At 55.8% G+C, this 57671-nt stretch carries 49 protein-coding genes and 1 riboswitch (1 of these 50 cut by a window edge); of the genes, 35 read left to right on the plus strand and 14 right to left on the minus strand.

Features of this window, described 5'->3' with window-relative positions; genetic code table 11:
* Window positions 1-385 precede the first annotated feature (385 nt).
* The 5 genes from ATO67_RS05935 to ATO67_RS05955 all read left to right on the plus strand — a co-directional run bounded on the left by ATO67_RS05935 (window position 386) and on the right by ATO67_RS05955 (window position 8080).
* Window positions 386-1336 (plus strand): phosphoribosylaminoimidazolesuccinocarboxamide synthase, encoded by a 951-nt coding sequence (locus ATO67_RS05935; protein WP_067645657.1) that lies wholly within the window; start codon window positions 386-388, stop codon window positions 1334-1336.
* 31 nt (window positions 1337-1367) lie between these two features.
* Complete coding sequence (locus ATO67_RS05940; protein WP_245303879.1) at window positions 1368-1997, plus strand: TetR/AcrR family transcriptional regulator; 630 nt, start codon at window positions 1368-1370, stop codon at window positions 1995-1997.
* A gap of 146 nt (window positions 1998-2143) precedes the next feature.
* Entirely contained in the window at window positions 2144-3343 is a 1200-nt protein-coding gene (locus ATO67_RS05945; RefSeq protein ID WP_067645659.1) for an efflux RND transporter periplasmic adaptor subunit, read from the plus strand.
* A gap of 55 nt (window positions 3344-3398) precedes the next feature.
* Complete coding sequence (locus tag ATO67_RS05950) at window positions 3399-6488, plus strand: efflux RND transporter permease subunit (RefSeq protein WP_067645660.1); 3090 nt, start codon at window positions 3399-3401, stop codon at window positions 6486-6488.
* 140 nt (window positions 6489-6628) lie between these two features.
* On the plus strand, window positions 6629-8080 hold the full coding sequence (locus ATO67_RS05955; RefSeq protein WP_067645661.1) for an efflux transporter outer membrane subunit: 1452 nt from the start codon (window positions 6629-6631) through the stop codon (window positions 8078-8080).
* A gap of 129 nt (window positions 8081-8209) precedes the next feature.
* On the opposite strand, the gene efp is transcribed toward ATO67_RS05955, so the two are convergent.
* Window positions 8210-8779: an elongation factor P gene (efp, locus tag ATO67_RS05960; protein ID WP_067645663.1), complete on the minus strand. Its 570-nt coding sequence runs from the start codon at window positions 8777-8779 to the stop codon at window positions 8210-8212.
* A 250-nt stretch (window positions 8780-9029) separates the two neighbouring features.
* On the opposite strand from efp, the gene epmA reads away from it, so the two are divergent.
* The 3 genes from epmA to ATO67_RS22300 all read left to right on the plus strand — a co-directional run bounded on the left by epmA (window position 9030) and on the right by ATO67_RS22300 (window position 11719).
* Window positions 9030-10094: an EF-P lysine aminoacylase EpmA gene (gene epmA, locus ATO67_RS05965; protein WP_067645664.1), complete on the plus strand. Its 1065-nt coding sequence runs from the start codon at window positions 9030-9032 to the stop codon at window positions 10092-10094.
* Window positions 10091-11143, plus strand: a complete 1053-nt coding sequence (locus tag ATO67_RS05970) for a lysine-2,3-aminomutase-like protein (protein WP_067645666.1) — start codon at window positions 10091-10093, stop codon at window positions 11141-11143. The genes epmA and ATO67_RS05970 overlap by 4 nt, the downstream gene beginning before the upstream one ends.
* A gap of 384 nt (window positions 11144-11527) precedes the next feature.
* Window positions 11528-11719, plus strand: a complete 192-nt coding sequence (locus tag ATO67_RS22300; RefSeq protein WP_082760186.1) for a hypothetical protein — start codon at window positions 11528-11530, stop codon at window positions 11717-11719.
* Between the two features lie 81 nt (window positions 11720-11800).
* Here the strand turns inward: ATO67_RS22300 and ATO67_RS05980 are convergent, their stop codons facing one another.
* Entirely contained in the window at window positions 11801-12037 is a 237-nt protein-coding gene (locus tag ATO67_RS05980) for an Lrp/AsnC ligand binding domain-containing protein (protein WP_067645669.1), read from the minus strand.
* 273 nt (window positions 12038-12310) lie between these two features.
* Between ATO67_RS05980 and ATO67_RS05985 the strand changes: the two genes are divergently transcribed.
* The 4 genes from ATO67_RS05985 (at window position 12311) to modC (ending at window position 16364) form a co-directional block, all read left to right on the plus strand.
* Window positions 12311-13594, plus strand: a complete 1284-nt coding sequence (locus tag ATO67_RS05985) for an NAD(P)/FAD-dependent oxidoreductase (RefSeq protein ID WP_067645670.1) — start codon at window positions 12311-12313, stop codon at window positions 13592-13594.
* Between the two features lie 130 nt (window positions 13595-13724).
* The gene (gene modA / locus ATO67_RS05990) at window positions 13725-14519 is read left to right on the plus strand and encodes a molybdate ABC transporter substrate-binding protein (protein WP_067645671.1); all 795 of its coding nucleotides are present in this window, start codon (window positions 13725-13727) and stop codon (window positions 14517-14519) included.
* A gap of 70 nt (window positions 14520-14589) precedes the next feature.
* On the plus strand, window positions 14590-15291 hold the full coding sequence (gene modB, locus ATO67_RS05995) for a molybdate ABC transporter permease subunit (protein ID WP_067645672.1): 702 nt from the start codon (window positions 14590-14592) through the stop codon (window positions 15289-15291).
* Window positions 15288-16364 carry a molybdenum ABC transporter ATP-binding protein gene (modC, locus tag ATO67_RS06000; protein ID WP_067645673.1) on the plus strand — a complete coding sequence of 359 codons (1077 nt, stop codon included), beginning with the start codon at window positions 15288-15290 and terminating at the stop codon, window positions 16362-16364. Before modB ends, modC begins: the two co-directional genes overlap by 4 nt.
* On the opposite strand, the gene ATO67_RS06005 is transcribed toward modC, so the two are convergent.
* The 6 genes from ATO67_RS06005 to thiC all read right to left on the minus strand — a co-directional run bounded on the left by ATO67_RS06005 (window position 16358) and on the right by thiC (window position 21549).
* Window positions 16358-16726 carry a winged helix-turn-helix domain-containing protein gene (locus ATO67_RS06005; protein ID WP_067645674.1) on the minus strand — a complete coding sequence of 123 codons (369 nt, stop codon included), beginning with the start codon at window positions 16724-16726 and terminating at the stop codon, window positions 16358-16360. The genes modC and ATO67_RS06005 overlap by 7 nt on opposite strands.
* The gene (locus ATO67_RS06010) at window positions 16723-17721 is read right to left on the minus strand and encodes a P1 family peptidase (RefSeq protein WP_082760172.1); all 999 of its coding nucleotides are present in this window, start codon (window positions 17719-17721) and stop codon (window positions 16723-16725) included. The genes ATO67_RS06005 and ATO67_RS06010 overlap by 4 nt, the downstream gene beginning before the upstream one ends.
* A gap of 64 nt (window positions 17722-17785) precedes the next feature.
* A complete protein-coding gene (locus ATO67_RS06015; RefSeq protein ID WP_067645685.1) occupies window positions 17786-18559 on the minus strand; it encodes a thiazole synthase in 774 nt (257 codons plus the stop codon).
* 3 nt (window positions 18560-18562) lie between these two features.
* A complete protein-coding gene (thiS, locus tag ATO67_RS06020; RefSeq protein ID WP_067645687.1) occupies window positions 18563-18760 on the minus strand; it encodes a sulfur carrier protein ThiS in 198 nt (65 codons plus the stop codon).
* Window positions 18729-19724, minus strand: a complete 996-nt coding sequence (gene thiO / locus ATO67_RS06025) for a glycine oxidase ThiO (RefSeq protein WP_067645689.1) — start codon at window positions 19722-19724, stop codon at window positions 18729-18731. The genes thiS and thiO overlap by 32 nt, the downstream gene beginning before the upstream one ends.
* Window position 19725: 1 nt before the next feature.
* A complete protein-coding gene (gene thiC / locus ATO67_RS06030) occupies window positions 19726-21549 on the minus strand; it encodes a phosphomethylpyrimidine synthase ThiC (protein WP_067645691.1) in 1824 nt (607 codons plus the stop codon).
* Between the two features lie 100 nt (window positions 21550-21649).
* A riboswitch (TPP riboswitch) is annotated at window positions 21650-21761 on the minus strand.
* A 165-nt stretch (window positions 21762-21926) separates the two neighbouring features.
* Here thiC and ATO67_RS06035 point away from each other — a divergent pair.
* The 9 genes from ATO67_RS06035 to ATO67_RS06075 all read left to right on the plus strand — a co-directional run bounded on the left by ATO67_RS06035 (window position 21927) and on the right by ATO67_RS06075 (window position 34027).
* Window positions 21927-22178: an acyl carrier protein gene (locus tag ATO67_RS06035; RefSeq protein WP_067645693.1), complete on the plus strand. Its 252-nt coding sequence runs from the start codon at window positions 21927-21929 to the stop codon at window positions 22176-22178.
* Window positions 22178-23359 (plus strand): acyl-CoA dehydrogenase family protein, encoded by a 1182-nt coding sequence (locus ATO67_RS06040; RefSeq protein ID WP_067645695.1) that lies wholly within the window; start codon window positions 22178-22180, stop codon window positions 23357-23359. Before ATO67_RS06035 ends, ATO67_RS06040 begins: the two co-directional genes overlap by 1 nt.
* Before the next feature lie 4 nt (window positions 23360-23363).
* On the plus strand, window positions 23364-24272 hold the full coding sequence (locus ATO67_RS06045) for an amino acid--[acyl-carrier-protein] ligase (RefSeq protein WP_067645696.1): 909 nt from the start codon (window positions 23364-23366) through the stop codon (window positions 24270-24272).
* 7 nt (window positions 24273-24279) lie between these two features.
* Entirely contained in the window at window positions 24280-25266 is a 987-nt protein-coding gene (locus ATO67_RS06050; protein WP_067645698.1) for a DUF1839 family protein, read from the plus strand.
* The gene (locus ATO67_RS06055) at window positions 25263-27719 is read left to right on the plus strand and encodes a glycoside hydrolase family 2 protein (RefSeq protein WP_067645700.1); all 2457 of its coding nucleotides are present in this window, start codon (window positions 25263-25265) and stop codon (window positions 27717-27719) included. Before ATO67_RS06050 ends, ATO67_RS06055 begins: the two co-directional genes overlap by 4 nt.
* Window positions 27720-27923: 204 nt before the next feature.
* Window positions 27924-30641, plus strand: a complete 2718-nt coding sequence (locus ATO67_RS06060; protein ID WP_067645702.1) for an ABC transporter ATP-binding protein — start codon at window positions 27924-27926, stop codon at window positions 30639-30641.
* A gap of 44 nt (window positions 30642-30685) precedes the next feature.
* A complete protein-coding gene (locus ATO67_RS06065) occupies window positions 30686-31141 on the plus strand; it encodes a cyclic nucleotide-binding domain-containing protein (protein ID WP_067645704.1) in 456 nt (151 codons plus the stop codon).
* Between the two features lie 192 nt (window positions 31142-31333).
* Window positions 31334-32194 carry an MBL fold metallo-hydrolase gene (locus ATO67_RS06070; RefSeq protein ID WP_067645706.1) on the plus strand — a complete coding sequence of 287 codons (861 nt, stop codon included), beginning with the start codon at window positions 31334-31336 and terminating at the stop codon, window positions 32192-32194.
* Between the two features lie 174 nt (window positions 32195-32368).
* Entirely contained in the window at window positions 32369-34027 is a 1659-nt protein-coding gene (locus tag ATO67_RS06075) for an adenylate/guanylate cyclase domain-containing protein (RefSeq protein ID WP_067646191.1), read from the plus strand.
* Window positions 34028-34032: 5 nt separating this feature from the next.
* Here ATO67_RS06075 and ATO67_RS06080 read toward each other — a convergent pair whose 3' ends face one another.
* A complete protein-coding gene (locus ATO67_RS06080) occupies window positions 34033-34515 on the minus strand; it encodes a class I SAM-dependent methyltransferase (protein WP_067645708.1) in 483 nt (160 codons plus the stop codon).
* Between the two features lie 14 nt (window positions 34516-34529).
* Window positions 34530-35891 (minus strand): nucleotide sugar dehydrogenase, encoded by a 1362-nt coding sequence (locus ATO67_RS06085; protein WP_067645710.1) that lies wholly within the window; start codon window positions 35889-35891, stop codon window positions 34530-34532.
* Between the two features lie 104 nt (window positions 35892-35995).
* Between ATO67_RS06085 and ATO67_RS06090 the strand changes: the two genes are divergently transcribed.
* The gene (locus ATO67_RS06090; RefSeq protein ID WP_067645712.1) at window positions 35996-37093 is read left to right on the plus strand and encodes a glycosyltransferase family 4 protein; all 1098 of its coding nucleotides are present in this window, start codon (window positions 35996-35998) and stop codon (window positions 37091-37093) included.
* A complete protein-coding gene (locus ATO67_RS06095; RefSeq protein WP_067645715.1) occupies window positions 37090-37833 on the plus strand; it encodes a polysaccharide deacetylase family protein in 744 nt (247 codons plus the stop codon). Before ATO67_RS06090 ends, ATO67_RS06095 begins: the two co-directional genes overlap by 4 nt.
* Here ATO67_RS06095 and ATO67_RS06100 read toward each other — a convergent pair.
* On the minus strand, window positions 37825-38781 hold the full coding sequence (locus ATO67_RS06100; RefSeq protein ID WP_067646194.1) for a glycosyltransferase family 32 protein: 957 nt from the start codon (window positions 38779-38781) through the stop codon (window positions 37825-37827). The two genes, ATO67_RS06095 and ATO67_RS06100, sit on opposite strands and share 9 nt — an antisense overlap.
* 200 nt (window positions 38782-38981) lie before the next feature.
* Between ATO67_RS06100 and ATO67_RS06105 the strand changes: the two genes are divergently transcribed.
* The 7 genes from ATO67_RS06105 to ATO67_RS06135 all read left to right on the plus strand — a co-directional run bounded on the left by ATO67_RS06105 (window position 38982) and on the right by ATO67_RS06135 (window position 48636).
* The gene (locus ATO67_RS06105) at window positions 38982-40874 is read left to right on the plus strand and encodes an ABC transporter ATP-binding protein (RefSeq protein WP_067645717.1); all 1893 of its coding nucleotides are present in this window, start codon (window positions 38982-38984) and stop codon (window positions 40872-40874) included.
* Window positions 40871-42772: an ABC transporter substrate-binding protein gene (locus ATO67_RS06110; RefSeq protein WP_067645719.1), complete on the plus strand. Its 1902-nt coding sequence runs from the start codon at window positions 40871-40873 to the stop codon at window positions 42770-42772. Before ATO67_RS06105 ends, ATO67_RS06110 begins: the two co-directional genes overlap by 4 nt.
* 1 nt (window position 42773) lies before the next feature.
* On the plus strand, window positions 42774-43772 hold the full coding sequence (locus ATO67_RS06115; protein WP_067645720.1) for an ABC transporter permease: 999 nt from the start codon (window positions 42774-42776) through the stop codon (window positions 43770-43772).
* Window positions 43769-44944: an ABC transporter permease gene (locus ATO67_RS06120; RefSeq protein WP_067645722.1), complete on the plus strand. Its 1176-nt coding sequence runs from the start codon at window positions 43769-43771 to the stop codon at window positions 44942-44944. Before ATO67_RS06115 ends, ATO67_RS06120 begins: the two co-directional genes overlap by 4 nt.
* Window positions 44945-45008: 64 nt before the next feature.
* On the plus strand, window positions 45009-46217 hold the full coding sequence (locus ATO67_RS06125; protein WP_067645724.1) for a glycosyltransferase family protein: 1209 nt from the start codon (window positions 45009-45011) through the stop codon (window positions 46215-46217).
* Window positions 46218-46261: 44 nt separating this feature from the next.
* Window positions 46262-47488 carry a glycosyltransferase gene (locus tag ATO67_RS06130; protein ID WP_067646197.1) on the plus strand — a complete coding sequence of 409 codons (1227 nt, stop codon included), beginning with the start codon at window positions 46262-46264 and terminating at the stop codon, window positions 47486-47488.
* Window positions 47470-48636 carry a glycosyltransferase family protein gene (locus ATO67_RS06135; RefSeq protein ID WP_067645725.1) on the plus strand — a complete coding sequence of 389 codons (1167 nt, stop codon included), beginning with the start codon at window positions 47470-47472 and terminating at the stop codon, window positions 48634-48636. The genes ATO67_RS06130 and ATO67_RS06135 overlap by 19 nt, the downstream gene beginning before the upstream one ends.
* Window positions 48637-48642: 6 nt before the next feature.
* Here ATO67_RS06135 and ATO67_RS06140 read toward each other — a convergent pair whose 3' ends face one another.
* Both ATO67_RS06140 and ATO67_RS06145 read right to left on the minus strand, forming a co-directional pair.
* A complete protein-coding gene (locus ATO67_RS06140) occupies window positions 48643-49875 on the minus strand; it encodes an FAD-dependent oxidoreductase (RefSeq protein ID WP_067645728.1) in 1233 nt (410 codons plus the stop codon).
* 24 nt (window positions 49876-49899) lie between these two features.
* Window positions 49900-50592: a phosphatase PAP2 family protein gene (locus tag ATO67_RS06145; protein ID WP_067645730.1), complete on the minus strand. Its 693-nt coding sequence runs from the start codon at window positions 50590-50592 to the stop codon at window positions 49900-49902.
* A 133-nt stretch (window positions 50593-50725) separates the two neighbouring features.
* Between ATO67_RS06145 and dxr the strand changes: the two genes are divergently transcribed.
* Both dxr and ATO67_RS06155 read left to right on the plus strand, forming a co-directional pair.
* The gene (gene dxr, locus ATO67_RS06150; protein ID WP_067645732.1) at window positions 50726-51925 is read left to right on the plus strand and encodes a 1-deoxy-D-xylulose-5-phosphate reductoisomerase; all 1200 of its coding nucleotides are present in this window, start codon (window positions 50726-50728) and stop codon (window positions 51923-51925) included.
* 181 nt (window positions 51926-52106) lie between these two features.
* A complete protein-coding gene (locus ATO67_RS06155) occupies window positions 52107-52775 on the plus strand; it encodes a metal-binding protein ZinT (RefSeq protein WP_067645734.1) in 669 nt (222 codons plus the stop codon).
* Window positions 52776-52840: 65 nt separating this feature from the next.
* Here the strand turns inward: ATO67_RS06155 and hemA are convergent, their stop codons facing one another.
* Complete coding sequence (gene hemA / locus ATO67_RS06160) at window positions 52841-54058, minus strand: 5-aminolevulinate synthase (protein ID WP_067645736.1); 1218 nt, start codon at window positions 54056-54058, stop codon at window positions 52841-52843.
* Between the two features lie 374 nt (window positions 54059-54432).
* Between hemA and ATO67_RS06165 the strand changes: the two genes are divergently transcribed.
* The 3 genes from ATO67_RS06165 to ATO67_RS06175 all read left to right on the plus strand — a co-directional run.
* Window positions 54433-54684 (plus strand): YMGG-like glycine zipper-containing protein, encoded by a 252-nt coding sequence (locus ATO67_RS06165; protein ID WP_042620082.1) that lies wholly within the window; start codon window positions 54433-54435, stop codon window positions 54682-54684.
* Between the two features lie 170 nt (window positions 54685-54854).
* Entirely contained in the window at window positions 54855-56780 is a 1926-nt protein-coding gene (locus tag ATO67_RS06170) for an autotransporter assembly complex protein TamA (RefSeq protein WP_082760174.1), read from the plus strand.
* 40 nt (window positions 56781-56820) lie between these two features.
* Window positions 56821-57671, plus strand: the 5' end (the start) of a protein-coding gene (locus ATO67_RS06175; protein WP_067645740.1) for a translocation/assembly module TamB domain-containing protein. 3310 nt of this gene lie beyond the right edge of the window; 851 of the gene's 4161 nt are visible here — the first part of the coding sequence; the start codon lies at window positions 56821-56823; the stop codon falls past the right edge of the window.

Here is a 57671-nt window from a genome sequence, read left to right on the forward strand (position 1 = left end):
TCAAAAAACAGACACACATTAGTGTCAAAAAAAACCAACCAAAACCCCTCAAGGCCATGATCTAAAAGACTAAACTCATTCGCTCAATCTTCACTGTTCTCATGAACGAAGGACATCGTCGCTAGCAGCGCCGCCGCCCTCGTCAGTGAGCGGACTTATAGAGGACACCCAACGACATAGTCAACAGTGCCTCTGTAAAAAAATAGACATATTTTATAAATTATTGATTTCAAAAAGTATTTTGGATTAACCCCGCCCAACCACCCCGCCCCGCATAAAAAAGCCAATACTGGTCCTTCCCGATAAAACATGCGATAGGGTGATCCCATACTCTCCGGCACGTCTGAGCCGGTTATCGCCTTATAGAAAGAGATTGGACAATCCCGTGCGCGTTCTAGCAGAAGCCGTCATTCCTGAACTTCCCCAGTATTATCGTGGCAAGGTTCGCGAGAACTATGACTTGCCCGACGGCAATCGCATTATTATCTCGACGGATCGTCTCAGTGCTTTCGACCGTATTTTGACGTGCATACCCTACAAGGGCCAAGTGCTGACCCAAACTGCGCGTTACTGGTTTGAACAAACGAAAGATATCTGCCCGAACCATGTCGTCTCTTACCCGGATCCGAATGTCGTGATCGGTAAGCGACTTGATATTCTGCCAGTCGAGATCGTGGTGCGCGGATATATGGCCGGAACAACCGGCACCTCCATTCTGACGCTCTACAAAAAGGGCGAGCGCCAGATGTACGGTGTTACCTTCCCGGATGGCATGAAAGACAATCAGGTTTTGGTTGAGCCTATCATCACGCCCACCAGCAAGGAGTTCGATGGCGGTCATGATGAACCTCTCACCCCTGCCGAGATCATCGAAAAGGGTTTGCTGACGCCCGCGCAGTGGGAGAACCTTTCGGCTTACGCATTTGCGCTGTTCAAACGTGGGCAGGACGTTGCTGCAAGCCGTGGCCTCATTCTGGTCGATACCAAATATGAGTTTGGCACCGACGAGAATGGAACTATCATTCTGGCCGATGAAATTCACACACCGGACAGCAGTCGTTACTGGATGGCAGATACCTACGAGCAGGCTCTCCAGAACGGTACACGCCCGCAAAGTTTCGACAAGGACTTCGTCCGGGCATGGGTTGCCGAACGTTGCGACCCTTATAAGGACGACGTCCCCGAAATCCCGCAGGAGTTGGTTGCCCAAACGTCCAAGGTCTATATCGAAGCTTTTGAGCGGATCACCGGAGAAGCGTTCAGGCCCGATGACAGCGAGGCATCGCCCCTGGAGCGGGTACGGAAGAATCTGGAGCCATTTTTCCAGGGAGTGTAACGTGGCTAAAGCAAGCGTCCAGACATCCGCGTTGTCGAAAGCCGAAACGAGTGGGCGGCAGGTCCGTCCCCGTCGCTCGGGTGAGGAAACGCGCCGTGACATTCTTGTCATGACAGAGCGGCTTTTCCGCGAGCGGGGGTTTGGCGCCGTTTCTATCGCAGATATCGCCGCCGCGCTGACCATGTCGCCAGCGAACGTCTTCAAACATTTCAGCTCCAAGAATGCCTTGGTCGATGCTATCTTTCTGCAACAGATCCGATTGCTGGAAAACAAGCTCGATCCGCTGGACGCAACTCACTCCCCGTTCGAGAGGCTTCGGCATCTGGCGCATAGTCTGATGGAAAACCATCGACGTGATCTGAATGACAATCCGTATATTTTCGAAATGATTTTAATGACCGCCAAAAGAGAACTTGCGTGCGGCCGACATTATGAGAATGTGATAACAGAGCTACTCGCCAAGATCATTAGCGATGGAATAGAAGACGGAACCTATTCTGCGACGGATATCGACAGATCATCGCGTACTGCGCTTTTTGCTTTAACGAGTGTTCTGCATCCGGCTTTGATTGCACATGAAAACGTGGACATTTTAGCAACACGATGTGATGAACTCGTTCGCCTTCTGGATGCTGCACTGCGATATGGGATTGATAAGTGACGATATCGGCTGTACGTCACTTTGCTGAAACTGCCTGATCGTGTCGTGTCCGTGCATTCAACCAAACCGACTAAACATTGCAGAACCTGTATTTTCGTCTGCAACCGAATAGCAACCGAGATTTGACCGCTGATATGAGAAAAACGATGAAAAGACGCCTTACCCCTCTCTTCACCACATTGCTCATGGCAGGCATTCTTGCCGGTTGCAGCGACAGCGAAGAAAAAAAGGGAGCCGAGGCGCAGAAAAATCAACGTCCTCCCTCACCCGTTAGCGTCGTGACGATGAAGACGAGCGAATACCCGCTGACAACCGTTCTACCGGGCCGCGCCAGCGCATTCCAGACTGCCGAGATCCGTCCCCGTGTAACCGGCATCATTCGCGAGGTTCCTTTCAAGGAAGGCAGCGAAGTCAAGCAGGGTGACATTCTCTATCAGATCGAAGACAACACCTACATGGCCGAAGTTGCGCAGGCAAGCGCCAGCGTCGCCAAAGCAGAAGCCAGCATTCCAAGCGCCAAGGCAAACCTTGCGCGTTACGAGCGCCTCGTCAACAGCGGCGCGACGCAGATCGAATATGAAAATGCCAAAGTGACACTGCTTCAGGCGGAGGCAGATGTTGCGCAGTCCAACGCGGCGCTCGAGACGGCCGAAATCAATCTCGACCTGACAAAGATCCGCGCGCCGTTCGATGGCATCACGTCGTCAACAAATGTCAGCATTGGTAACGTGGTGACGGCCAACCAGACAACGGCCCTGACAACGCTTCGTCGTATCGATCCTATCTATATCGACCTGATCGAATCCAGCGCCAACCTCCTGCGCCTGCGCAATGCGGTGGCGTCCGGACGGCTGGCAGGTGAAAAGAACACCGACATTCGCCTGACGCTGGAAGACGGCACCGAATATTCGCAGACCGGTAAAGTCGATATGTCGGACATGGCGGTCAGCGAAACCACTGGCACCTTTGCCATCCGCGCGCTGTTTGAAAACCCGAACGATCTCATTTTGCCAGGCACCTACGTGCGCGCTACGCTCACAATCGGCAAGGAACAGGGTTTCCTCATTCCGCAGCGCGCCGCAACCCGCAACGCGGCCGGCGAACTCGAAGCAAAATTCGTTGGCGCGGAAAACAAGGTTGAAACCCGCGTCTTTCCGAAGAGCCAGCAATCCAACAATGCGTGGCTCGTCACAGAAGGCGTCAAGGACGGCGACAAGCTGATTGTCGACGGGTTCCAGTGGATTGCCAATGCTGCAGTCGTCAATCCCGTTGAAGCGACGATTGACGAACGTGGCATTGCCGTTCCTCAGCAGCAGGCGCAGCCGCCCGCTGCTCCATCGAAGTAAGCGTGTCCGTACCCGTGTCCGTTAGAGCTCGCAAAAAGTAAGGCGCAGACTTTCCATGGCCCATTATTTTATCCGGCGCCCCGTTTTCGCGTGGGTTATAGCGATTGTCATCATGCTTGGTGGTGCGCTGGCAATTTTCACGCTGTCCATCTCGCAATATCCGGAAATCGCGCCGACCACCGTGCGCATCAATGCGAGCTATAACGGTGCGAGCGCTGAGACGGTCGAAAAATCGGTTACGACCATCATCGAAGACGGCATGACCGGTCTTGACGACCTGACATACATGACATCGACGTCCTCGACCGGCAGTGCGTCCGTCACTTTGACATTCGGCAACAGCATCATGCCTGACATCGCTCAGGTGCAGGTGCAGAACAAGTTGCAGCTGGTCGAGTCCCAATTGCCGGATGTCGTTCAGCAGCAGGGCATCGAAGTCAGCCGTTCGACCTCCAGTATCTTGATGGTCGGCGCGCTGATCTCCACGGATGGCAAACGGACATCCGCAGATCTGGGTGATGTGTTTTCCACACAGGTCGAAGACCAGATCAAGCGCCTGGAAGGCGTCGGCAGCATCAATGTCTTCGGTTCGGAATATGCCATGCGGGTTTGGCTCGACCCGTTCAAGCTCAACAAATATCAGTTGACGACAGCAGACGTGACAAGCGCCATCGAAAGCCAGAACACTCAGGTGTCCGTCGGCTCTCTTGGCGCATTGCCAGCCGTACCGGGCCAACAGCTCAACGTCACCGTGACGGCGCAAAGCCAACTCACCACCGTTGCGGACTTCGAATCCGTCATTCTCAAGGTCGAAAAAGACGGGGCGGCGGTCCGCCTCAGCGACGTTGCCCGTATCGAGATCGGTCAGGAAACCTATGGCGGCGACTCGCGATCCAACAGCCGTCCGTCTGCGGGCTTTGCCGTGAACCTGGCGGTTGGTGCGAACGCTCTCGATACATCATCGCGCGTAAAAGCAGCGCTTGCCACAGCGGCTGGCGGTCTGCCAGAAGGCGTTTCGATTGAGTATCCCTACGACACGACGCCCTTCGTCCAGCTTTCCATCGAGAAGGTTGTTCACACGCTGATCGAAGCGATCATTCTGGTTTTCGTGGTTCTTCTGGTCTTCCTCCAGAACCTGCGCGCCACCCTTATTCCGATGATCGCTGTGCCCGTGGTTCTCCTTGGGACCTTCGGTATTCTGGCCCTGACGGGGTATTCCATAAACACGCTGACCATGTTTGCGATGGTTCTCGCCATCGGTTTGCTGGTGGATGACGCCATCGTCGTCGTGGAAAACGTCGAACGCATCATGTCCGAGGAGGGCTTGTCTCCGCTTGAGGCAACCGAGAAGTCGATGCACGAAATCACCGGTGCCATTATCGGCATCGCGCTCGTGTTGACGGCGGTGTTCATTCCGATGGCATTCTTCGGCGGATCGACCGGCATCATCTATCGTCAGTTCTCCGTCACCATCGTTTCGGCCATGTTGCTGTCGGCTGTCGTCGCCATCGTGCTGACACCAGCGCTCTGCGCCACGATGCTGAAGCCAGTCGATCATAAAAAAGAGAAGCGTGGTCCAGGAGCGTGGTTCAACCGCGTGTTCGGCCGCACCACGAATGGTTACGTCTCCAGCATCGGTTATTTGCTGAAACGCCCGGCACGCGTGATGATACTTTTCCTCGTCGTCATCGGTGGCTGCGCATGGTTCTTCACAAGACTACCAAGCTCATTCCTTCCACAGGAAGACCAAGGCGTCCTGCTGACAATCGTGCAGACGCCGACCGGTTCGAACATCGAACGCACGAATGAGGTGGTCAAACAGGTCGAGAAATACTTTCGTGAAAAGGAAGGCAACAATGTCGAATCCGTCTTTGGTGTTCTCGGCTTCAGCTTCACAGGTTCCGGCCAGAACAACGCGATGGTCTTCACCAAACTGAAGGACTTCTCGCTGCGCTCAGAACCTGAGCAACATGCTGCGGCCATCGTTCAGCGGGCAATGGGCACGTTCCTGTCCTTCCGCGATGCGCAGGTCTTCCCGCTGTTGCCACCGGCAATCCAGGGTCTTGGAACATCCAGTGGTTTCTCGATGTATCTCGTGGACAGTGGCAGAACAGGTACCGAAGCCCTAAGCGCCGCTTCCAAGCAGTTGATTCAGGAAGCGGGTGGAAACCCGAACATCAGTTCTTTGCGCTCCAACAGCCGAGACGAAGAATCGCAGATGAAGATTCTGCTCGATCAGGAAAAGATGGGCGCGATGGGCGTGGACCTTGCTTCCGTCAACCTCATGCTATCGACCATATTCGCGGGCCGCGACGTCAACGACTTCACGCTGAATGGAGAGTTGAAGCCCGTCTATGTTCAGGGTGACGCCCCTTACCGCATGCAGCCGGATGACCTGAAATACTGGTATGCCCGCAATACCAGCGGCGAAATGGTACCATTCTCGTCGTTCAGCGAAATCACCTGGGTCAACAGTCCGCCAACGCTTGCGCGCTTCAACGGCACAAGCGCTATCTCCATGGAAGGCGCGGCGGGTGCGGGCGTTGCGTCCGGTGATGCGATGAACGAAATGGAACGCCTGACAGCTGCACTGCCCGGTGGCTATACCGTCGCATGGCAAGGCATTTCCTATCAGGAGCGTCTCTCGGGTTCGCAGGCACCGATGCTGTATGCGCTCTCCGTTCTCATCGTCTTCCTTTGCCTGGCAGCGCTTTACGAAAGCTGGTCGATTCCGTTCTCTGTCATCATGGCAGTTCCGGTGGGCGTGCTTGGCGCTGTGGTCGCGGCTCACGTCTTTGGTCAGTCCAACGACGTGTATTTCAAGGTCGGCTTGCTGACGACCATCGGCCTTGCCGCCAAGAACGCGATTCTGATCGTGGAATTTGCCAAGGAGCGAATGGAGCACGGACTGAGTTTGATGGAAGCGACATTGGAAGCAGCAAAGCTTCGCCTGCGCCCGATTATCATGACGTCGCTGGCATTTATCTTGGGGGTTGTGCCCTTGGCAATCGCTACCGGCGCGGGCTCCGCTGCGCAGAATGCCATCGGTATCGGCGTTCTCGGTGGTATGCTTTCTGCAACACTCCTTGGAATTTTCTTCGTTCCATCGTTTTTTGTCGTGATTCGGCGGCTATCTAAACGTTAACAAACCAAAAATATGCTAGCAAAGCCGGGAGACGCTGTTAGAAATGTTGGAAATTACGAACCGCATTTTTGTCAGCACGCAGCAGTGCTCAGCTCGTTTCGACTGGTGTGTCACTTGCACCAAAATATTGGGATAACTTCATGCTGTCTATTCGCGCTACCATTCCTCTGACCTTGCTCCTTCTTTCTGGATGTGTTGTCGGGCCTGACCACAAGGAACCGGAAATCCAGCTTCCAGTAAAATTTGCGGAAGGTGGCAAAGCCAGCAATGGCGACGTCGCAACTGTCGCATGGTGGAACGCTTTCAACGACAGCCGTTTGAATGGCTATGTCTCAACAGGTCTTGCGCAGAACCTGACAGTTCTCCAGGCTATCGAGCGTATCAATCAGGCTCAGTCACAGATTACGGTTGCAGGTGCGGGCGCGCTCCCAAGCCTCACAGGCTCCGGCAGCCATACGATATCGGAGACGAAGGGAAGCCTCGCAACCGCGGACCGTCCTGTTCAGAACACGTCGAGCGGTGCGCTTGACGCGTCATGGCTGCTGGATCTTTTCGGCCAGTACCGCCGCTCCAAGGAGAGCGCCAGCGCGTCGCTTGACGCCGCTTATTCCACGGCGGACGTTCAGCGCCTGACGCTTATTTCGTCTGTCGTTTCCGCCTATATCGATGCCCGCTATTTTCAGGAACGCCTGGCGATTGCCCGCGCCAACCTGAAGTCTCGTCGCGAAACACTTGACCTGACGAAGCTGCAGCTGGAGGCTGGCGCCGCATCACGTCTTGACGTTGTTCAGTCTGAAGGTCTGGTCAACTCAACACTTGCTGACATGCCGGGTCTCGAAACCAGCTTCCGCCAGGCTGCGCATCGCATTGCCACACTTCTCGGCATGCCCGCATCATCCTTGGTCCTGGAACTGCAACGCGGCGCTCGTCAGCCGGTTGCCCGCAAGGCGCCGCTCACTGGCATCCCGGCTGATCTTATCCGTAATCGTCCAGACATCCGCGTTGCAGAACGCAACCTTGCAGCAGCGGTCGCGCAGATCGGCGTTGCCGAATCACGTCTTTATCCAAGCATCACGATCAGCGGTTCGATCTCGCCAAGCCTCGTAAACGTCGCCAATAATGGTGCGCGCGGAACATCGAACTCCTGGTCCTTCGGCCCAAGCCTTGTGTTGCCGATCTTTGATGGTGGCAGCCTGCGCGCCAATGTCGATATTGCTAAATCCTCGGCTCGCGAACAGTACCTGGCCTGGAAGGAAACGGTACTAAACGGTATCGAAGAAGTCGAAAATGCACTTGCCGCTGTTACGCGCGACAAGCAGACGGAAGACGCGCTTCGTAGAACCGTCAGGTCCTACCAGGAAGCCCTGTCGCTCGCGACAGCCAGCTACCGCGACGGCGCTTCATCCCTGCTCGACGTCCTCGATGCCCAGCGTCAGGTCTCTACCGCGCAGGCCAATCTTGCAACTGCGGTTCAGACGACGGCTCAGGACTATGTCCGTCTGAGCGTTGCGCTGGGCGGTGGTTACGCAGTGGGCGGCCCGACGACATCCTCAAACACCGTGATTGCAGCCAACACGCCAAAGCGCAGGTAGGCGAGGCGATCGCTCTGTAGAAGACATCAATCCCGCAACGAAAGTTGCGGGATTTTTTTTGTCTATGCAGCCAATAAAAAAGCCCCGGATCACTCCGGGGCTTTCTTCAAAGGACGATGGTCGCAAAAATCAGCTCTTTGCGCGCTCTACATAAGAGTTGTCTTCGGTTGCGATAACAACGCGGATACCGGCATCGATATGCGGCGGAACCATCGTGCGAATCCCGTTGGAAAGGATCGCTGGCTTGTATGAGGAGGAGGCCGTCTGGCCCTTCACGACCGGTTCGGTCTCCATGATTTCAAGCGTCACATGGCGCGGCAGAATAACGGCCAGCGGCAAACCTTCATGAATGGAAAGAACGCAGGTCATGCCTTCCTGAAGATAGGCCTTCTGGTCGCCCATCGTTTCCACGTCCACGACAACCTGGTCATAATTTTCCGGGTTCATGAAATGGAAGCCTTCACCATCTTCATAAAGGAACTGGAAGTTCAGGTCTTCAACGAAAGCGCGCTCGACCTGCTCGGTCGTGCGCCACCGCTCGGCAACTTTCACGCCATCCGAGATGCGGCGCATATCAACCTGCGTTACAGGCGTGCCCTTGCCAGGATGAAAGTTATTGGCGTTGAGAACGACGTAAAGCTTGCCATCGACATCGATAACATTGCCCTTGCGCACGGATGAGGCGATAACCTTGACCATATGATTTCCTTGTAACTCAATGAAATGCGTCGTAAAGGACCGCGCGGCAGCACTGACCCGATGGACGTTTTGTATGTTTTATGGGGCGCAACTACCTTAAATCCACGGTAATTGCCAGCCTTCAAAAGCCTCGGAGCGAAAACAGTGCCGTGGTTTTCGAATAAATCGATACCAATGCGGGGACTGCGGCAGTCCGAAATGTCTAATTTCGCCCGCTACTCGACACAAGTGATCGGAAAGAAAGCAGCAGATGGGCTCCAGTCTCGACACGACGTCTCCTTGGTGGACGCCCGATGTGCATCAGGATCGCCGCCCGTTTCTGATTGGGCGAAACGCCATCCAAGCTGCCATGCGCGGCTTTTTTGCCGCCAATGGTTTTCTTGAGGTCGATACATCAACCTTGCAGGTATCCCCTGGAAACGAGGCCCATCTGCATGCGTTTGCAACAACCGCCATAACAACAAGTGGCGAGCAGACACCGCTCTATCTGCACACGTCCCCGGAATTCGCCTGCAAAAAATTGCTGGCCGCCGGCGAAAAGCGGATCAACTGTTTTGCGCATGTTTATCGCAACCGCGAACGTGGACCTCTGCACCACCCCGAATTCACGATGCTGGAATGGTATCGCACGGGCGAGACCTATGAGACGCTGATGCGTGACAGCTGGCAACTGCTGGCGCTGGCCGCCGAAACCGCCAAGACCAAAACGCTTACCTATCGCGGCCACAGCGTCGATCCGTATCTTGAGCCGGAAAGGCTCAGCGTTGCAGAAGCCTTTCAACGCTATGCGGACATTGATCTGCTGGCAACGATAGAGGCTGATGGTGCAACCGACCACGAGCATCTGGCGACAATGCTCAAAGCGTCGGGCATCCGTGTTGCGGATGATGACAGTTGGGCGGATATGTTCAGTCGCGTCATCGTTGAGCGCGTGGAGCCGCAACTGGGCTTCGGACGCGCGACCATTCTGGACGAATATCCAACCAGCGAGGCTGCCCTTGCCCGCCGCTCGCCAAGAGACAACCGTGTTGCCGAACGATTCGAACTCTATGCCTGCGGCGTGGAGCTTGCCAACGCTTTCGGTGAACTGACGGATGCCGAAGAGCAACGTCGCCGTTTCGAAGTCGAAATGGCGGAGAAGCAGCGCGTCTACGGCGAAACCTATCCGATAGACGAAGACTTTCTCGCAGCGCTCGACGTCATGCCGGCAGCCAGCGGTATCGCACTCGGCTTTGATCGGCTGGTGATGCTGGCAACAGGCGCACCCCGCATCGATCTGGTGATGTGGGCGCCAGTCACGGATTATGGCCCATGACCGCACACAGCCTGAAATCCGCAGAAGACCTCTTCGATGCAGGTCTTATCGACGGCCCTACGCTGGAGCGCATTCGCCCTGTAACCGAACGTTATGCCGTGGCGGTAACACCTGCCATGGCCGATATCATCGATAGAACCGATGCCGCCGATCCTATCGGATTGCAATTTCTTCCACACGAGGACGAATTGCGGCAGACACCCGAAGAGCGTGCCGATCCGATCAGTGATGAGGCCCATAGTCCGGTCCACGGCATCGTGCATCGCTACCCCGATCGTGTTCTGCTGAAAGCCGTGCACATATGCCCGGTCTATTGCCGCTTCTGCTTTCGCCGCGAAATGGTCGGGCCGCAAGGCAACGGCACCATGACCAGCGAAGAGTTAGATACTGCCTTGGCCTACATAAAGGCACATCAAGAAATATGGGAAGTTATCCTCACGGGTGGCGATCCGCTGGTGCTTTCGCCACGACGCCTGACGGTGATCATGGAAGGCTTGAAGGCCATTCCGCATGTCAAAATCGTGCGGTTCCACACGCGTGTACCGGTCGTTGACCCTGATTGCATCAATGCAGCGTTGGTCGAAGCCCTGAGATCAAGCGGCAAGACAACCTATATCGCGCTTCACGCCAACCATCCGCGTGAACTAACAGAGGATGCGCGGGCCGCCTGCGCACGCCTGATCGACGCCGGCATTGCCATGGTCAGCCAGTCGGTGCTTCTGAAAGGCATCAATGACAACCCTCTCGTTCTTGGCGCCCTGATGCGCGCGTTTGTGGAGACGCGGGTAAAGCCCTATTATCTGCATCACCCGGATCTGGCACCCGGCACCAGTCACTTCCGGCTGGATATAGAAGAAGGGCAGCAAATCGTTGCCGCCATGCGTGGACATATTTCCGGTCTTTGCCAGCCGATCTATGTGCTGGATATTCCAGGCGGACATGGAAAAGCCGCCATCGGTCAGAATGCGGCGACGAAACATGCCGATGGTTGCTACTCGGTTTCCGATTTCAACGGCAACGATCACCTCTATCCGCCATCGACCGAATGAAAATCTCTAATAAGCGCAGTTTCCCAGAGCATTGACGGCGACCTGGCTAAAGAAACAAAAATTTCACAATTCCGCCCCTGTCCTGTCATCATAAAGAAAAATATTCTACCTATATTCATAATAATTGATTACGCCGCGAATCCGGAGTATCAGTGATTCAACTGGAGAGCGATTCTCTCCGGTATTCCGGGTCCACACCAATGCAGGGAGAGTGACATGTCAAAAATGAAACGTATTGCCGCGATCCTTGATCAGCGGTTTGTGAGTGCCGGACACACATGCACGTGTTCCCGCTGCTGTCGAATGTGACTTAACGGTCAACCCATCTTTAAAAATTCGATTCGACGAAATGCTGTGTGCCAAGCCACAGCGGGAGTATGTATGATGCAAAAGCAAGTTATTGAATTCGCTGGTGAACCCGTAGGCATCGTCGTACCCGACGATAACAGGCTGAAGTTCATTGCTGTAAAGTTTCACGTCCATGATCTTGATGAGCAGCGTTTCGACAGTGCCGACGATGTGAGGCTGGCTATTCGCAACCTCGTGCGCAGCCGCAAGATTGCTGAACTGGTCTGACAAGCGCTGCCAAAGACCCGATAAAAACAAAGGCGTTGCCCCTGATGGGACAACGCCTTTTTTAGTCAAGGTGGAGAGTGGCTAGAACGCGGTGAATGTCAGCGTCGTCAGCGACCGCACGATGCCCGGAATACCAGCGATATTGTCATTGACGAACTTGCCGATGTCATCGTCCGTGGAGAGGTAGACCTTCAGCAGGAGATCATACTCCCCACTGGTCGAATAAAGCTCCGAAACCAGTTCGGTTTTGTAAATGGCATCGGCAACATCGTATGTCTTGCCGGGTGCGCATTGAAGCTGAACGAAGATAGGCTTCATGATCTTTTCCCGTCATAAATTAGATTATTGGCCAAGGGTCATCATCCCCCGTGCATGTGATGCAGTATTGTCCGAGGCAGGCGCATGTTTCAAGCCTGTGTCTCGATTGCAGGTGAAACCGTCTTCCACAATGCCTGTGGAACCAATTGCAGGCCACATTCCACGCCAGCATGACGTGATCACGATATGTCGGTATTCATAGGGCCGACACGGTTGTAAGCTGCTCGTCATACGGCGCACCGCACACGACCTTTCCGCTTCCTGGTGATTACGATGTACAACGATCCACGCTCTCATGGCCTTTGGGAAAAAACCGCGCCACAACCGCCAGTCACATCACCGCTGGAAGGCCGTGAGAAGGCTGATGTTGTGGTCGTGGGCGGTGGCTTTACCGGGCTTTCCGCAGCACTGCATCTGGCTGAACGTGGCATCAAAGTCATTGTTCTCGAAGGCAAGGAGATTGGCTTTGGTGGCGCTGGCCGCAATGTTGGCCTCATCAATGGCGGCATGTGGGTCATGCCTAAAGAGCTGCCAAATGTTTTAGGCCCCATCTATGGCGAACGCCTGCTCGACCTTCTCGGCAACGCGCCTTTTCTGGTACGCGAACTGATCGAAAAGCACCAGATCGAATGCCAGCTTGAAAAGAACGGAACACTCCATTGCGCGGTAGGAGAAAAGGGACTGGCCGAAATCCGCGAACGTTGCAGCCAATGGGCCGCACGCGGAGCGCCTGTCCGGGTTCTCGACGCGCAGGAAACAGCCGACCGTATTGGCTCTTCGGCCTATAGCGGCGCATTGTTGGATGAGCGTGCAGGCACGCTGCAACCGCTTGCCTATGTGCGCGGCCTGGCACACGCAGCCCAAAAGGCAGGTGCAACAATCTACACCTCCAGTCCCGTCACCGACAGCCAGGCAAATGGTGACGGCTGGGTGGTCAAGACCGCAAGCGGATCGGTTCATGCTGACTGGATCATCGTCGCGACGGAGGCCTATAGCACTGGCCCCTGGAAAATCATGCGCGAAGAGCAGGTCTACCTACCCTATTTCAACGTCGCGACCAAACCTCTAGGCGACAATGTGCGGAAAACCATTCTGCCGAATCGTGAAGGTTGCTGGGACACGAACGAAATCCTCTCCTCCTTCCGCATGGATCAAGCAGGACGCCTCGTTTTCGGCAGCGTGGGCGCGTTGCGCAACACGGGTGCTGCCGTTCACCCCGCCTGGGCCAAACGTGCGATGAAACGATTATTTCCGCAATTGGGTGACATCGAATTCGAATGTGAATGGTACGGCCAGATCGGCATGACCGACGATTCGGTGCCACGTTTCCACAAATTCGCGAAAAACGTCGTTGGTTTTTGCGGATACAACGGCCGCGGTATCGCACCCGGAACAATATTCGGTAAAACGCTTGCAGCGCATGTAGCAGGCGATCTCGCAGAAGACGCTCTTCCTTTGCCGGTCACAGACCCGCAGGCCCGCAGCTTTCGCGCTTTGAAAGAAGCCTATTATGAAGTCGGAGCACAGGTCGCGCATTTCGCAGGAGAGCGCATCTAGGCATCAGCAGATTCAGGCTCATGCGAATGTCCTGATCGCGCCCATCGATATATCCTTGAAAATATAATGCCCGCCATCTAAACAGTTTCGATATATTCATGAAAATATTTCGCCAAAAGGGGCTAAATGGATGGGAATTCTTCGTAGCACTCTTATCAGAACCACTCTGGCAGCCATTATCGGCTCCGTCGTGGCGACCATTGGTCCATCTACACCGGCATCCGCGCAGGACAAGGTCACAGTGTTTGCCGCAGCCAGCATGAAGAACGCGCTTGATGCGGCAAATGCTGAATGGGCAAAGGAAACCAGAAACGAAGCCACCGTCTCCTATGCCGCAAGCTCGGCGTTGGCCAAACAGATCGAAGCAGGTGCGCCTGCCGATCTCTTCATCTCCGCAGACCTCGCCTGGATGGACTATCTCGCGAGCAAAAAGCTGATCAAGGAAGACACGCGTACAAACCTGCTCGGCAACCGCCTAGTCTTGGTTGCCCCCGTCGACAAAGCAACGCCCGTCGAAATCAAGCAAGGTTTCGACCTTGCAAAGCTGGTGGGTGACGGCAAGCTGGCCATGGGTGCGGTCGATAGCGTTCCAGCTGGTAAATATGGCAAGGCGGCCCTTGAAAAGCTCGGCATCTGGTCTTCCGTGGAAGGCAAGGTTGCCGGTGCGGAGAGCGTCCGTGCAGCGCTGGTTCTCGTTTCTCGCGGTGAGGCGCCTTATGGCATCGTCTACCAGACCGATGCCGCTGCCGACCAGGGCGTGAAGATTGTCGGCACCTTCCCGCAGGACAGCCACGAGCCGATCATCTATCCGGTTGCTATCTTGGCTGAATCCAAAAACCCGCTAGCTGCCGCCTATCTCGAATTCCTGAAATCGGCCAAGGCTGCGCCCTTCTTTGAAAAGCAGGGCTTTACCATTCTGAAGTAAGATCGATTTTCACGATCCTCATGGCTCCGGCAATCGTCTGAGCCATCCTATAATAACGGGAAATGGCATCTTGGACTGGCTCACTCTCAGCGCGGAAGAATGGACTGCGATACGCTTGAGCCTCTGGGTTTCCAGCATCGCGATGTTCGCGAGCCTGCCACTCGGCATCTTGATTGCGCTGGCGCTGGCGCGCGGCCAGTTCTGGGGCAAATCGCTGCTCAATGGCATCGTGCATCTGCCGCTCATACTACCTCCGGTCGTCACCGGCTTTATACTTCTGGTTACCTTCGGGCGCCGCGGCGTCATCGGCCAGTTTCTCGATCAGTATTTCGGCATCGTCTTTTCCTTCCGCTGGACGGGCGCCGCACTCGCCTGCGCCATCATGGCCTTTCCGTTAATGGTGCGCTCCATTCGCCTCTCGATAGAAGCCGTGGATTACAAACTGGAGGAAGCGGCAGGCACGCTGGGCGCTAGTCCTGTTTGGATATTCCTTACCGTTACCCTGCCGCTCATCTTACCCGGCATTATCGCAGGCACGATCCTCGCTTTTGCCAAGGCCATGGGGGAGTTCGGCGCAACCATTACTTTCGTCTCCAATATTCCCGGCGAAACGCAAACCTTGTCGGCGGCCATCTACACCTTCACCCAGGTTCCGGGCGGTGATGCGGGTGCGATGCGGCTGACACTGGTTGCCATCGCTATTTCCATGATAGCCCTGCTCGCCTCGGAATATCTGGCGCGCATTGTTGGAAAAAGGGTGAATGCGCAATGACACTGACGCTCACCGCCAAACATCGGCTGGGTGCCTTTACGCTGGACGTGGACTTCACCGCTGGCAAAAGCGTGACAGCCCTTTTCGGCCGCTCCGGCTCCGGCAAAACCTCCATCATCCGTATCATCGCCGGGCTGACGAAACCCGATCATAGTAGACTGACGCATGATGGTAAGGTGCTGGTAGACAGTGCAAAACGCCTGTTCACGCCATGCCACAAGCGTCATTTCGGCACCGTCTTTCAGGAAGCGCGCCTGTTTCCGCATCTCACCGTCGAGCAGAACCTGCATTACGGTCGCTGGTTTTCTGGCAATGCAAGCAGCGCCGCAGAAAGCGCAAAGATCATCGAGATGCTCGGCATCGGAGACCTGCTGAAGCGCCGCCCGGAAAAACTGTCCGGCGGGGAGAAGCAGCGCGTGGCGATTGGCCGTGCGCTTCTGTCGTCACCCCGCCTTCTGTTGATGGATGAACCGCTGGCCGCACTCGATGAGGCGCGCAAGGCCGAGATCATTCCCTATCTGGAACGGCTGCGCGATGAGTCGAAAATTCCGATCATCTATGTCAGCCATTCTATCAGCGAGGTATCGCGTCTTGCAGACCAGATCGTGGTGATGAAGGACGGCAGGATAGAGGTCGCAGGCCAGGCAGCGGACATCCTGTCGCGCACAGCTTTCACAGCCCAACTGGAACGCCGCGAGATCGGCAGCATTCTGTCCGGCAGTGTGGGAGGCTTCGATGCCGCTCACGGCCTTGCCACGATCAGACTGAGCAGAGTGGCGTTGCAAGTTCCCGCACCATCGGCGGAAGTCGGGCACCGCGTTCGCGTCCACATTCCAGCCCGCGACGTGATGTTGGCGACGGTCAAGCCCGAGGGGTTGAGCGCGCTCAACATTTTGGAAGGCCGCATCGCAGACATCGTGCTGTCGGAGGATGGCATGGCGATGGTGCAGGTGGATTGCGGTGGCGATATCGTTGCGTCGCGCATCACCCGCCTCTCGGTCGAACGGTTGGCGCTGGAGGCTAGACAGCCGATCTTTGCCATCATCAAATCGGCAGCACTCGATCCTTACTGATCGGAATGTCTGTTCGTCTCGAGCCAATCGAGGTCGGCTTTCAGTGTATCGTTCAGGCGCCGCTGCATGGCTCGATAGCGTTCAAGCAATTCCTGACCGAAGGCAGTCAAGCTTGCCCCGCCCCCTTGGCTGCCGCCGCGCTGGGATTCGATCACAGGCTCCTTGAACATATGGTTCAGCGCATCCACCAGCAACCAGGCACGTCGATAGGACATATCCATGGCCCTACCGGCAGCAGAAATGGAGCCGGTGGAGGCGATCAGTTCCATCAGCTGGATTTTTCCCCGCCCAAGTCTATCGCTCGGCGGAAAATCTATCCGTAGAACCGTTTTCAGCGGCAACTTCTGTTTTTGATCGCTCATTCGGCACCGGCTCCGAAATGATCATGCCAGGATTTTTGTGCGCCTTCATATGGCAATGCCGTCGCCTGATAAACACCCCGTGCGATGGCGCGGCTGACGACCATGCTAGCCAGGTGGCAAAGCTCTGCAAAGTCACTCGCAGCGCTCATGGATTTCTTGCAGGTCGCCGCCACCAACATGGTATCGCCATCACTGGCAAGGTGGGACGGCAAGATCGCACGGGCGAGCCCACTATGCGCCATGATCGACAGCCGGTGCGCCTGCGCTTTCGTCAACACGGCATCCGTCACCACCGCGCCGATCGTTGTTGCCGTCAGCGTTACGCCTTTGATGCGCATGGAAGTATCGGTGGATGAAAATTGCGGCGGCAATCCAAACCCGCCAAACTCGTTGTTACGCTCAAAGGGTGCCGCCCAAAAATGCTGCCTCGTTCCAACTGTCGCGGAGCCCATCGCGTTGACGGCAACTATGGCCGCGACCCTATGGCCGCCCGAAGTTACGGCGCTGGCAGAACCCAGCCCACCCTTGAGTGTTGCGGTCGTCGCGCCGGTGCCAGCCCCTACGCTGCCAAGCGCAAAGGGCTGGTGAGTAGCGGCCTTGAAGGCGTCATAACCCATCTCACGATAGGGCGAATGCAGGCCCCAATCCTTGTTGCCGCCATTCAACAAATCCATCAGGATCGCCTGCGGCACGATGGGAACGCGGGTCGAGCCAACGGCAAAGCCACGCCCAATGTCGCGAAGCCCGGATTGTGCGCCACCTGCCGCATCCAGACCAAAGGCCGACCCGCCAGATAGGACAAACGCATCGACCACCTCCACCGTCATGGACGGGTCAAGCAGTGCCGTATCCCGCCCTCCCGGTGCACCGCCAAGAACGGAGCCGGAAGCGATGGCAGGCTCGTCAAAGATAATGGCAGTAACGCCCGACCCGAGTTGGAGATCGGTGGCATGGCCGACAGCCACACCGTCGATATCGGTTAGCAGATTGTGCATGTCTGGGTACCTCGTGAGGCTCATCCCTGCCGGTATCCCGCCGTCATCTCATCTTGTCAACGGCTCAGGAAAACACCGCCGTACCGATAACGGGCGTTGAGGGCACCGCCATGTCGCGCGGTTCCAGCATGCCAGCAAGATAGGCCTCACGCCCCGCCGTCACCGCCTTTGCAAAGGCGCCAGCCATGATGACCGGATTGCCCGCACCGGCCACCGCAGTATTGAGCAGCACGGCGTCGTAGCCCAGTTCCATGACGGTCGCGGCATGAGATGGCCTTCCAAGACCGGCATCGACAATCATCGGCACATCGGAAAAATGAGCCCGCATCGACCGCAAGGCGGTGATGTTCAGTGGCCCCATGGCGCTACCAATCGGTGCGCACCAGGGCATCAGCACCTTGCAACCGGCATCCACCAGCTTTTCCGCCACCACCAGATCATCGGTCGTATAGGGAAAAACCTCGAAACCGTCGTCGCTGAGAATACGGGCGGCCTCCACCAGCGCAAAAACATCCGGCTGCAGCGTATCGTGATTGCCGATGACCTCCAGCTTGATCCAGTTCGTCTTGAACACTTCCCTTGCCATCTTGGCCGTCAACACGGCTTCCTTGGCTGTGTGGCAACCGGCGGTGTTGGGCAGAATGTTTCGGTCCAGTTCGCGGATCATCTCGAAGAATTGCCCTCCTTGCCTGCCGCCCGCCGTTTCGCGTCGCAGAGAGATCGTCAGAATATCCGTTTTACTGGCCCGCACCGCATCCGCCAGCACCGCAGGAGAAGGATACCGCGCGGTACCGAGCAGCAGTCGCGATCCGATGTCGCGTCCATAAAGTTTCAACATCGCCTACCCTCCCTGCATTGGTGACAGAACTTCGATCCTGTCGAATTCCTTCAATCGAAAATCATCGCGATCCTGCGCATGGACGAGATCGCCGTTGACGGCGGTTGCCAACCATTCGCCTTCAAATTCTAGCGCGGCCAGCAGGTGGGAAAGCCTTTCCGTGGCAAGATCATGCTCTTGCCCGTTGACGAGAATTTTCATGGGAAACCTCCTTTGACATCATGATATCGACAGCCTGCCGCGCCATGGCTGGCGAAAGCAGAAACCCGTGCCGGTGGGCACCGTTGATGAACAGCGTGCCGTTGTTCTCTCTGATAGCGGGCAGATTGTCGGCAAAGGCGGGGCGGATACCTGTGCCCGCTTCTATGATCTGCGCTTCACCGAAAGCGGGGTGCAGCGCATAGGCAGCGTTCAGCAGTTCCATCATCGAGCGTGCCGTGATCGGTCCCGCCTCATCCGTCTCGAGCATCGTTGCTCCCACCATGAAACGCCCCCCTTCTCGCGGCACGATGTAGAGCGGAATGCGTGGATGAAGCAGCCGAACGGGGCGGGACAGCGTGACCTCGCCGGTAGAGAGATAAAGCATTTCCCCACGCACGCCGCGAAGACCAGTAAGCTTGCCGGTCTGTGCCGCGCCGGTGCAATCGACGACGTGATCGAATGTGGTTCCATCTGGCGCGTCACCGCCGAAATGGAAGCCGGTACCCATCAAGACAACGCGTTCATAAAGTGCCAAGAGAGCCAAGCGTGGATCGAGATGCCCCTCGCCTTCGAAAAACAGCCCCTTACGGAAACGCCCCGCGAGATCGGGCTCCAGCGTAGCAATCTCGTCCTCATCAACCCATCGATAACCGGTCGTGCGAGAAGCAAACCGCGACAGTTCCGCCTTGTCCCGCGCAGGGGCCACAACCAGCGTGCCGTTGCGTTTGACCAGCCCCGGCGTCGCCTCATCCCACCAGTCGAGCGCTGATTGGCCAAGCGTCAGCACGGCTTCCTCGGCGCTTTCGCGCTCGCACCAAGGCGCCAGCATGCCGCCCGCATACCAGGACGCACCGCGCCCCGGTTGGTTGGCAAGATCGCAAACCGCGACCTCCATCCCATGGCGGACAAGTTCCAGAGCAGCCGTCAGACCGGCAACGCCTGCCCCTTTGACGAGAATGCGCATCTCATTCCCCCGCGACCGGCTTTTCCAACGGCATATAGAGATCGCCGCCCTGCTGGAATTTCTGCGCCATAACCTCCAGACCTTCCTTCTGTGCCTCGGCGCGGATGTCGTGCGAAATGCGCATGGAGCAGAATTTCGGCCCGCACATGGAGCAGAAATGCGCGACCTTATGCGCCTCCTTCGGTAAGGTCTCGTCATGGAACGACCGTGCCGTTTCCGGGTCGAGCGACAGGTTGAACTGGTCTTCCCAGCGGAATTCGAAGCGGGCGCGCGACAGCGCATTATCGCGGATCTGCGCCGCCGGATGCCCCTTGGCAAGATCGGCAGCGTGGGCGGCAATTTTGTAGGTGATAACACCGACCTTCACGTCATTACGATCCGGCAGACCCAGATGCTCCTTCGGTGTGACATAACAAAGCATCGCGGTACCAAACCAGCCGATCATCGCCGCACCGATGCCGGAGGTGATGTGGTCATAGCCCGGCGCAATATCGGTTGTCAGAGGCCCAAGCGTGTAGAAGGGCGCTTCGCCACAGACCTTGAGCTGCTTGTCCATGTTTTCCTTGATCTTGTGCATCGGCACATGGCCGGGGCCTTCGATCATGACCTGACAATCTTTAGCCCAGGCGATCTGCGTCAACTCGCCCAGCGTTTCGAGCTCGGCAAATTGTGCCGCATCGTTTGCATCGGCGATAGAGCCGGGCCGCAGCCCATCACCCAGCGAAAACGACACATCATAAGCGCGGCAGATGTCGCAAATCTCTTCGAAATGCTCGTAGAGGAATGATTCCTTGTGGTGATGCAGACACCACTTGGCCATGATTGAACCCCCGCGCGACACGATGCCGGTGACACGGTTGACGGTGAGCGGGATGTAATGAAGCCGCACGCCAGCATGGATGGTGAAGTAATCGACACCCTGCTCAGCCTGCTCGATCAGCGTATCGCGGAAAACCTCCCAGTTCAGGTCTTCCGCAATACCGTTCACCTTTTCCAGCGCTTGATAGAGCGGCACGGTTCCAATCGGCACCGGCGAATTGCGGATGATCCATTCGCGAATGTTGTGAATGTTGCGGCCGGTGGAGAGGTCCATAACGGTATCGCCACCCCAGCGGATGGCCCAGACCATCTTGTCGACCTCATCCGCCATGGAAGACGTGACGGCCGAGTTACCGATATTGGCATTGATCTTGACGAGGAAGTTACGTCCAATGATCATCGGCTCCGCTTCAGGGTGGTTGATGTTGGCAGGGATAATCGCCCTGCCCGCCGCCACTTCCTGACGCACGAATTCAGCCGTTACGAGATCGGGAATATGTGCGCCAAAGCTCTCACCATCGCGGGCCAACGTTTCCTTGGCTGCTTCGCGTCCAATATTCTCGCGAATGGCAATAAATTCCATCTCAGGCGTGATGATACCCGCCCGCGCATAGGCAAGCTGCGTGACAGCTTTGCCGTCCTTGGCCTTCAAGGGCTGGTGGCGGAGGGAAAACTCCGGCGTCAAACGCTCGCCGGTGGCAAAGCCGTTGTCTTCAGGTTTAACATGGCGGCCCGCGTAAGCTTCGACATCGCCACGCGCAACAACCCAGTCATGACGCACACGTGGCAAGCCACCGTCGATGCTGACTGTGTGGGATGGATCGGTGTAGGGACCGGAGGAATCGTAGACTGTAACCGGTGGTTCGCCCGCCGTGGGATGCACGGCGATTTCGCGCATGGGTACGCGGATGTGAGGGTGGATGATACCCGGCTTGTAGACCTTGGTCGAAGCGGGTAGCGGGCCGGTGGTAACGACAGGGGTAGGATTTTTAGTGGCAATGTTCATCGTGAGGCTCCAAAGCAAAAACAGTGGAGACCCAGTTCGAGCATGAAGACGAAAAACCACGTGAACGAATAACGACGCATTTCGGCAAAGCCGAACTGCTGTTCCCGCGTTTGCACCGTCCCTACGCCAGTATGAACTGGATCAGGTTCAACGGGTCACTGCGCGCGCTAGCAGTATCTCAGCCCCTTGCCGGGACTCCCCTGGTGAATGCCGCAATCAGAAACCCGACGCAGAAATTTGTCAAGTCATCTGTGGATGGTTGTCGAAAAACAGAAAGTTACACTAAGTTAACCCATCCATTTATTCGAATGTTATTTTTTGGAGCGTAACTCCAAGAATGCGTTATGATGACGCGCTGTGAAGGGAGACTACTCAGAATGAATTCAACTATTCGTGAAATACTGTCGAAATTCGGCCAACTCCCGGTGCCCGTCGATACCATCGAAGATGAGGCTGACCTTTACGCAGCTGGACTTTCTTCTTTTGCATCCGTGCAACTGATGCTTGGCATAGAAGATGCATTCGACATCGAATTTCCCGATAGCATGCTCAACCGGAAGTCTTTCGCCAGCATCAAGGCCATCGAAGACACGGTCAAAACCATTCTTGATGGCAAAGAGGCCGCGTGATGAACGTCTCCGTCGCCCCGCCTGATGCGACGCTCTCGGCGCGCGCCTCCCGTGTCGCGTCGATCGCCGCACGGCATGCCGACGATGTCGATACCGCCGCACGTTTTCCAATAGAAGCCGTTGATGCGCTTCGTTCGGAACGGCTTTTAGGCATTCAAGTACCTGTTCATCTGGGCGGTGAAAGTGCAAGCATCGCGCAAATTGCCGATATCTGCTGCATTCTCGGCCAATCCTGTTCCGCAACGGCGATGATCTTCGCGATGCACCACATCAAGGCCTCCAGCCTTGTGGAACATGGCGAAGACAGTGAATGGCATGTTGCCTTCATGCGCCGCGTGGCATCAGAACAATTGCTTTTGGCGTCTGCCACCACCGAAGGCGGTATCGGCGGAAACATGCGCAATTCCATCTGTGCCATCGAAGTTAACGGTCCCGACTGCACCTTGGAAAAAGACGCCACCGTAATTTCCTATGGCACGCATGCCGATGCCATTCTGATTACCTCGCGTGCCAATGACGCAGCGGCACCCAGCGATCAGGTCATGACCGTTTTCCTGAAGGACCAGTACACGCTCGAACGGACCCATATTTGGGACACGCTCGGCATGCGCGGAACCTGTTCCGATGGCTTCCTGTTCAAGGGAAGCGCACCTTCCGAGCAGATTTTCTCCAAGCCTTTCGCCGAAATTGCAGCGCAATCCATGCTGGCGACATCCCATCTTTTGTGGAGCGGCGTCTGGTATGGAATTGCCTCTGACGCGGTTTTGCGTGCACAAGCCTTCGTTCGTGCAGCGGCGCGCAAATCGCCCGGCGTCACGCCACCAGGTGCCATTCGTCTGGCAGAAGTGTCGAGCAAGCTTCAGACCGTCAAATCGAACGTCATTGCTGGTCTCAAAGCCTATGAGGCCACCAAATCCGATCCCGACAAGCTGATGTCGATGGGGTTTGCCATCGCCATGAACAACGTCAAGATTTGCTCGTCGGAAACCATTATCGAGATCATCAATCACGCCATGCTGATCTGCGGCATCATGGGCTACAAAAACGGTACGCCTTATAGCCTCGGTCGTCACCTGCGTGATGCGCATTCGGCGCAACTGATGATCTCCAACGACAGAATTCTCAGCAACTCCGCCAATCTCCTGCTCGTCCAGAAGCAGGACACCAGCCTTTCGGGATAAGATCATGGACATGCAAACATCTTTTCTCGATCGCCTGTTTGACAAAGGCCTGCTGATCGATACCGGCGTCGATGGCCTCTATGGTCGTAGCGGCCAGTTCGAAGACGTGATTGCCGGTTTTGAGCGCCTGATCGGAACGGTCGGCGGCGCAGATAAAGCCGAAGTTATCCGCTTCCCGCCCGGCATCAACCGTGCCTATTTTGAAAAAAGCGGCTACATGAAAAGCTTCCCGCAACTGGCAGGCACCGTCCACTCCTTCTGCGGCTGCGAGCTGGATCATGTCAGCCTTATCAAAAGCATGGACGAAGGCACGGACTGGACGAAAGACCAGAAGATTACCGATATCGTGCTGACGCCAGCGGCCTGCTATCCGCTGTACCCAACCATCGCCAAGCGCGGAAATCTGCCCGCTAGCGGAGGTCTTTACGACATTCAATCCTACTGCTTCCGCCATGAGCCCTCCAAGGACCCGGCCCGCCAGCAACTGTTCCGTATGCGCGAATATGTATGCATGGGAACTGAAAGCGACGTGACGGAATTCCGTCAGCTATGGATGGATCGCGGCGTCGAGATGATGGAAAAGATCGGTCTCGATGTGAAGATCGACATCGCAAATGATCCGTTCTTCGGGCGTGCCGGCAAAATGCTGGCCAACAACCAGCGCGACCAGAACCTGAAATTCGAATTGCTGATTCCGGTAACATCCACCACCAACCAGACGGCCTGCATGAGCTTCAACTACCATCAGGACGCTTTTGGAGCCAAATGGGGCCTGAACCTCGAAAACGGCGACGTCGCGCACACAGCCTGCGTCGGCTTCGGGTTGGAGCGGATAGCACTGGCACTGTTTGCCAAACACGGACTGGATGTCGAAGCATGGCCACAGCCGGTTCGAGACGCGCTTTGGGGCTGAAGACAGCATGACGAGCATCTTTCCAGCCCTCAACGCCGAGACCTACATTCCGCATCCGTTGCATTCGCTGGAGCGGATGTGGCCGGAAACGAATTGCTATGTCGATCTGTGGATAGAGCTGCTGGCTTCCAGCGGTCTGCCGCCAGAAGCCATGCTGGGCTTTACGCTGACGCAGGATTTCGAGGGCGACCAGTTCACTTTTTTCAAGGTGCCGCTGGAAGACCTCGAAGCGCTCTATGGCATCCGCGTCACCGAACTTGCGATTTTCGACAGGCTCGAAAGACATATCGACATGCAGCTGCAACGTGGACGCATCTGCCTGATCGAGATGGACAGTTTCTACATGCCGGATACGCACGGCACCGCCTATCGCAAGGAACATGGCAAAACAACCATCGCCATCAACCGGATGGACGTGGCAAACCGCAAGCTGGAATACTTCCACAATGGCGGTTATTTTGCCCTGGAAGACGATGATTTCTCCGGTATTTTCCAGCACCATCTGACAGACGAAGACGCCCCATTCCTACCCTATACAGAATTTGCGAAATTTCCTGAAAAGCCAATGTCCGATGTGGAAAGACGGGCGATAGCGCTGCGTCTTCTGGCCTCGCATTTTGCAAGACGACCCGCGCAAAACCCGATCAAGGCATTCGCCAAGGTCTTTCCTGCGCAAGTCGAAAAAATAGCCGACCGGCCCTTCGGTTTTTTCCACAAATATGCTTTCAACACGCTTCGCCAATTCGGCGCGAATTTCGAACTGGCTGCCAGCCATCTGCAATGGCTGGGTAGCGATCAACGTTTCGGCAGCGCGCCTGCCCACGCACTTCGCATTTCGGAGGTGGCTAAAACGGTGCAGTTTCAGCTTGCCCGCGCTATCGCCCGGCGTAAGTTCGACACGCTCTTGACCGCTCTCGACCCGGCGATTGCAGCTTGGGACGCGCTCATGGCGGAATTGGAGATTTCGCTTGCCCAGACAAGCGAGGCAGCGTGACGGTCTCGGGCATCGATAAGGGACAGTCGTTAAGCGAGGGCTGGACCCTGACGCTGACAGAAGCCGATGCCTTTAAGACACCTGTCGATATTCCGCTCGACATCGAGGCGGTAACGGCGCCCGTTCCCGGGACTGTCGCGCAGGCACTGGAAGCACTGGGAAGATTTGATCGCTTTCAACCAGAGCCGCTCAATAATCAGGATGCCTGGTATCGACTGACACTGGTATCCGATAAAATCGGCCCAGCTATTTTGCGCTTCGAGGGACTGGCAACCATTGCCGAAATTTTCCTGAACGGTGAACGTGTTGCGCACTCTACCAGCATGTTCGAAGCGTTGGACGTTTCCTTTGAACCATCAGGTGCCGACGAACTTGCCATTTGCTTTCGTGCCTTGGCACCACATCTGGAAAAATCAGGACCACGGGCGCGCTGGCGTCCACAAATGATGAATTCTCAGGGCCTGAGGCTGATCAGAACAACGGCGTTGGGCCACATGCCCGGCTGGTGTCCGGAAATTCACGCCGTCGGGCCGTGGCGGCCGGTTCGGCTGATCCGCAAAGATCAGTGCAAATTCGAAATCCTGTCCTTTCAGTCGCAACTGGATGCGGATGGAACGGGATTCCTGCGTATCTCTGTTCGCAGCGATGCCACTGCAATAGAGCTGGGATGCGCCGATCTATGGACAACATTGCATCCCGCGGGCGACACTACATTCGAAGGTGAACTCCGGCTGGAGCATATCGAGCCATGGTGGCCCGCCACTCATGGCACACCGGTGCTTCACGATGTGAGCCTGCGCATTGAGGGTCAGACTCACCTCGCCGCCAGGACAGGGTTTCGGCGTATCGATATCGACCATGGAGCCGACGGAAAAGGCTTTGGCCTGAAAATCAACGGCGAGCCCGTGTTCTGCCGTGGCGCTGTTTGGACGAATGCCGATATTGTTCGACTGCCTGGCAACCGCGCAGATTACGAGCCCTGGCTTCGCCTCGCTGCTGAAGCCGGTATGAACATGACCCGCATCGGCGGCACGATGGCCTACGAGACACCTGAGTTTTTTGTACTCTGCGATGAGCTGGGGTTGATGGTCTGGCAGGATATGATGCTGGCCAACTTCGATTATCCAGCCAAGGATGAGGCGTTTCTGGCTCATATCGATCAAGAAATCTCCCACCTCCTCACCAACACCGCTTGCTCGCCATCACTTGCCGTTTTGTGCGGCGGAAGTGAAATGTATCAGCAGGGAGCAATGCTGGGGCTATCGGAACAGTTCTGGAAAGGCCCGCTGACGGAAGAAATTCTGCCCGCACATGTTCGTCGTCTGCGACCTGATATCGCCTATGTGCCGAACTCTCCGTTTGGCGGGGCCCTGCCCTTCGTCTCGAACGAGAAGATCGGCCACTACTACGGCGTCGGTGCCTATTGCAGACCGCTGGAAGATGCGCGGCGCGCGAATGTACGGTTTGCCGGCGAATGCCTCGCCTTTGCAAACGTCCCGCATCAGGTCACCCTCGACAAATACCTGCCAGTAAAACCGGTTCACGATCCGAAATGGCGCGCGCGCGTGCCCCGTGACCGAGGGGCGTCCTGGGATTTCGAGGACGTGCGGGATCATTATCTCAAGCTACTTTACGACTTAGACCCGGCAACATTGCGAAGAGAGAATGTTGATCGCTATCTCGATTTTTCCCGCGCAGCGATTGCCGAGGTCATGGAAGCGACATTCGCAGAATGGCGGCGTGTCGGCTCAAATTGTCAGGGCGCGATGGTATGGACGTTGCAGGATCTGCTGCCGGGTCCCGGCTGGGGAGTTATCGATTCAACAGGCCTGCCGAAGTCTGCCTTTTATGGTCTTAAACGTGCGTTTCGACCTCTGCAGATCAACCTTCTCGATGAGGGCACCAACGGCCTCGATATCCATCTCATTAATGAAACACCTGAAAATGCGGACGTCGTCGTGGAGATTGCATGCCTGCGTGACGGCATCCAGCCTGTCGTCAGCGGCAGGCGCGCAATGAGTCTAGCAGCGCGTGACAAGCGGTTGATTGCTGCAACCGACCTGTTCGGTGCATTCTTCGATACCACCTATGCCTATCGGTTTGGTCCCCCTGCACACGACGTCACGGTCGCAAAACTCCTGGATGCGCAAACTGGTGTGCTGCTCGCCAATGCCGCCCATTTTCCAAGGGGCCGACAGGCAGCCCTTCATCCTGTCAGCCTTCAAACTGACCTGACGATGAACGACGGGCGTTGGATCCTGCATGTAACCGCGGACCGTTTTGCCCAATCCGTTTGTATAGATGCCGAAGGTTTTCGTCCCGCCGATGATGGATTCCATCTCTCGCCGGGGGAAGGCAGGCGTATCGAACTCATTCCTGCCGGCCCCCAGTCAACGGAAATGCCCCGTGGCGAAATTCGCACGCTGGGCAATGTCCAACTATTCCGTTTTTGAGAAATTGCGCTATAAGGCGCTTCATTCATAATTCGTAAAAGAATGGTCCGCGCCGTCACGGTCGTTCCATCCCGCCATTTTGCGAGAAGAGACGCATCTTCATTCATTCTTCTAACGTTCATAACCGTTGCGCAACAGCGGCTTTGACGCAATGACAAACATCAACTACCTTCCAGTCAGTCCGGCAAGGCATAGAAGTCCTACATGGAAAAAAGTCTAACCCGCTATATCTGGAATCATACGAGGCGGCAGCAACTTTTCATTCTGCTGATTGTCGCCTTTTCGATGGTTCCCTACTTCCTTGCCTTCGATCTTCCCAAGCAGATCGTCAACGGCCCGATACAGGGCGATGGCTTCGAGGGCGTGAATTCCACACAGCTCTTCATGCATTTGACGTTCGATCTCCCCTATCTCGGAAAGATCACGCTGTTTCCGGGCGTCGAGCTCACCCGTTTCGGCATGCTGATGGGGCTGAGCCTGACGTTTCTGGCACTCGTCGTCATCAACGGCCTCTTCAAATACTATATCAACACCTATAAGGGCCGCCTCGGTGAGCGTTTGCTGCGCCGTATTCGCTTCCAGTTGATCGACCGTATCCTGTTGTTTCCCCCTTCCCACTTCAAACGGGTGAAGGGTGCGGAAATTTCCAGCATGATCAAGGACGAAGTGGAGCCTCTCGGTGGTTTCACCGGTGATGCCTTCGTTCAGCCAGCGCTTCTCGGGGGCCAGGCACTTTCAGCTCTCTTCTTCATTCTCGTGCAGAATTTCTGGCTCGGGCTGATCGCTGCTTTCATGGCCGCGATTCAGGTCGGGATCATTCCCCAGATGCGTCGCCGCTTGATCGAACTCGGCAGGCAGCGACAGTTGAGCGCGCGCCAGCTCGCCGGCAGGATCGGCGAAATGGTGGATGGCATCGGCACCATCCACGCCTACGACACCTCCAATTATGAGCGCGCGGATGCTGCTCACAGGCTCGGCGAAATCTTCAAGATCCGCTACGACCTGTACCAATGGAAGTTTATCGTCAAGTTCATCAACAATTTCCTGGCTCAGCTTACACCGTTCTTCTTCTACTCGCTCGGCGGTTATCTAACGCTGAGAGGCAGTCTCGATGTCGGTCAGCTCGTCGCCGTCATCAACGCCTACAAGGAATTGCCGGGTCCCTTGAAAGAATTGATCGACTGGGACCAGGCGCGCCAGGACGTTCAGGTGAAATACGAGCAGGTGTTCGAACAGTTCGATTCACCGACAATGATCGACTCGAAAATTCAGGCCCTGTCGCCGGAAGAAGCCGCAGCGATCACAGGGCCTATCGTTATTGCGGGGCTTGCATTGGATGACGACAGCGGCACTCGGCTTCTGGATCAGGCATCCCTGACGATCAATCCGGGAGAGACCGTCGGCATCGTGGGCGGCTCAGGAGCCGAAGCGCTCGCCGATGCGCTTGGACGGACCCTTTGGCCAACATCAGGCAAGATCACCTTTGGGGATATAGACCTGCACGACCTGCCGGAATCTGTCAGCGGCCGACGCATATCCTATGTTTCAGCCGACACATATTTCTTCCATGCAAGCCTGAGGGAAAACCTCGTTTACGGCCTGAAACACGCACCATTGAAGGCAAAAGACTATACCGGTGCCGACCTGGAACACCGGAAATGGGAAATTCGCGAAGCAAAGCTCGCAAAAAATCCTGATATCGACATCAACAGTGACTGGATCGATTACACATCCAGTCCTTTTGGAAGCGATGAAGAAGAACAGTTCCTCAAGGCCATGCTGTCAGTTCTCGACACTGTTCAGCTGTCACCCGACATTCTCGAATTCGCCTTGCGCTCCTCTATCGATCCTTCGACCGATCTGCATTTGGCAGCCCGGATCGTAGAACTGAGGCAGGCGCTGCGCGCAGAGCTGGAAGAGGAAAACCTCAGCGGCCTGATCGTGCCGTTCGAGCCCAACAGCTATAACGCCGAGGCCACTGTCGGCGAAAACATCATGTTCGGCACGATGCGCGATTCATCGATTGCAAGTCGGAAAGTTATCGACAGTGATTATTTCCGCACCCTGATGCGCAGCAGCGGACTGTCCGAAACGCTGTACGACATGGGTTATACGATTGCGGAAAACGTGGTTGAAATTTTTAGCGACCTTGCGCCCGACCACCCTTTTTTCCAGCAGCTGACCTTTATGACGGCTGACGATATTCCGACCTATCAACAGACGCTACAGCGCCTTCAGGGCAAGAGCTACAAGGATGCCAACGACGCCGACAGGCGCGCCATGCTACGGCTCAGCTTCTTCTATATCGAACCACGTCAGCGTTTCGGTCTTCTGACGCAGGAGGTAATGGACAAGATCATCGAGGTCAGACACATGTTCCATCAGAACCTGCCCGATGATTTGCGCAGCTGGATAGAGCCATACGATCCCGAAAAATATGCGGCTTCAACCAGTCTCCTCGACAATATCCTGTTCGGCAAGATCAGCCACCGCTATGCCGACGCCTCGCGCCGCATCACCAAGATCGTCGCCGAAGCCATGAAGAAGCAGGGCCTTTACGAAAAGGTCCTGGCCGTCGGACTGGAATTCAACTTGGGCGCAGGCGGCAAGCGGCTAGGCCCCTTGCAGCGGCAAAAACTCAATCTGGCGCGGGCGCTGATGAGAAAATCGGACTATTACGTGCTCAACCGCCCGTTGCCCGGTCTCGACCATCGCATGCAGCAGGAAATTGTCGATAGCGTCATCTCTTTCCTCAAGCGCGATGACGCTAATCCGGCTGTGATTTGGATACTGTCCAATGCTGCACTTTCAAAAATGTTCGACCGTGTTATCGTTATAAACCACACGACCATCGTTGCGGATGGAACATACGAGACTCTTCTGGAAGAAAACGGTACATTTAAAGAAATGATCGCCGCATAGTTGGTTTATCTTGGGTAGAACAGGAATACGGACGGGACAGGGCAATGCTTTTCAAAGACGAAATTCAAATGCTGAAACGCGTTCCCTTCTTCAGTGAGATGGAGCCTTCCAAGCTGAAGCTGTTGGCTTTCGCGTCAGATCGGGTTTCCTACCACGCCGGTGACGAGTTGTTCCGGCAGGGTGATCTTGGAGATGCCGCTTACGTTCTTTTGACCGGCAAGGTCGACGTTCTGATCGATTCCCCCTCAGGGCAGATCAAACTCACGGAGATGAGCGGAAACGCCATCGTCGGTGAAATCGCCATACTGTGCGACAGTGTGAGAACGGCAACAGTACGCGCGTCCACCTCGGTGGAAGCTTTGCGGATCGGCAAGGAGCAATTCTTCAAGCTCATGTCGGATTTCCCGGACGTAACGATCAAGGTCATGCGCGTGCTGGCCGAGCGCCTGACGCAGACAACGACCGAGTTGAGCAAAGCAAGGTCAAGTTCCAACGCTTAAAGAAACAGTCTTTTTAAACCACGTTTTTTGAAAGAAAAATAAAAGTGGTGCTATCGTCATAAAACTGAAATGCTGGCCCTACTAATGGCGGAGACATTCTTGTCTTCCTAAGGCGGGGTAACGGCAGGGCAGATAAAACGATGCCCATCGGAAGATGGCCTCAGGGCTATCCGTGGTAAATTGGGGTGTATCATGGCGTTGAATTCCGACGATCTACGTCGGGACAATAAATCAGAGTTTCGGGTAAAGATTTGGGGAGCAAGGGGAACGCTTCCCGTATCAGGAGACAAGTTCCGAAAATATGGTGGCAACACGATCTGCATCGAAGTCAGATGCGGCGAGCACGTCCTGTTGTTCGATGCGGGTTCAGGTTTGTTGCCTGCCGGTCAGTCGCTTAAGGCTGAAGGTGTTGGCGCCGTCAACATGTTCTTCTCCCACTGCCACTATGACCACATAGTTGGATTTCCCTACTTCAAGCCGTTTTTCAATCGCGAAAATGCGGTTCGCATCTGGTCGGGCCATCTGGCCGGACAAAAGACGACGCGGGAAATTCTCAGCGAATTCATGAGCCCTCCCTGGTTTCCCGCCCCGCTCGATATCTGTTGCGCCCGGATCATTACCAAGGACTTCCAAGCAGGAGACGTTCTCTCTGTCCATCCCGATTTGAGCATCACGACAGGAATGCTCAACCATCCTGGAAACGCCATCGGCTACCGCATCGATTGGCAAGGCCGCAGTCTTGCTATCATCACCGATACTGAGCATGAGGCCGGCAAAACCGATAAGACTGTTTTGAAACTCATCGAAAACGTCGACCTGTTTCTCTACGACGCAAGCTTTACCGATGCCGAGATGGAGACCTATCGGGGCTACGGCCACTCATCGTGGCAGCACGCCGTCCATCTCGCAAAGCTTGCCAATGCCAAAAGCGTCGGTCTGATCCATCACGCACCCTTTCGCACCGATGACGAACTCGATGTTATCGATGCCGATGCAAAGATAGAGTTTGCGGGTGCCTTCGCTGCTTGGGACGGGCAAACGATAAATCTTTGATATCAGTGTGCTTGCCCTAACGGACGTGATGCTTTGCACAAATGCCGATGACGTGATCGCTGATCTGTTCAGCTTTTTTAATCGTTAGAGTATAGCGGCAAACGGCTATCAACAGAGAACTCTCTGGCAATCTGCCGAATAACGAGCGCGATGCTGCAACCGGAGACGATCAACATGGCCAGGATCGTCTCGGAAACGTCGCTGAGGCATGCGCGCATGCTGTCCGGCCTCGTGATGCTGGGCTTCGTGTTCACCCATCTGGCGAACCACGCACTCGCCCTGATTTCGATTGATGCCGCCGAATATGGCCGTATGTGGTTCAGCATCGTCTGGCTCAACCCCCTCAGCAGCCTTATTCTCTATGGTTCGGTGTTGACCCATATCGTGCTGGTTTTGCGCTCCCTTTATCTGCGCCGCTCCTTCAAGATGCCTGCTCGGGAAGCGCTTCAGATTCTCATCGGCCTCCTCATCCCCTATCTGATCATCGACCATGCCACTGGTATCCGCATTTCGCGTTCGCTTTACGGGGTCGATATCGGTTACGAAACCGTGATCCATAATTTCTGGGTGCGCAATCCGCTGCTCGGTCTGCGCCAAAGCACAGCACTGGTGCTGATCTGGCTGCATGGCTGTCTTGGTATATTTTTCTGGCTGCGGTACCGGGACTGGTACAAGAAAATTTCGCCCTATCTTCTCACCATCGCCGTGTTGCTGCCCATTCTGGCGCTTCTGGGCTTTAGCGATGCGGGCCGGGCGATGGAGAACAATCCGCCGCCGCCGAGAACGCCTCATGCCAACCAGGCTGAACTCGAAGCGACGATCGATGCCGTTACGAACGGAGCGAAAGCCCTGTTTGGCGGTGCAATCGCGCTGGTTCTTGCTCTTCGCGGCGTTCGCAGCTGGCGGCAACGTTCGAACGCGTTCGAAATCCGTTACGATCACGGAGCCTTCGTGCGCGCACCTGCTGGCTTGAGCATATTGGAAGGTAGCCGCTTGGGTAACGTCCCCCATTTTTCGGCCTGCGGTGGCAAAGGCCGGTGTTCGACATGCCGTGTGAGGATCATAGATACGGAAGGACCCCTGCCGGAACCATCCACGATGGAAAAAGCTACCCTTCAGCGTATCCATGCGGATAGTGATGTCAGGCTTGGATGCCAGCTCCGCCCTAAACACAATATCAAGGTTGCTTTACTGCTCGCCTCAAAACAGCAGCGAGACATCCCCGCCAGCGGTGAGCCGATCCGGCCCGGTCGCGAAGAGGAGATTGCCGTCCTGTTTTGCGATCTTCGCAGCTTCACAGCCCTGTCGGAAGCGCGGTTGCCCTATGACATGGTGTTTTTGCTCAACAGGTACTTCACTGTTGTGGGCCAAGCGGTGGAGCAGGCTGGTGGCAGGCTCGACAAATTTATCGGCGATGGTGCCATGGCACTGTTTGGCCTTGAGGGAAACACGGAGACCGCAAGCCGAGACGCGCTGAAGGCGGCAGCACTCATTCTGCGCAACATCGAAACGCTCAACGAGGAGCTGGAAAAGCAGTTCTCAGTGAGACTGCGTATCGTCGTTGGTATCCATGCGGGGCCATCCATCGTCGGCGTGATGGGTTATGGCGCAGCTAAAAACCTGACTGCCATCGGCGACACCGTCAACGTCGCGAGCAGGCTGGAAACTGCCGCAAAGGAATTCGATACAGCGATCGTTGTGTCAGAACCGGTATTGAAGCAATCCGGTCACGACATCCGGGCGCTGCAAAGTCGCACAATTCCCATCCGTGGCAAAAGCTCGCAAATGAAAGTCTTTCTGATTTCAGAAACAGAAAGCCAGCTCTTCCTGTAGGCAGATTATATTTTCCGATACAGGAAATAACGATCCGTTGGCACCGAGGTTGGTGCTGGCAGCGGATTGAGGGTTTTCTCCTCCAACGGAAGACCACTGACCGCGACTCCGCCCTTGGCCAGCATTCCCGCGACGAACTGCGGCAACCATGTCAGTGTAACCGCGTCCTTTTCCGGATAGCCGGTGCCGATATCGGCGTGAACGAGTGATGCCTCGATGCCGAGATAAGCCTGGGCAGTCTCGGCGATCTCACCGATCACCAAATCTTTTTCGTCCGGTACTGAAGAAGCGTGCGCGCCCATGGCCCGATCAAACGCAACGATGCGGCGATCTGGAAAAAGTTCGCGCAGATGATTGAAGGTACGGCCGTTACCGAGACCGATTTCCATCACCGGCCCACCGGTGGGAAGGTTCATATCGGCGTGGACGTGGTTGAGAATATCGCGCTGCGCCGTCAGGCGACGAATGAAGCTGTCCAGTCTGCTCATTTCTTACTCTTCCATCAGGCTTTGATGATGTGGCTTGCCACAATGCCACGCTTGGCAAAAGCATTGCGCGTGTCGATAATCAGCGGTGACCACGTCGAAAGACTTTGATAATCGACGTCGTCATGGTCGGTCGCGATGAGAACCGCATCGAATTCACTGATCGTCTTCTCATCCCAGACAACAGACTTCATGCCCATCAGGTGACCATATTCGCGGGTTTTCGGAATTTCCGCGACATAGGGGTCGAAATAGGAGGGCTGACCGCTTCGCTCGAGAATAAGCTCGATCAGCTTCAACGAAGGGCTTTCGCGAATGTCGGGCACGTTCTTCTTATAGGCCAGACCGACGATCAGAACCTTCGAGCGACTGAGCGCCTTGCCGCTGTGAACATCAAGCGCTTCTGCAAGGCGGGTAACGATGTGGCGCGGCATACCGGTATTGATCTGCCCGGCAAGCTCGATAAATCGTGTCGGCAAATCATATTCGCGGGATTTCCAGGTCAGGTAAAACGGGTCGATGGGAATGCAATGCCCGCCAAGTCCCGGACCGGGATAAAACGGCATATAGCCGAAGGGTTTGGTTTTGGCCGCGTCGATCACTTCCCATATATCGATGCCCATCGCCTCGTAGACGACCTTCAATTCGTTGACGAGGGCAATATTGACAGCACGAAAGACGTTCTCGGTAATCTTGACTGCCTCAGCCGTGGCGTTGGTGGAAACGGGGACGACCGTTTTCACAACGGACCCGTAAAATGCCGTCATCAGTTCAGCCGCATCGGAACCCTCACCGGCCACCACTTTGGGAATGGTTGATGTCTGAAAGTCGCGATTGCCGGGATCTTCCCGCTCGGGCGAGAACCCAAGAAAGAAATCCACACCCGATTTAAGGCCCGTCTTTTCCAGAATAGTTTTGACGACGCCATCCGTGGTGCCGGGATAGGTGGTGGACTCCAGCACGATAAGCTGACCCGGGCGAAGTCTGCTGGCAATCTCCCGGCAGGTGTTTTCGACATAGGAAAGATCAGGATCGCGATATTTCGTCAGTGGTGTCGGGACGCAGATGGCAATCACATCACAATCGGCAAGTCTGGAAAAATCACAGGTCGCGACGAAACCATCGTTCTGACGCGCGCCGTTCAACACATCGTGTGGTACCGCTTCGATGTAGCTCTTACCGGCATCGATGGCCGTGATCTTGTCAGGATCGATATCGAACCCCACCACCTTGAAGCTGGCATGCGCGATCGTCATCGCCAGCGGCAGACCGACGTATCCGAGGCCTATCACGCCTGCCGTGGCCTTTTTGGACTGGATGAGACCGAGAAGGTGTTGTGCGTTTGAAGAGAAAGTCAAAGCTGATTGCGCCCCGCGCATGGAAGAAGATGTCCATCAGTTGGGCGAGAAGAGGCAAAGTGTCAAGGTTTGGCCGGGTCAAATTCCCATTGACGAAGCGTTGACCGGCGACGCAAAACTGAACCATGAAAATCGCATTCTACTGCCCACTGAAATCTCCCAACCATGCCGTCCCCTCCGGCGACAGGCTGATGGCACGGTTGTTGATGGAAGCGATGCGACTTGGCGGGCATGAGGTACACGTCGTGTCAGAGCTACGCAGCTTTCTGCGGCAGCCAGAAGGCGAGGACGCCGAGAGCCTGAGAATGGCAGCCAAAGCGGAGAGGGACCGCATTACAGGTGAATGGCTGGGCAACGGCAAGCCGGATGTCTGGTTCTGTTACCACCCCTATTACAAGGCGCGCGATCTTCTCGGACCGGAGCTTTGCCAGCACTTCGGAATCACATACGTCACCGCAGAAGCGTCCTATTCACCAAAGCGAAATAGCATGGGATGGGCGAAGACGCAGGCTGAACTTCTCGCCGATCTCCGCTTCGCAGCCGTCAATATCTGCTTCACCCAGCGTGATCGCGACGGGATTGTAAAAGCAGCAGCCGATATCAGCACGGCCATGCTGCCTCCCTTCATCGATGCCTCAGTTTTCATGAAGGTGAGCCCCTCACCCACCCGTTACCGTATGGCAACGGTGGCAATGATGCGCGCGGGCGACAAGCTGGCGAGCTATCAGGCGCTGGCGCAAGCCTTGAAACAGATACCGCCTGATGTGCCATGGACGCTAGACATTGTCGGAGACGGACCTGAACGTGACACCGTGCGAGAGCATTTTGACACGATCGATCAAAACCGCCTCATCTGGCACGGCGAGCGAAATGCCAAGGACATCTCGGAAATCCTGTCGCGTGCCTCCCTCTATGTGTGGCCGGGCCACGGCGAGGCCTACGGGCTTGCCTATCTGGAGGCGCAGGCAGCCGGCTTGCCAGTTGTTGCAGAGCGTATTGCCGGGGTTCCGGAAGTCGTCAGGGATGAAGAAACAGGCATTCTGACCGCGCCAGGCGATATCGAGGCCTATAGCGCAGCACTGGTCAAACTGATGACGGATGACGCGACGCGCCAGACTATGGCGCAAAAAGCGCGCCGCTTTGCGAGCATCGACCGCTCCCTGCAAAACGCCGCCACAACACTGAACGAAATCCTGAAGCACGTGCTGGAGCAGACGCCATGACCGAAAAAAAGCTTTTGGACACACTCGATGATTTCGCGAGCAAAGGCATCATCGCCGACTTGTGGTTGCGGGATGACGACGCGACGGTGCCAAGCCTGGCACTTAACAGGTTGCTGAACCTTTCCGAGCAATATTCCATCCCCATAACATTAGCGATCATTCCAGAACCGACCGGCGAGGCGCTGGCAGCCCGGCTTGAGCAAACGACAAACATCGATGTCGCGGTCCACGGCTGGGCGCATCAAAACCATGCGGGACCGGATGAGAAAAAACGCGAGCTTGGGTTACACAGACCGCTCGGAACCGTTCTTGGCGAACTGCAAGCCGGACTTGTGAAACTTCGATTGCTCCACGGGACCCGTGTCACGCCCATGCTCGTGCCGCCATGGAACCGCATCGACCCTGACCTCATCAAACATTTGCCGCAGGCGGGCTACAAAGCATTGTCCGTTTACGGGCCTGAAAAGCCTGATCGCCTCCTCCTTCTCAACACACATGTCGATGTCATCGATTGGCGCGGCAACCGAGGCGGCAAGGATCATGACCTGTTGTTTACGGAAACCGCCGCACGGATGCACGAAGCGCATGCGACCGGCGGCATGACGGGTATCCTGACGCACCACCTCGATCACGACGACAATGTCTGGACGTTTTTGCAAAGGCTTTTCAAACTGACAGCAGGCCATCCCGGCTGTCGCTGGCGTTCATCGCGCCAATGGCTACATGCATTGTCACCATGATTTCCAGGCGACCAGCAATCCATCACCTTTCACGTCCGCGCGAATAGCTTCGACTGCGCTAAAGGGCGCCAGATCCGGCAGCGTCGCCACGACGAAATCCCCACTGGCCAGACAGACAGAGCCGGAGCGTGCAACGATTGTGAAAATCAGCGGGCCGGTTGCCCACCATGCCGGCGCTCTGGGCAGCTTATCCAAAATCTCGGGAAAAGCATCCAGCATCCGGCTGAATAGGGGGTGAGACGCTGGTGTTGCGATAAACGAATTGGCCAGAAGGACACTACCCTGTCCCGTCATGCGCGGCACATTTTCCGCAAAAGCGGTCAGTCCGATCATGGGCAGCAGATCACCGAAACTCAGATCATCACGGGCGGGATAGAAATCGCAATCGAGGTAAATGCCACCCATCTTCGACAGAACGATATATCGTGCCACATCCACCGCACCGGGATAATCCTTTTCGGCCAGCATTCCAGCAAATACAGGATTGGCGAAAACCCCCTCCTGTTCAAGATCGGCCTCACGCCATAGACGATAGTCAAACCCGTGTGTTGCAGCATGGGCCGCCCACGCACCGGTCGATACCGGCACTTGCTTCTCACCGATCCATATCTGGTGAATGATCTTTGGCACAGGCTCCCGGTTTTTGGCGGCCATCACACGTCGCTCCGCCGCAGAAAAACGACCATAGGTCTCTAAAACATCCGGTGAGGGAACAAGGTGGTATTGATAGCCGACACGGCTGACCACATCCCTTTGCGCCTTTGCCAAGGCAAGAAAGACGGAATGAAGCCTGCGCGGCAAACCCAGGGCTGTCTCATCACCCATCAGATGTTGGTCGGGCTCCTTGGAAAGCGCGTCCAAAACATCGCGAGCGTCTACAAACTTGCCTTGGGCAATGTCGTGCCGGGCGGCGGCAAGCTTTTTATCGAAATAAGCCTTGTCGGGCATGGCGGTCCCTCGCGTGTTCATCACTCAGACATATCTTCGAAATAGATGTTTTTCCGCAAGCCCGGTTTATTCGGAACTTCCTGAAATTTTCATTGTTTCAGGAGCATAGACAGATGTTAAGGCCTGCGATAACGTATCTTTTATGGCCCCGAAGTAACTGCCGCAGGCAAAATAAAAAAAACGGTGAGGACACCCTTGGCATGACTTCAGGCGCCGATCTGCTTCGCATCGAAAATTTGCAAGTATCGTTTTCTCTGATGGGCGGAAAAATCGATGCCGTCAGAAATGCCAGCCTGCGCATTTTGCCGGGCAAAGTTACGGCACTTGTCGGCGAATCCGGCTCTGGAAAATCCGTCATTGGCCAGACCATCATGGGCATTCAGCCGCGCACGGCAAGCGTCAAGGGGCGCGTCCTGTTTTCCGATCCGCAGCGTGCGCTGGCCGAACCGGTTGATCTTTTGCGGCTGGAGCAGGACGGCAAGCCCATGCGGGCAATCAGAGGCAACCGCGTCGGCCTGATCTTCCAGGAGCCGATGACCTCGTTTTCGCCGCTGCACACCGTCGGAAACCAGATCGATGAAGCCTTGCGGATTCACTCCGTACTGACGCCTAGGGAACGGCAGGAAAAGCTCGAAGAAACACTCGATCTCGTCGGCTTTTCAAATCCGCCCAAGATTTGCAATATGTACCCCTTCGAGCTTTCCGGCGGCATGCGGCAGCGCGCGATGATTGCCATGGCGCTTATCTGCCGTCCCGCACTTTTGATCGCCGATGAGCCGACGACGGCTCTCGACGTAACGATCCAAGCACAAATTCTCAAGCTGCTGCGCGATCTGCAAAGCCGCCTCAACATGGGGATGCTGCTGATCACCCACGACCTTGGCGTCGTCGCCAATATCGCCGATGAAGTCGCCGTGATCTATCAGGGCGAGATCATGGAATCCGGACCGGTCGATGAGATTTTCCGGGCGCCGTCGCATCCTTATCTTAAAGGTCTGATGGCGGCGGTCCCGCATTTCGACATGAAGCCCGGCGAACGGCTGAAGGCACTGCGCGACGTCGTCATCGACAAGGAAAGCCTGATCGGCAAGAAAACGGCGAGTGTCGATAAAACGCAGGGCGTCCTTCTCACAGTCGACAACATCGGCAAGACGTTCACGACCCGAAAATCGAGCTGGTTTACCGCTGGAAAGGCCACCACCACCAAGGCGGTCGATGGTGTCAGTTTCGAAATCCGTCGCGGCGAATGTCTCGGCCTTGTTGGCGAAAGCGGCAGCGGCAAGACCACTGTCAGCAAAATCCTCATGCGCGCCGTGAGACCTGATGAAGGCTCCATTACCTTCCACAGCCGCACCGGCGATATCGACGTTTTGAGTGCAAAGGACGACGATCTGCGCGAATTGCGCACAAAGATACAGATGGTGTTTCAAGACCCTATCTCGTCGCTGTCTCCGCGCATGACGATCAGCAATATCCTCAGCGAACCGCTCGAAATTCACGGTCGCGGCGATGCCAGATACCGCGCGGAAAAAGTCCGCAATCTCCTCAAGGCGATCGGTCTTGGAGAAAGCGCGCTCAATCGTTACCCGCACAGTTTTTCGGGTGGCCAGCGTCAGCGCATCGGTATCGCCAGAGCGCTGACTTTGGGGCCGGAACTGCTGATTTGCGACGAGCCGGTATCGGCGCTCGACGTTTCGGTGCAGGCGCAAATTCTCAATCTGCTTAAGGATCTGCAAAAAGACCTGGGCCTGACCTACCTGTTTATTTCGCACAATCTGGCTGTGGTGGATTATATGGCGGACCGCGTTGCGGTGATGTGCGAGGGCAAAATCGTGGAGCTTGCACCGCGTGAAGCGCTGATGCGAAATCCGGTTCATCCATATACCAAATCGCTGCTGGCCGCCGTGCCGTTCCCCGACCTCGACAGACCACTCGATTTCAGCACCATCGCCAAGATAAGCGCCACGGGTAAATTCGACTGGGGTAAGCAGTTTCGCGACAGCGATGATGGTGGGTTGATTACAGCCGATCTCGGCGACGGCCATCTTGTGCTTGCCAATGGGAATGTCGACATTGCGGAGCTACGCTCGTGATTACCCGCCGAACCACACTCGCCCTCCTCGCCTCGGTCTTTGCACCATGGAAAGCATTCGCAGCCTATAGCGATTCCGACTTCTTCAAGGAAAAGCGCGAAAAAGGCGAGCTGCCGCCGGTCGATCAACGGCTGCCCAAGAACCCTCGTGTTATGAACATGAAGAACCTGGGTCGAGAGCCTGGCAAGCATGGCGGCTCCGTCCGCATGCTGATTGGCGGGCAGCGGGATATTCGACTGATGCCGATCAACAGCTACGCGCGGCTGGTCGGCTATGACGAGAGCTTCAATTTTCAGCCAGATATTCTGGAAAGCTACACGGTCGATGAGGAGCGCGTCTTTACGCTGAAACTGCGCGACGGCCACAAATGGTCTGACGGTAGCGACTTCACCACCGAAGACTTTCGTTATTTCTGGGAAGAAGTGGCGCTCAATCGCGAAATCCACAAGGGTGGACCACCCATCGAGTTGCTGGTTTATGAAAAGCCGCCAAAGGTGGAGGTCATCGACCGTCTGACCGTGCGTTATTCCTGGGAAGGGCCGAACCCGGACTTTCTGGCCAAGCTCGCCGGTGCCTCGCCTGCACGCTTGTGTCTGCCCGCTGCCTATATGAAGCAGTTCCATGCGAAATATCAGACGCCAGAAAATCTTGCCAAGTTGATGAAGAAGAACAAGGTGGAAGACTGGAGCAATCTGCATGTGAAGATGTCACGGCAGGTGCGCCCGGAAAATCCCGATCTCCCGACGCTGGATGCGTGGCGCAACATCACGTCACCGCCGTCTGAACAGTTCATTTTCGAGCGTAATCCCTACTATCACCGCGTCGATGAAAATGGCCTGCAGTTGCCGTATCTCGACCGGTTCCTGCTCAATGTGACGTCATCGGAAATCATTGCCGCAAAGACGGCTTCCGGCGACAGCGACCTGCAATTCATGGGTCTGGATTTCAACGACTACACGTTCCTGCGAGACGCCGAAGACCGCTATCCGATCAAGGTGAACCTTTGGAAACGTAGCCAGGGCTCGCGTGTCTGTCTTTTACCGAACCTGAATTGTGGTGATGATGTCTGGCGCAACCTGTTCCGCGATGTGCGGATGCGCCGTGCCTTGTCGCTCGCCATCGACAGGCATGAAATCAACATGGTCTGTTTTTACGGATTGGCAAAGGAAAGCGCCGATACGGTTTTGCCGGAAAGCACGCTTTTCCGTCCCGAATTCGCTAAAGCCTGGGCCGACTTCAACCCCGCCTTGGCAAATGCGCTGCTGGATGAACTGGGACTGACAAACCGAAATGACAAGGGCGTTCGACTGCTTCCAGATGGCCGCCCCGCCCACATCATCGTCGAAACCGCGGGTGAAAGCACGCTGGAAACGGACGTGCTGGAACTGGTCACCGATCATTGGCGAAAAATCGGTATATCCCTTTCCAGCAGGCCCACCCAGCGCGATGTGTTTCGCAAGCGGGCCATGGGTGGCGAGGTGCTGATGTCGGTATGGTTCGGCATGGATAACGCCGTGCCGACGCCCGATATGCTGCCTGCCGGGCTCGCCCCAACCGGCGATGATCAGCTTCAATGGCCCGTCTGGGGCGTTCACTATCTGTCGGGGGGGCGCGAAGGTAAGGAACCTGACTTGCCAGAGGCTGCCCAGCTTCTTGCCCTTTTGAAGAAGTGGCGCCTGAGCATAACCGAAGAGGAGCGGCGCCATATCTGGCTGGACATGCTGACGCTCTATTCGCAGCAAGTCTTTTCCATCGGCATCGTCAACAGCGCACTTCAGCCCATCGTGCATGTGACGAAGATGCGCAACGTCCCGGAAAAAGCGCTCTATGGTTTTGAGCCGACTTCCTATCTCGGTGTCTATATGCCAGACGCGTTCTGGTACGACGGAGACGCATGACATGCTCAGATATATTCTAGGGCGTCTGCTCGTGATGATCCCGACACTCATTCTGATTTCGATGCTGGTCTTTACAATCATCGAATTGCCGCCCGGCGACTATTTCGAAAGCTATGTCTCCGAGATGCGCGCCATGGGCGAAACCGCCAATATGGCGGAGATCGAAGAATTGCGCGCCCGTTATGGCTTCGACCAGCCTGCGCCCATCCGATATCTTCGTTGGGCATCCGGCATGCTGGTGGGCGATTTCGGTTATTCCTTCGAGTATCAGCTTCCCGTCAACGAGGTGGTCGGCGACCGCCTCTGGCTGACAATTCTCGTGTCTTTTGTCACCATCATCGTCACCTGGCTGATCGCTTTTCCTATCGGCATCTATTCCGCCACGCATAAGTACAGCTGGGGCGATTATGGACTGACGTTTGTGGGGCTTCTGGGCATCGCCATTCCCAACTTCATGCTGGCGCTCATCCTGATGTATTTCGCCAATATCTGGTTCGGAACGTCCATCGGTCACCTCATGGACCGCGAATACCTCAACCAGCCGATGAGCTGGGACAAGATGAAGTCGATCCTGGAACATCTTTGGATACCCGTCCTCATCATCGGCACCGGCGGCACTGCCGGTATGATACGCAGATTGCGCGCCAACCTGCTGGACGAGCTTCAAAAACAATATGTCGTCACCGCTCGCGCCAAGGGCCTTCATCCCTTCAAGGTGCTGACGAAATATCCGCTGCGCATGGCATTGAACTTTTTCATTTCAGACATTGGCTCCATCCTGCCTGCCATCATTTCCGGTGCGGAAATCACTGCCGTGGTTCTGTCACTGGAAACGACCGGCCCCATGCTGATCCGCGCCTTGCAAAGCCAGGACATGTATTTGGCTGGGTCTTTCCTGATGTTCCTAGCCTTCCTGACAGTCATCGGTGTGCTGGTATCGGATATTGCACTTGCCATCCTCGACCCACGCATTCGCTTTGGAGGCGGTAACATCAAATGACCACCTCTCTTCCCGAACCTGGCGCACCATTGCTGCATTATGTATCGACGGCGCCGTTCGACCCCAATCTGATCGAACCGACGACCTCTGGGATGGCCGCATTCAACAAGGCGTCGCAATTCAAGCTGATGTGGTGGCAGTTCAAGCAGCACAAGCTTGCGCTCTATTCCGGGGCCTTTCTGCTGTTCGTCTATCTGTCGATCGTCATATGCGAGTTTTTGGCGCCCTATAATCTGCACACGCGCAATGTCGAAAGCATCTATACACCGCCGCAATCCATTCACCTGTTTCACGATGGCGAATTCGTCGGTCCTTTCGTCTACGGGCGAGCCATGAGCCTCGATATGGACAATCTGAAGCGCATTTATAGCGACGTGCCGACGGATGTGCAGAAGCTGCGTTTCTTCTGCCGGGGGGACGGCTACCGGTTCTGGGGTCTGTTTGACAGCAACGTCCATCTGGTGTGCCCAGCTGAAGGCGGGCAGATGTATCTACTGGGAACAGACCGTCTCGGCCGCGACGTCCTGTCACGTATCATTTACGGCGCGCGCATTTCGCTGACCATCGGCCTGCTTGGTGTGGCAATGAGCTTCGTTCTCGGCATCGTGATCGGTGGTCTTGCCGGCTACCGCGGCGGCGTGTTCGATCTGATCGTCCAGCGTATCATCGAAGTGCTGCAATCGATCCCCAGTATTCCGCTCTGGCTGGCACTTGCAGCCATCATGCCGGTGACATGGAGCCCGATCCTCGTCTATCTCGGCATCACCATCATTTTGGGCCTTCTGGACTGGACTGGGCTTGCGCGCGCAGTGCGCTCCAAACTTCTGGCCCTGCGCGAAGAGGACTATGTGCTGGCCGCGCAATTGATGGGCGCCAGTACACCGCGCATCATTGGGCGCCATCTCATTCCGGGGTTCATGTCGCATCTGATTGCGTCTGCCACGCTGACAATACCAGGTATGATATTGGGCGAAACGGCACTTAGTTTCTTGGGCCTTGGCCTTCGCCCGCCGATCACAAGTTGGGGCATTCTGCTCACGGAAGCGAGAAGCGTGAGCGTGATAGCCCTTTATCCATGGCTTCTTTTGCCGACGGTACCCGTGGTACTCGTCATCCTGGCCTTTAATTTCTTCGGCGATGGACTACGTGATGCGGCAGACCCTTTTAAATAACAACGGACTGTCCAGTGACATATCGATCTACGACGAGCCCAAGCCTGGACGAGAGGTACCCCCTTTGAGCACCCGTCTGAACGACGCCCGCATCCTCATGTACAGCCACGATTCTTTCGGGCTTGGCCATCTACGGCGTTGCCGTACCATTGCCCATGCCCTGGTTGAAGATTATCGCGGGCTCAACGTCCTGATCATTTCAGGTGCGACGATTGCCGGTGCGTTCGACTACCGCGCGCGCGTGGATTTCGTGAAAATCCCAAGCGTCATCAAGCTGCGAAACGGCGAATATACCTCGCTCGACCAGCATATCGATCTTCAGGAAACCCTGAAAATGCGCCGGTCGATCATCTATCATACCGCCGAGAGCTTCCAGCCCGACATCTTCATCGTCGACAAGGAACCCATGGGCCTGCGCGGCGAGGTCGAGGAAACGCTGACCTACCTCAAAGCCAAAGGCACAAAGCTAGTTATCGGCTTGCGCGACGTGATGGATTCACCGCAATTGCTGGAAGCGGAATGGAAGAGAAACGACATTCTCAAGAAGATCGAGCGTTATTACGACCACGTCTGGGTCTATGGCCCGCCTGATTTCCACGATCCGCTGATCGGTCTGGATGTGCCACCCAAGGTACGCGACAAGATGGATTTCGTCGGCTTCCTGCAACGGTCGAAGACCCAGTCTGAAAGCACGTCCCATCGCACGGAAGGCGACTATATTCTGGTTACGACCGGCGGCGGTGGCGATGGCAGCGAGTTGATCGACGATGTCATCAATGCCTACAAGGCCGATCCGGAACTGACACACAAGGCTCTGATCGTTCTTGGTCCTTATATGCCAGGAGAACAGCGCCTTCGCTTCATGCAGAATACCTCCGATATTCCCTACATCGAGATCATCGAATTCGATAATCGCATGGAAGATATCGTCGCCGGCGCCAAGGCTGTCGTGTCCATGGGTGGCTACAACACGGTCTGCGAGATACTATCCTTCGACAAGCCCGCACTGATCGTGCCACGCATCGTCCCGCGGGAAGAACAATTGATCCGTGCCAGCCGCGCATCGGAACTCGGCCTGTTCGACATGCTCTTGCCCGAGGATGCCGAAGATCCAAAGAAGATGGCGCAGGCACTCAAAGACCTGCTGAACCGCGCGCCGCCATCCGCCAATGGCAGAAACCTCAAGCTTGACGGGCTGGAAAACCTTTCCAAGCGAATTGCCGAATGGCTTCAACCTGACGATACCGTCAAGGCCGTTAGCCCCAGCGCCTGACTTCAGAAAGAGACGCGGATATCGTGATCGTCAAAAAGAAAATTATGGTTCTTCTGAAAGGATATCCGCGCCTTTCAGAAACTTTTATCGCACAGGAACTTCTTGGCCTGGAAAAAGCGGGGCTTGAGCTTGAGCTGGTGTCCATGCGCCGCCCGACTGACAAGAAGCGCCACCCGGTTCATGATGAAATCCGCGCCAGGGTGACCTACCTGCCGGAATATCTGCATGAGGAACCGCTGCGGGTGCTGAAAGCACTGTGGGCTTGTCGCAACAAGCCAGGTTTCGACAAGGCCTTGCGTTGTTTTGCCTCGGACCTGCGTCATGATCTCAGCCGCAACCGCTTTCGTCGCTTCGGGCAGGCTGCCGTTCTGGCGCATGAATGGCCCGGAGACGCTGGCTGGCTGCATGTCCATTTCATTCACACACCGGCATCGGTCGCCGCCTACACGCATTTGATCACCGGTATTCCCTGGACTATCTCGGCTCACGCCAAAGATATCTGGACGTCTGGTGATCGCGATCTTTCAGGCAAGCTGGATAGTGCACGCTGGGCCGTAACCTGCACCGCCAGCGGCTTCCGACATCTGCAAAACCTGTCCACCGATAAATCCAAAGTCCATCTGAGCTATCACGGACTTGATCTCACCCGTTTTCCCCATTTCGATGAAGAGCGTAGACATGGCGACGGTTCTGATCCGAACGATCCGGTCAGAATCTTGAGCGTCGGTCGAGCGGTAAAGAAAAAAGGCATCGACATTCTGCTGCATGCGCTCGCTACCCTGCCACCGTCGCTGCACTGGCATTTCACCCATATTGGCGGCGGCGATGAACTGCCCCACCTGAAACCGCTGGCAGAAGAGCTCGGTCTTTCGAACCGCATCGTCTGGACCGGCGCGATGGACCAGAAACAGGTGCTGGAACATTACCGGCAGGCTGATCTGTTTGCTCTTGCCTGCCGCATCACCAGCGATGGCGACCGCGATGGCCTGCCGAATGTGCTGGTGGAAGCCGCAAGCCAAAACCTTGCCTGCGTCTCAACCCATATCTCTGGCATCCCAGAATTTTTTACAGATGGTGAAAACGGACTGCTGACCGCACCAGATGACGCCGCCGCCTTCTCACGAGCCCTGCAAACCGCTATCACTGAACCTCAGCTTCGGGCACGCCTTGGATTTGCAGCGGAAAAAAGGGTGCGCACATCCTTCGACCATCGCAGCAGCATCACGGAGTTGAAAGCGCTGTTTGAGCAGGAATGGGAGAAGCCCCTTTGAAAGCCGCCACATCCGCCCCTCGCGTTTTCTTCTATGTGCAACACCTGCTCGGCATCGGCCACATTGCCCGCGCAAGCCGGATCGCACGCGCGCTGGTGGAAGACGGCTTCGACGTCACGCTTGTCACTGGCGGCACCCCCGTCCCAGGCTTTCCCGGTGAAGGCATCCGCCACATCGAGTTGCCACCGATTGCCGTCAGCGACGGAAGCTTTTCTGGCCTGATGGATTCTACCGGCCAGCCCGTCAACGATGCCTTCAAGGATAACCGCACCAGCATGCTTTTGGGCGCCTATCAAGGCGCAAAGCCGGACATCGTTATCATTGAAGCGTTTCCGTTTGGTCGTCGGCAGGTGCGGTTCGAACTCATGCCGCTTTTAAGCGCCATAGAACACAGTCTCGAGCGTCCGCTGGTGATGACGTCGCTGCGCGATATTCTGCAGGAGCGGGCCAAGCCCGGCCGCGATGAGGAAACGATCACGCTCGTCAAAAAGCACTTCGACGCTGTCCTCGTGCATGGCGATCCAAACTTCGCGCGGCTGGAAGAGACATTTCCACTGGCAGACCAGATCAGCCAGCGTATCGTTTACACCGGCCTCGTCGCCCCTTCAAAACCAAAGCCGCCGCACGAACGCTTCGACGCCGTGGTGTCTGCCGGTGGCGGAGCGGTGGGTGCCGCCCTCATCCGTGCGACACTGGAAGCAGCCCCTCTGATCAAGGACATTAAAAGCTGGTGCTTCATCACCGGACCCAACATGCCACAGGCCGATTTCGATGAGATATCCGCACAATCCGGCAAGGGCATCTCGGTGTTTCGTTTTCGAAAGGATTTTGCCAGTCTCCTTTCTGCTGCCAAACTGTCCATCTCGCAGGCGGGCTACAACACGGTCTGCGACATCCTGCAGACAAACTGCCGTTCGCTTCTCATTCCCTTCGCCGCTGGCGGTGAAACCGAACAAGGCGAGCGGGCTTCACGTCTTGCCCGATTGGGGTTGGCCCATGTGCTGGAGGAGCGCGCGATATCGCCGCAATCCATGGCAGATGCGATAGAGCGTGCGCTCGAACTGCCAGCACCTGAAAACGTCGATCTCGATCTCGACGGAGCAGCCGGGACCGCAAAAATATTGCGCCGTCTTTATGACGAACGATAGTCCAGCCTAAAAGCGAAGCTTTTCTCGCCGAAAGCCAAGACCGATCAGTCTGCCAGCCAGATGCGCCAGCAAGGGAAACCGCATGATGGCAAGAACGAAAGCTGGCGGGCCTTTTGCCCGCTTTGCATCGGACTGATCTTTTTTATTGCGGCTGCGCATCATCAATTGCAGACGCTGTGTCGCCTTTGTCGGGAAAGACCGACGCTTTTCAATGGCAACAAGGTCAGGATCGGCGATAGCGCGTCCAGATGCCAAAGCCGGGATAAGCACATTTGCAGCCGCAACGGCATCCTGAATGGCTAGATTGACACCCACGCCGCCAATCGGCGACATCGCATGCGCAGCATCTCCGATGCATATGACGCCCGGCGTCCACCATTGTTTCAGCCGGTCGATGCGAACCGTCAACAGATAGGCATCATCCCAACTTCTGATTTCCGACAAACGTTCTCGCGGCAACGGGCAAACTTCAGCGACCCTGTCACGGAATGTGTCCAGTCCCTTGGTCCTCATCTCTGCGAATGCGCCCTTGCGGACAACGTAACCGCATTGCCAGTAATCACCACGATCAATCAGCACGAAACCCTGTTGAGGACCCGCGTGGCCCATGGTCTGTGTTGGATCACCGGCTTGTTTGGAGAGCCGCATCCAGACGACTTCCGTGGGAACGCCAAACCGCTGGATTTCCAAACCAGCTTTTTCCCGCACAACCGAACTTCGCCCGTCAGCACCGACAACCAGATCGGCTTCGATGGTCAGTGGCCCCTGCGGTGTCTCGACACGAAGGCCGCCGACCTTATCTCCTTGCTGGATCAGTTCCGTCACCGGTGCATTCATCAACAGGCGAAAATTCTCGTATTGCCCGGCCTTTCCCGCAATGAAATTCAGAAAGTCCCATTGCGGCATAAAGGCAATGAAGCGGTTGTTGACCGGCAGCCAGGAAAAATCGGCGATGGTTATTTTCTGATCGCCTATCTCCGCAAAGAGCTTTTCTGCCTGCGTATGGGGCAGCGTCAGAAACTCCTTGATGAATCCCAGTTGCTCGATGATCTCAAGCGTCGATGGGTGAATGGTATCACCACGAAAGTCTCGAAGAAAATCTGGATGTTTTTCGATGACTACTACATCCACATTGGCGCGCGCCAACAACAGGCCAAGCATCATGCCCGCGGGCCCACCACCCGCTATTGCGACTCTTGTCTTTATGGAATGAACTGCTGCGATGTCTGTTTTTTCCATTGGCACCCCCCAATCGCTGACTGCTCACGACGCGGAATACGGTACGTTTTTCGGGAAAGGCCAGCCCTTCATGTCGAAACGAAACAGCCATTCGGAACGTGCAAAGATAAAGGCGAAGGCCATCGCAGTCCACGTTCCCAGAAGCAGACCCGCCGCCACGTCACTGGGATAATGCGCACCGACAATAACCCGCGATACGCCGATAACCATTGCAAGACCAATAAAGACGAATCGAAACCGCGGCATCAGCATCATAAACGCGCCAAAGAAGGAGCCTGCCGCCGCCGAATGGCCGGAAGGAAAGCTCTCGTAGAGATTGTCACCCGTAAAGGGCGTCAGACTGTAAGCACCCAAATCGATCAGCAATTCCGGTCTGGCGCGTCCAATCACGAACTTGAGCAGGTGAACCAGAATACTGGCCGTGCCGATGGTCAAAAAGAAATAGAGCAACAATCTCCAGGCCGTTTTGATGCGACTGGCATAGGAATAGCTGGTCAGCACACGCGCAGCGACATAAGCGGCAATTGCCAGAAGACCAGTACTATAAAGCATCCAGCGAAACGTGCCGAAGTCGGTAATGGATTTGTTGAAGCCGACAATGGAGCCAGGAAGCGCTTGGGCGCGTTGTGAAATGATCGGGTCGAGAGGAATGAAGACCAGCACCAGAAGGAAGGTCGCTGCTAAAATCCAACCGCTGGAAACAAAAAACCGCCGCATGCTTTTCCTCTACGTGAACAGCCTGGAATATGCGGGCGGTGCAGAGCAAAGACAATAGTGAGCAGCCTCCTTGTTATGCCCGTCTTTCGCTTGTAGAGGCATCACTGACATATTTCACAAAAACCGGATTGATATGACGCACGCGCAGAGCTCAACCTTACCTGAAAAACTGACCGTTCTGGGCTCAACGGGTTCCATCGGGACGAGCACGCTGGATGTCATCGCTCAGCTTGGAGGCCGGTCGCGGTTCGATGTCATGGCTTTGACCGGTGCGGAAAACGTCACCTTGTTGGCAGAGCAGGCACGCGCCTTGGGCGCCAAACTGGCGGTGACGTCGGAAGACGACAATTATCAGGCTTTGAAGGATGCCTTGGCGGGTAGCGGTATCAAGGTCGCAGCAGGCCGAAGTGGGTTGCATGAAGCAGCCGAGATGGACGCTGACTGGGTCATGGCGGCGATTGCGGGAACGCCCGGTCTTGAACCGACGCTGAGCGCAGCCAGACGCGGTGCCAATATCGCGCTTGCCAACAAGGAATGCCTCGTTTCCGCTGGAGACGTCTTTCTTCGAACCATCTCCGAAGGTGGCGGCCAACTGATCCCCGTGGATAGCGAACACAGCGCCATTTTTCAATGTCTTGAGCCGACAAACAAAGCAAACGTCGAGCGCATTGTGCTGACGGCATCCGGTGGCCCGTTTCGCACCTTCAGCCGCGAACAGATGGCAGGCGTGACGGCAGATACCGCCCGCGCCCATCCCAACTGGTCGATGGGTCTGAAGGTTTCCATCGGCAGCGCCTCCATGTTCAACAAGGCGCTGGAAATGATCGAGGCAAAATATCTTTTCGATCTCGAACCGAGCCAGATCGAAGTCATCGTTCATCCGCAATCGATCATCCACTCGATGGTAGCCTATACGGATGGATCGGTCATCGCCCAACTGGGTTGCCCCGATATGCGCACGGCCATCGCTTACGCTCTGACCTACCCGACACGTGGAAAAATCGATGTGGAGCGACTGGATTTCACCAAGCTAGCGAGGCTGGATTTCGAAGCACCGGACGAGGTTCGCTTTCCTGCTTTACGTTTGGCCAGAACGGCCCTGGAACGCGGCGGCGCGCAGGGCGCGGTCCTGAATGCAGCGGACGAAACCGCGTTTCATGCCTTTGTCGATGGTGCAATCGGCTTCCTCGACATGGCCGATATTGTCGAGACCGTGATGGATCGAATGAACCACGGCCAGTCGGCGCAGACGATGGAAGCCGTGCTTGATGCAGATACCCAGGCCCGCGCGTATGCGCGGGAAGCCGTGCTTCAAAAACAAAGAGCCGCCTGAAGCCCAATAAGTAAACTGCCATGCGCGCGTGCCCTCCACGATGGCGCGCCCAACACTGCGTTAAAAATTCCCATTAAAGAGAATGCAGCATTGCCTGCCTTCCAGAATACGGCTATGTGCAATTTGTAATGTAATTACATTACAAACTTTTCGGAAACGATGACGAATTGAGGAACGCATAATGATCACCAAACACGCCCTAGCCTTGACTGTCGGCGCCACTTTGCTTTCGGCGATGGCAGTGTCTGCGCAGGGAACCGAAGCCCCAGCCAAGGCACATTCTCACTCTCACTCGCATGATCACTCCGAAGAATCCCAGGAGATTTACAAGGGCTATTTCAAGGACAGCCAAATCGAAGCACGCGCACTTTCCGATTGGAAAGGTGACTGGCAGTCCGTTTATCCTTACCTCCTTGATGGCTCGCTTGACCCCGTCATGGCGCATAAAGCGAAGCATGGCGACAAGAGCGCGAAAGAATACCGCGACGAGTACGCGACCGGCTACAAAACAGACGTCAACCGCATCGTGATCAATGGTGACACCGTCACCTTCTTTCGCGATGGAAAGCCTGCGGAAGCCAAGTATGTGTCGGATGGTTTTGAAATCCTGACCTACAAAAAGGGCAATCGCGGGGTCCGCTACATCTTCAAGAAGAGCGGTGGCGAGGCAACTGCGCCGGAATTCATCCAGTTCAGCGACCACACCATCGCACCGGCCAAAGCCGGTCATTATCATCTGTTTTGGGGAAATGACCGCAGCGCGGTGCTTCAGGAACTCGGCAACTGGCCGACATATTATCCCGCATCGCTTGATGCGAAAGACATCGTGCACGAAATGCTCGAACACTGAGGCAGCAATAAAAAGGTCGCGGCTTACAAAAGCCGCGACCGACAACGAATTATGTTCAGCCTATATCAGGCAACAGCTCTCGCCAAAGCGCAACGCGACCAGAGCATATGCAACGCTCCGACCAGTTGCTCCAGATCGGCATCACTGTGCAGTGGTGTCGGTGTAATGCGCAGGCGCTCAGTCTTGCGCGGCACCGTTGGATAGTTGATCGGCTGAACATAGACGCCATGGTCATCCAGCAGAATGTCGGAAATCCATTTACATTTGGCGGCATCACCCACCATGACAGGCACGATGTGGCTCGGGTTGTGCAAATGCGGAATCCCGTTGGCATCCAGCATGGACCGCAGCGTACGCACACGCTCTTGGTGACGGGCGCGCTCAAACGGGCTGGCCTTCAGGTGCTGGATGGAGGCGACCGCACCGGCCGCAAGTGATGGCGGCAACGCTGTGGTAAAGATGAAGCCGGACGAGAACGAGCGGATGAAATCGCAAAGCGCCACGGATGCTGCGATGTAACCGCCCATAACACCGAAAGCTTTGCCGAGCGTGCCTTCGATGATCGTCAGACGATCCATCAGACCTTCACGTTCGGCAATGCCGCCGCCACGTGGACCATACATGCCGACAGCATGAACTTCATCCAGATAGGTCATAGCGCCGTATGCATCGGCCAGATCGCAGATTTCCTTGATGGGAGAAATATCGCCATCCATCGAATACACCGATTCGAACGCAATCAGCTTCGGTGCCGCAGGGTCCGCCGCCTTCAGCTTGGCTTCTAGGTCTTCGAGATCATTATGCTTCCAAATGACTTTCTCGCAACGACCGTAGCGAATACCCTCAATCATCGAAGCATGGTTCAAGGCATCAGAAAAGATGATGAGGCCAGGAATTTTCTGGCCAAGTGTACCAAGTGTCGCCCAGTTAGAAATATAACCGGAGGTAAAAACCAGCGCGGATTCTTTTCCATGCAGGTCGGCAAGCTCTTGTTCCAGCTTCACGTGGTGATGGTTGGTGCCAGATATATTCCGGGTGCCTCCCGCACCCGCGCCACAGTGATCGATGGCCGCCTTCATGGCTTCGACAACTTTGGGATTCTGCCCCATGCCGAGATAATCGTTGGAACACCAGACGGTAACGTCCTGCTTGTCGCCATTTGCCGTGTAGCGGGTCGCGCGTGGGAAATTGCCCTGCTGTCTCTCCAGATCGGCGAAGACGCGGTAGCGACCTTCCGAATGCAAACCATCCAGTTCGGTCTTGAAATATGCCTCGAAGTCCATTCCATGCTCCAGAATTCTTGCGGTCGTTGTCGGTCTACCTACCAACACCGTCAACCCCTTTTGGCGCTGTTTGCTGCAAACTGCGTCAATTGGCCTCCACTTTTGAACCATTCCAAGGAGACTTATAAGAGATTCAGCAAACAGCAAAATTGATTCATGTCAAAGAGAGATTGAAATGGAACTTTTCTTCTCGAACGCCGTTCAGTAGGGCACAATCGATTTGGGACGGGAGCATGGCCTGCCAAAGGGAGGCTTCCATAAACACTTTCGACTTGTTAGATATCTGTTGCGGTCGGAGGTAGCAGTCGCCGCAGATAACCTATGGGACGCCTATCAAGAGCCATAGAGCTCGGATGTAACGTTGGAGAGAGTTCATGAAGAAGGCTATTATTTTTGCCGTTATCGGTTTGACGCTTGCAGGCTGCACGCAGACTGAAAAGGGTGCATCCATCGGTGCCGTATCCGGTGCTGTCATTGGTGGCGCTGTGACCGGTAACGTACGCGGCGCAGCGGTTGGCGCAGCAATCGGTGGCGTAGGCGGTGCCCTTATCGGTAACGCTTCTGAGCCAGGCTATTGCTACTATCGCGACCAGTACGGTCAGCGTTACACGGCACGTTGCCGCTAACATCGCCTGATTGGCATGTTACGAAGCCCCGGTTAGCCGGGGCTTTTGCGTTTGTGGTCGAAAAAGCGCTTTTTCGGGTGCCCAATCAGGCCATTTTATGCTTAAGCTGTTACATTAACGAACGGTCAACCGCTTGGGCCGATAGTAAATGCTCAACCATAAAGTAGCCTATGCCGACAGTGCGGACTGACCCAAAGAAGAGTATTGCGTTCTGGAAGGCTGGCTCCGCTTTGGCGGTGGCGGCAACAGTGTCGCTATATCCCGGGTTTGCCCGCGAGGCTTACGCACTCAAGATTTTCGGCATTACCATTTTCGGTTCCGACGACAAGAAGGAGGAGGTTCTTGACCCCGTTTCCTTCACTGTCACGTTGAATGCACCGGGCGCAGACGCGAAGCTGAAAGAAAGCCTCGAGAACAGCTCACTGCTGACGTCAGAACCCGACAAGCCTGCATCAGGCGATCTCGGTCTGATTATCAGGGCGAGAGACGATCGCGAACGGTTGATTGCATCCCTTTATGAAAACGCGCGATACGGTGGAATCGTCAAAGTGACGGTCGCGGGTCAGGATATTGATTCGATTCCGCCGAACCCATCCTTTAATCGCTCTGGACCAATCCCGGTCGTGATCGACGTAACACCCGGACCCGCGTTCACGCTTGGAAACGTTCGACTTGAGGGTGATGTCATAGGGCATGATCTTTCCGAATATGGGCTGGTTTCGGGTGGAAATGCGGGTTCGCTTGCTATCATCCGCGGCGGCAATAAGTTGATCGACGACCTCAAGGCCGAAGGCCGCCCGCTTGCAGAACTGACGAAGAGAGAAGCGGTCGCCAACCACGCAAACAACACAGTCGACTTGACGTTATCTGCGGAAGGCGGACCAGTGGCGCCTCTTGGCGACGTTGCCGTCAAGGGACAACGCACGGTCGATCAGGATTTCATCCGGAAATATTCACGACTCAACGGCGGCGAGCCCTACTCGCCGGAGAAATTACGCAAGGCTTCCGACCGACTTCGTAAACTGGGTGTCTTCTCCAGCATCACCATCAAGGAAGCAAAAACGCTCGCCCCCAACGGCACGATCCCGCTGACTATCGAAGTATCTGAAGGCAAGCACCGTTATCTCGGCGTCGGCGCACAATATTCCACGACCGAAGGCATCGGCCTCCAAGGCTATTGGGGTCACCGCAATTTGTTTGGCAAAGCCGAATCGTTGCGCATCGAAGGTGCGATCTCGCGTCTGGGTGAAGCATCCAACGTGCAGGATATGGATTATTCCGCCGGAATTATCTTCACAAAGCCAGGCGTCTTCAATCCGGCAACGACATTTACGGCAAGCCTCAAGGCCAAGACCGAGCACCCCGATACATACGATGCGCGATCCGTCACCGGATATGCTGGCTTTGCCTATGAGTTCAACGATTACGACACGGCATCCGCCGGACTTGAGGTCGAGTGGACGGATTCAGATGATGCATTCGGCAACAACCAGTATTTGACCACCTCTGTGCCGCTAGAATTCGTGCGGGACATGCGTGATGACAAGCTGAACCCGACAGAAGGTTTCCGGGCGTCGATTTCCGCAAAGCCCAGCTATGAAGCGCTAAACGGCACGTTCTTTACGTCTTTTGAAGGTTCCACCACCGCCTATAAGGGCCTTGGCGCTGACGACCAGGTTGTGCTGGCCGGAAAAATCGCAGCCGGTGCACTGGTCGGCGTCGGCGCGCTGGAAGATATTCCACCGACCCGCCGATTTTATGCGGGCGGAGGTGGATCGGTGCGCGGCTACAGCTATCAGGAAATCTCACCCTATAATGCCGCAAACGAAGCCACTGGCGGGCGCTCCTATGTCGTCACCTCGCTTGAAGCCCGCGTCAAAATCACAGAAACCATCGGTCTTGTTCCCTTCGTGGACGCAGGCGTGGTATCATCCGATCTCGCGCCTGATTTCTCCGATATCCGCGCTGGCGCAGGCATAGGCATTCGGTACGCGACACCGTTCGGCCCCTTGCGTCTTGACGTTGCCATGCCTCTTCAAAAATATGAAGGCGGAAGCAGTTTCGGTATTTATGCCGGCATCGGACAGTCGTTCTGAGAAGAACTTCAGATAACCAGCAGAGTGTAGATAGCTTCAGATGACCGCATTGATTCGATTGCTGAAATGGTTTGTCTATATCGCCGTTGGCGGCGTTACGTTGCTCGTCCTTGCTGCTCTGTTCATCGGATACACGCCGACAGGTGCGCAGTTCGTCGCACATCAGGTTTCCGCACTCGTCTCCACGCCCGATCAAAAAATTGAAATCTCGCCCCCATCCGGTCTTCTGACAGGAGACTTGAGACTGGATAGCGTCGTTATTTCCGACCGTGACGGCGTCTATGCCCGCCTCAACGGTTTAGAGGTCGACTGGTCGCCTTCCGCCCTTCTGAGCAGAACCTTCCATGCGCAACGAATTGCTGCAGCCAATGTGACCTTCGACAGATTGCCGCTGCCCCCAACCGAACCAAAAGAACAGGCTTCAAGCGGCTTTTCGCTGCCGGTTGCCATCGACATTGACGACATCTCTTTGCCGGACATCCGCCTTGGCGAAAAACTCGCCGGGCGCCCGTTCGAGCTGGCAGCTACAGGCAACGGTACAGCCACGAACGATGCCATCGCTCTCTCTCTCGCGGCCAACCGCAAAGATGAGCAGCAAGCTAAAGTCATGGCAGATATCGCCTTTGCACCCAATGACAACGTCTTGAAACTCGATGCCAACATCAGCGAACCACAAGGTGGATTGCTGGCCACACTTTTGCGCCTGCCGAATGCACCTGCCGTGGCATTGAAGCTGAGTGGTGAAGGTGCCCTGTCAGACTGGTCTGGCAAGCTAAGCGGCGCGGTGGCTGGCAACACGGTTCTCGATCTCGACGGTCGCCATAGGCTTGAGGCCGACGGCACACGCCGGGTTGAACTCCATGGTGGCGGACAGCCTGATATGTTGCTGCC

The sequence above is a fragment of the Agrobacterium bohemicum genome (genome assembly GCF_001562555.1).
GTDB classification, from domain to species: domain Bacteria; phylum Pseudomonadota; class Alphaproteobacteria; order Rhizobiales; family Rhizobiaceae; genus Agrobacterium; species Agrobacterium bohemicum.

Coding starts and splice junctions, on each gene's coding strand:
- ATO67_RS05980 (WP_067645669.1), bottom strand. CDS start 12,037: ATGAAGCCTATCTTCGTTCAGCTTCAATGCGCACCCGGCAAGACATAC.
- thiC (WP_067645691.1), bottom strand. CDS start 21,549: ATGAACATTGCCACTAAAAATCCTACCCCTGTCGTTACCACCGGCCCG.
- thiS (WP_067645687.1), bottom strand. CDS start 18,760: ATGAAAATTCTCGTCAACGGGCAAGAGCATGATCTTGCCACGGAAAGG.
- ATO67_RS06045 (WP_067645696.1), top strand. CDS start 23,364: ATGGACATGCAAACATCTTTTCTCGATCGCCTGTTTGACAAAGGCCTG.
- ATO67_RS06090 (WP_067645712.1), top strand. CDS start 35,996: ATGAAAATCGCATTCTACTGCCCACTGAAATCTCCCAACCATGCCGTC.
- ATO67_RS05955 (WP_067645661.1), top strand. CDS start 6,629: ATGCTGTCTATTCGCGCTACCATTCCTCTGACCTTGCTCCTTCTTTCT.
- ATO67_RS06080 (WP_067645708.1), bottom strand. CDS start 34,515: ATGAGCAGACTGGACAGCTTCATTCGTCGCCTGACGGCGCAGCGCGAT.
- ATO67_RS06100 (WP_067646194.1), bottom strand. CDS start 38,781: ATGCCCGACAAGGCTTATTTCGATAAAAAGCTTGCCGCCGCCCGGCAC.
- ATO67_RS06040 (WP_067645695.1), top strand. CDS start 22,178: ATGAACGTCTCCGTCGCCCCGCCTGATGCGACGCTCTCGGCGCGCGCC.
- ATO67_RS06115 (WP_067645720.1), top strand. CDS start 42,774: ATGCTCAGATATATTCTAGGGCGTCTGCTCGTGATGATCCCGACACTC.
- modA (WP_067645671.1), top strand. CDS start 13,725: ATGGGAATTCTTCGTAGCACTCTTATCAGAACCACTCTGGCAGCCATT.
- ATO67_RS06095 (WP_067645715.1), top strand. CDS start 37,090: ATGACCGAAAAAAAGCTTTTGGACACACTCGATGATTTCGCGAGCAAA.
- ATO67_RS06015 (WP_067645685.1), bottom strand. CDS start 18,559: ATGTTGAAACTTTATGGACGCGACATCGGATCGCGACTGCTGCTCGGT.
- epmA (WP_067645664.1), top strand. CDS start 9,030: ATGGGCTCCAGTCTCGACACGACGTCTCCTTGGTGGACGCCCGATGTG.
- ATO67_RS06135 (WP_067645725.1), top strand. CDS start 47,470: ATGGGAGAAGCCCCTTTGAAAGCCGCCACATCCGCCCCTCGCGTTTTC.
- ATO67_RS22300 (WP_082760186.1), top strand. CDS start 11,528: ATGCAAAAGCAAGTTATTGAATTCGCTGGTGAACCCGTAGGCATCGTC.
- ATO67_RS05945 (WP_067645659.1), top strand. CDS start 2,144: ATGAAAAGACGCCTTACCCCTCTCTTCACCACATTGCTCATGGCAGGC.
- modC (WP_067645673.1), top strand. CDS start 15,288: ATGACACTGACGCTCACCGCCAAACATCGGCTGGGTGCCTTTACGCTG.
- ATO67_RS06170 (WP_082760174.1), top strand. CDS start 54,855: ATGCCGACAGTGCGGACTGACCCAAAGAAGAGTATTGCGTTCTGGAAG.
- ATO67_RS06050 (WP_067645698.1), top strand. CDS start 24,280: ATGACGAGCATCTTTCCAGCCCTCAACGCCGAGACCTACATTCCGCAT.
- thiO (WP_067645689.1), bottom strand. CDS start 19,724: ATGCGCATTCTCGTCAAAGGGGCAGGCGTTGCCGGTCTGACGGCTGCT.
- ATO67_RS06065 (WP_067645704.1), top strand. CDS start 30,686: ATGCTTTTCAAAGACGAAATTCAAATGCTGAAACGCGTTCCCTTCTTC.
- ATO67_RS06120 (WP_067645722.1), top strand. CDS start 43,769: ATGACCACCTCTCTTCCCGAACCTGGCGCACCATTGCTGCATTATGTA.
- ATO67_RS05985 (WP_067645670.1), top strand. CDS start 12,311: ATGTACAACGATCCACGCTCTCATGGCCTTTGGGAAAAAACCGCGCCA.
- dxr (WP_067645732.1), top strand. CDS start 50,726: ATGACGCACGCGCAGAGCTCAACCTTACCTGAAAAACTGACCGTTCTG.
- ATO67_RS06060 (WP_067645702.1), top strand. CDS start 27,924: ATGGAAAAAAGTCTAACCCGCTATATCTGGAATCATACGAGGCGGCAG.
- ATO67_RS06145 (WP_067645730.1), bottom strand. CDS start 50,592: ATGCGGCGGTTTTTTGTTTCCAGCGGTTGGATTTTAGCAGCGACCTTC.
- ATO67_RS06085 (WP_067645710.1), bottom strand. CDS start 35,891: ATGCGCGGGGCGCAATCAGCTTTGACTTTCTCTTCAAACGCACAACAC.
- ATO67_RS06075 (WP_067646191.1), top strand. CDS start 32,369: ATGGCCAGGATCGTCTCGGAAACGTCGCTGAGGCATGCGCGCATGCTG.
- ATO67_RS06130 (WP_067646197.1), top strand. CDS start 46,262: ATGGTTCTTCTGAAAGGATATCCGCGCCTTTCAGAAACTTTTATCGCA.
- hemA (WP_067645736.1), bottom strand. CDS start 54,058: ATGGACTTCGAGGCATATTTCAAGACCGAACTGGATGGTTTGCATTCG.
- ATO67_RS06105 (WP_067645717.1), top strand. CDS start 38,982: ATGACTTCAGGCGCCGATCTGCTTCGCATCGAAAATTTGCAAGTATCG.
- ATO67_RS06165 (WP_042620082.1), top strand. CDS start 54,433: ATGAAGAAGGCTATTATTTTTGCCGTTATCGGTTTGACGCTTGCAGGC.
- ATO67_RS06005 (WP_067645674.1), bottom strand. CDS start 16,726: ATGAGCGATCAAAAACAGAAGTTGCCGCTGAAAACGGTTCTACGGATA.
- ATO67_RS06155 (WP_067645734.1), top strand. CDS start 52,107: ATGATCACCAAACACGCCCTAGCCTTGACTGTCGGCGCCACTTTGCTT.
- ATO67_RS06035 (WP_067645693.1), top strand. CDS start 21,927: ATGAATTCAACTATTCGTGAAATACTGTCGAAATTCGGCCAACTCCCG.
- ATO67_RS06070 (WP_067645706.1), top strand. CDS start 31,334: ATGGCGTTGAATTCCGACGATCTACGTCGGGACAATAAATCAGAGTTT.
- ATO67_RS06010 (WP_082760172.1), bottom strand. CDS start 17,721: ATGCACAATCTGCTAACCGATATCGACGGTGTGGCTGTCGGCCATGCC.
- efp (WP_067645663.1), bottom strand. CDS start 8,779: ATGGTCAAGGTTATCGCCTCATCCGTGCGCAAGGGCAATGTTATCGAT.
- ATO67_RS05950 (WP_067645660.1), top strand. CDS start 3,399: ATGGCCCATTATTTTATCCGGCGCCCCGTTTTCGCGTGGGTTATAGCG.
- ATO67_RS05970 (WP_067645666.1), top strand. CDS start 10,091: ATGACCGCACACAGCCTGAAATCCGCAGAAGACCTCTTCGATGCAGGT.
- ATO67_RS06140 (WP_067645728.1), bottom strand. CDS start 49,875: ATGGAAAAAACAGACATCGCAGCAGTTCATTCCATAAAGACAAGAGTC.